Origin of the sequence: Bacillus proteolyticus (assembly GCF_001884065.1) — a bacterium.
Lineage (GTDB): Bacteria > Bacillota > Bacilli > Bacillales > Bacillaceae_G > Bacillus_A > Bacillus_A proteolyticus.
Genome location: NZ_MACH01000002.1, coordinates 57,672 through 115,342, shown reverse-complemented (window position 1 = coordinate 115,342; position 57,671 = coordinate 57,672). Strand labels below are relative to the sequence as shown.

Below are 57,671 nucleotides of genomic sequence, written 5' to 3'. Positions count from 1 at the left end.
TCTTCTTTAGCAGAAGATTTTGGTTGCCAAACACGTAAGAATAATGCAAGTGATACCATACTTACAACGGCTGCGAAAATATTAGTAAGTTCTGCACCTAAGAAGTAAGTTACAAGGAACTGAGTAATTGCGAAAGAAAAACCACTTACAAGAATACCTTGCCATGTTTCTTTAATACCTTTAATTCCATCGACCATTGAAACAAGTAAGAAAGGTAAAATAATGCTAATGAAAGGTAAAATAAGAACAGTTTGACGACCTATAGTTAATGCATCTAATTGAGTTAATTGTGCAGGTACTGTAACTGGAATACCCATAGCACCCATAGCACCACCAGCGATATTTGCTACTAAACAAATACCTGCTGCTTTTAATGGATTAAAGCCCATACCTACAAGTAGTGCAGCTGTAATAGCAACTGGAACACCTAGACCAGCTGCACCTTCTAAGAAAGCACCGAAAGAATAAGCGATTAGCAACACTTGTAAACGTTGATCATTTGTAATGCTTGAAATACTATCACGAATTATGTTGAATTGCTCTGTTTTAACAGTTAATTTGTAAAGGAAAATTGCTGCGATAACGATAGTACAAATTGGATAAAATCCAGATAGAATACCGAATCCGGCAGATGCTACAGCTACTGTTGCTGGCATTTTATAAACGAATATAGCAAGAATAATAGCGACAATCACACTGTAAAGACCAGCGATGTAACTTTTCATTTTGAGTCCCATTAAACAAATGATGAAGCAGAAAATTGGAAGTGCTGCGATTAGTGCAGATAACCAAATGTTGTTTAATGGGTCATAAATTTGTGTCCAAGTACTCATAATAATGACAACTCCTATCTATTTTATGTGAAACTATTCACATTGTTTGTGAAACTATTCACAATCAACTTACATGCTTAGTATATTCTCCTTCAACACTATTGTCAACGTGAAAAAGTATAATTATTCCATAATAGTATTAAAAGTAACATTTTGTTCATAAAGTAGACAAAAAGCGTAATCAAATTGATTTGAATACGCTTTTATAAATTATTTATATATTCTTTCATTTTTTCATATGTCATTGGTCCTACATGCTTATATTGAATGACACCGTTTGAATCGATGACAAAAGATGTTGGAATACTGATAATTTGATATGCGGCACTTGCCTGTCCTTTCTGATCTAATAGGACGGGGAAGGTATATTTGTTTTCTTCAAGAAATTGTTTTACATTGTTCGGGTCTTTTTCAGTAGCTGTCGCATTTACAGCAACAATTTCAATCCCCATATCTTTAGTATCATGATAAAACTTTTCCATATCAGGCATTTCTATTTTGCATGGACCACACCAGCTTGCCCAAAAATTCAATATTACTTTTTTTCCTTTATAGTCTGTAAGACGAACTTCTTGACCAGTGGTTGTTTCCAGAAGGAAATCGAGGGCAACATTGCCAACTTCAGTTCCAAGGGGGATGTTTGATTTTGAAGCTATATCTTCTTTTTTGTCTAATAGGAAGTGATTGATAATAGTCCAGCCAACCGCAATGCTAAGTAACGCAATAATAAACCATTTTTTAATACTACATCCTCCTCCTTACTTAAATTTCCTTTTTTATCGTAACAAATTGGTTAAATATGGTCAAATTACTTTACGATAGGTTATCAATTATAGACGATATTTTACAATATCATTACTGTACATTTCAGTAAGGTGAAAATATAACAAAAAGCCTGATAAAACAACGTTTGTAAGCAAAGTATCGCTAGCCCTTTATTTTGCTTTTTCGTTGTATCATATAGTATAATATTCAAAATCAGGAGAGATTTTTTCTTGAACTGTGTGCTGATAAAAGTCGGAAAATTTTCTCAGCATTATGGGTTGATAAAGTTATGTCGTAACAGGAAATATAAGAACAGATATATAAATAAATAAAAAGAAAATAAAAAATGAAAATGAGGGGAACTTTATGAACCAAAACCAATTTGACTGTCGTATTTCAGAAGAAGACGTACAGATGTTAAGAGCATTAGCTCATCCATTGCGTCTACGCTTAGTAATGGAACTAATGCAGCGTGGAACATGTAATGTAACACAATTACAAGAGGTATTAGAAATTCCACAATCAACTGTTTCACAGCATTTAACGAAATTAAAACAAAATAAAGTAGTACGCTTTGAGAGACGCGGGTTAGAAGTGTACTATCAAATTCATAATGATAAAGTAAGTGAAGTAGTAAAAACATTATTTTCTTAATTTTTGAATATTATGGAAAGGAGACGTATGAAATATACGTCTTTTTTTATTTGAAAAGGATGTAATAATAGGAAGATTTGAGAGCGTATATATTAACGCGTGAGAAAGAAACAAACTATCGGTTGAAGTGCTAAATTGTTGGAATATATTCTGAAGGGATATGAAAAGATAGAAAGGAGTGTTGTAAGCTAAAGGAGGAATAATATAATGGATGTACAACGTGTGAAACAGATATTATCTTCTTCAAGTAGAATTGATGTTACATATGAGGGAGTCCCCGTATGGATTGAGAGCTGTGATGAGCAGAAGGGGAGTGCTCAAGTGTATGACGTATCCAATCCAGGAGAGAGCGTTCACGTGGATGTGACGGCTTTAGAAGAGAGGTAATAGAAAAGACGCTTCTAATTTTAGAAGCGTCTTTTTGTGTGTTATTCCATCATACTTGCAACTTTTTTAGAGAAGAGAAGAAGTACAAGGCCTAAGATGATAACGATAATACCGATACTTGCAAATACTTCAAGATAGCCTAATGATTGTGTAAAGGAAGCAAGTTTACCTGCTAACCAGTTAGCCATACCCGTACCAGCTAACCATACACCCATTAATAATGATGCTAATTTTACAGGAGCAATTGCGCTTACCATTGATAGACCGATTGGTGATAAGAATAACTCACCAATTGTATGGAAGAGATAAGTGATAACGATGAATAATAAGTTTGCTTTTACAGTTATATCAGCTTCATTACTTCCAGTTTTTAGAACTGCTAATGTTAAAACAAGATAACCTATACCTAGTAAAATCATACCAAATGCCATTTTTGTTGGCACTTTTAAATCACCGCGTTTTGTTTTAGAAAGTTTTAACCATAACATAGATACGAATGGTGCAAGTAGTACGATAAATGCTGGGTTAACTGATTGGAACCAAGATGTTGGAACTTCCCAACCGAAAATTGTACGATCAACAAATTTATTTGTATAAAGTGTTAGAGAACTACCAGCTTGTTCAAATCCTGCCCAGAAGAATACTACGAAACAAGTTAAAATTACAATTGCCCAAGTGCGATTTTTCTCTTGTTTTGTTAAAGGTTTCTTTTCGATTGCAGGCTGATTTTTTGATTTTTTACCAACAACTGTCGTTCCTGCTTTACCAAGGTAGCGAGGAGCTAATAAGTTGAAAACAATTTGTCCAATAATCATACCGATACAAGCTGCTAAGAATCCGTATTTATATCCCATAACAATAACGCCATCAACGCTTGTTTTAAAGAAATCTTCTGCTAAAAATCCACAAATAAGTGGAGCGAAGAAAGCACCTACGTTAATACCCATATAGAAGATAGTAAATGCACTGTCACGACGTGAATCATTCTCGCCATACAATTCACCTAACAGTGTAGAAATATTTGGTTTGAAGAATCCATTACCAATGACTAATAGTATTAATCCAAGGAATAGCCCTGTTTTTGTATTCATTGAGAAGAGTACAAAGTTACCGATTGCCATAATAATTCCGCCGAGAGTAATGGCATGACGTCTTGTAATATAATGATCAGTTAGCCATCCGCCTATAATTGGCATGAAATATACTGCCGCTGTAAAAGTACCGTATAATTGCACTGCGACTGCCTTATCAAATCCTAACCCGCCACTAACAGCAGCAGTTGTTAAATAAAGAACTAAAAGGCCGCGCATTCCATAATAACTAAATCTTTCCCACATTTCTGTTAAGAACAACAAATATAATCCTGGTGGATGTTTTTTTGGTGATTGTTGTTCTCCAGCTTTTTCTAATTTTAAAGCTGCATCCATTTTTGTTTCCCCCTAATCCTGTATAACGGATATTTATGTAATTATTTTAATTCACAAAATATTTAGAAGTCAATAGAATTATATGGAAATAGAAAGAAAATTTCTAAAAAAGTTCTATTTTTCTTCAACCGTTATTGTATTTTTCCCTGAAAACGAGATAATAAGCGTTTTCAAATGTAGTAATTGAATTCTAAAAGAAAGTAAAATAATGATTAATCAGAAAATTTAGACTAGAATATCTATTCTGATATAGAGAAAATACACTGTATTTACTTTTATAATATAACATATTGGGAATAAAAATACAAAATGAAATAATGTGACACTTCAGTGAAATGAAAAAACCAGCTCCATAGAAAGGGAGCTGGTTAGGGGAATATTATTTAACAAAGCGTTTTTCGATATCATCTAGTAGTAGGTTAGCAGCCATTACACCGCCTGCTGTATTCCAAATAACATCGTCAACTTTGTATGCTTTTCCATTTTTTACTGCATTTAAGTTTTTAAATAGAGGATCGTTTATATATTCCTTTTCTAGTTCAGAGCCTTTTTTCTCGTTTCCTTTATCGAATGTGAAGTAGAATAATACATCACCATCCATTGCAGAAATACGCTCTTTAGATACGTTACGCTCTGCAAAATCATCTTTATTTTGATCTCCAGGACGTTTAAATCCAAGTTCTTTTAAAATAACACCAGAGAATGTATCACCATGATAAATACGAACATCACCAGGCATAAAGCGTACCATAGAAATTTCTTGATTTACTTTATCGCCGAGTTTGCCTTTTAAATCTTTCATACGTGATTCGTAATCAGCTAAAACCTTTTGACCTTCTTTTTCTTTATTTAATGCTTTCGCATAAAATTTGAAGTTATCTTTCCATTCACCGCGTAATGTTTCTGAGAAAACAGTAGGTGCGATTGCTTTTAGTTGCTCATACACTTTTTCGTGACGCATTTTATTACCGATAATTAAGTCTGGTTTTAAAGAAGCAATCGTTTCAACGTTAACTTGTCCTTCATCACCAACAACTTTTACATCTTTCATTTCATCCTTAATATGTGGATACCATGGATCTCCAGTCCAAGACTTTACAGCCCCAACTGGTTTTACACCTAACTCAAGTAAGGCTTCAGTTCCTTCATTTGTTAAAATAACTACACGTTTTGGGTTTGCTGGAACTTCTGTTTTACCCATTGCATGTTCAACCGTAATCATTTCTTTTTTATTATCTTCTTTTGTAGACTCTTCTTTGTTATTTGATTTTCCACAAGCGCTTAAAAGAAGTGAAAAAACTAGTAGAAATACAAATACTGTGAACGATTTCTTTTGCATGAAATTCATTATGTACCCCCTACATGTTGAGAATATTTTTCAATAGCAAGCATGATATTAATACTTCGTGGTCCAATTGTCAATGAAAATAATTTTCATTATCGTTGACAATGAGAATTGAGTTGAAATACACTTACAACGTATCATTATACATTGAAGGGGAAACGCTGCATGTTATTAAAAACAAATCAAGCAAAATGGATTGGATTATTTGTTGGAATCATTGCAGTCGTTATTTGTATTTGGGGAAGTATTATTTTCGGATATACAAATACGAGTTGGAAATTAGCTTTAGATGCTTTTTTCCATTTTAATGGTTCAAATGAGCATATTATTATTCAAAATGTGCGTCTACCAAGGGCGTTAATTGCAGCTAGTGTTGGTGCTAGTTTAGCTATAGCGGGTTGTTTAATGCAAACTTTAACAAAGAATCCGCTTGCTTCACCAGATTTTATTGGATTAAATTCAGGCGCTGCGTTCTTTATAGTTGTAGCAATTGTACTCTTTTCCGTGACATCATTATCAGCTTTCACATGGATTTCCTTTTTAGGAGCGGCAGTTGCAGCAGTACTTGTATTTGCCTCTAGCTCTTTAGGAAAAGAAGGGACAACGCCTCTTAAGTTAACATTAGCAGGTGTCGCGATAAGCGCGTTGTTTTCATCATTAACACAAGGGTTACTTGTTTTAAATGAAAAAGCATTTGAAGAAGTGTTATTTTGGCTTGCCGGATCTGTGCAAGGAAGAAAGTTAGAGATTTTACAATCTGTATTCCCGTATTTATTAATAGGCTGGATTGCATCTCTCATGATGGCAGGGAAAGTAAATACATTAATGATGGGGGAAGACGTTGCAAAAGGACTTGGACAACGAACAATTTTAATGAAATCATTCGTACTACTTATTATTGTACTACTGTCTGGTGGTTCAGTTGCGGTCGCTGGTCCGATTGGATTTATTGGTATTGTTACTCCGTATTTTGCCAGATTTCTTGTTGGAGTAGATCACAGGTGGAGAGTACCGTATAGCGGCTTGTTAGGTGCAATACTATTACTCTTAGCTGATATAGCAGCTAGATATATCATTATGCCACAAGAAGTACCAGTAGGGGTTATGACAGCATTTATCGGGGCCCCATTCTTTATTTATATTGCACGTAAGAGAGGGCTTAGCAAATGAAGAAGTACATTCCGTTTCGTATAGGAAAAGGTGGGCTCTCGTTTTTAATGTATAAACGAGCTGTTCTAGTCTTATTCAGTTTACTAGTTGTTTTAATAGGATTATTTTTTGCGAGCGCAGGTATGGGAGATATGAAAATTGCTCCTTATGATGTATGGCAAGCAATTACCGGAAATGGTGATGCGATGTCAAATATGGTTGTAAATAAATTTCGTATGCCGCGTATTTTAATTGCAATCCTTGTAGGAATCGCACTTGCTGTAGCGGGGTGTATTTTACAAGGGCTCGTTCGAAATCCACTGGCTTCTCCTGATATCATCGGGATTACGGGTGGGGCAAGTGTTGCAGTTGTACTATTTTTAGCTATATTTAGTGATAAAAATAACGCGCTAACTGTAAGCATTCATTATATGCCGTTAGCAGCCTTTATTGGGGCAACGATTGTAGCGCTTTTTGTATATTTATTTGCATGGAGAAATGACGGGTTATCACCGATTAGTCTTGTTTTAATTGGTGTTGGTTTTTGGGCATTAACGAAAGCGGCAACGACTTTGTTTATGTTGTTAGCGCCAATTTACCAAGCGAGTCAAGCGAATGTATGGATTACAGGTACTGTTTACGGTTCTTCATGGCAAAACGTTATGGTGCTTGCACCGTGGGTTCTCATTTTAACGGTAATATCATTTATAGCTGCTAGACATTTAAATGCGCAAGAGCTAGGGGATGATATTGCGGTAGGACTTGGTGTTCCGTTAACGAAGTCACGCGTATTCATGTTATTACTTAGTACAGCTTTAATTGGCGGTGCGGTTGCCTTTGCTGGAGGAATTGGATTTGTCGGTTTAATGGCACCTCATATTTCACGAAGACTAGTTGGTTCTTTATACGGTGCATTACTCCCAGTTGCGGCTATTGTTGGTGCAATTTTAGTACTTGCTGCAGATTTAATTGGGCGTACAGTTTTCGCGCCACTCGAAATTCCAGCAGGGGTATTTACATCAGCAATTGGTGCACCTTATTTTATTTATTTACTTTATAAAAGTCGGAATTCATAAAGGGAGATGAATATGCAAAAAGCATTGGAGACAAAACGCTTGACGTTGTCTTATGGTGAAACAATCATTATTGATGAGTTGAATTTAGAAATTCCAAAAGGAGAAATTACAATCTTTATCGGTTCTAACGGTTGTGGTAAATCAACTTTATTACGTTCACTAGCTAGATTATTAAAACCAGCGTCCGGTGATATTTTATTAGATAATCAAGCGATTCAAAGTATGCAAACGAAGCAAATCGCTCGTCAAATGGCAATTTTGCCGCAAGGACCGCAGGCACCTGAAGGACTTACAGTATTGCAACTTGTAAAGCAAGGACGTTATCCGTATCAAACGTGGCTGAAGCAATGGTCAGAAAAAGATGAGGAAATGGTACAAAAAGCACTTGCAGCAACAGGTATGACAGAATTTGCTGAGCGTGATGTGCATGCTCTTTCAGGTGGACAACGACAACGCGCTTGGATTGCAATGACCCTTGCACAAGATACAGATATTATTTTGCTTGATGAGCCGACTACATATTTAGATATGACGCACCAAATTGAAGTGTTAGATTTATTATTCGAATTAAATGAAACAGAGCAAAGAACGATTGTTATGGTATTGCACGATTTGAATTTGGCATGTCGTTATGCAGACAACATTGTAGCTATTCAAGATAAACAAATATATGCGCAAGGTAAACCAGAAGAAGTTATTGACCAGAAGTTAGTTAGGGATGTATTCCGTATGGAGTGCCAAATAAGCGCTGATCCGTTATTTGGGACACCGCTCTGTATCCCGCATGGAAGAGGAAGACGTGTACTTAAAGAGGCTGTTCAGGCGATGAAATAACGAAAAAAGACGATGAGGATTCATCGTCTTTTTTATTTTTGGCAAGAAAATAATAGAAAAAGGGGAATACGTAAACGTCGTTCATATTCTTCTTCATCCTGAAAACAGTTTCGATTTGGTGTAGCTTCTTTTAAGTTTGTAATCGTAAATCCGGCTTGTTGTAACAATGTAAAATACTCTTCCGTTGTACGATGGTATTTAATAACTTCTTGCTCAATCCAAGGCTCAACGCGTTTTCCCATTTTAAAATAATCATCGACGAGCCAGCTTGTTCTTTTCCCGCTCGTTTGTAAGCTTTCAAATGAAGAGGTAATAATAGGATGTTGAACGCTAAAAGTAAAGGTTCCATTTGTTTTTAAGGTTTCGTACACATTTTGAAAAATGATAGGAAGATGTTCAATATAATGTAAGGCGAGTCTAGATGTTACTAAATCAAAAGTAGCAGGAGGATATGTGTAGTCTTTGAGGTTTAAAAAATGGACGGTGCCATTTTTATTTTCTAGTTGTTTTTTAGCTTTTTCATACATAAGTTCGGAGCCTTCAATACCAGTGTAAGAGTGGCAGCCTTTGTCTAATAACTCCTCACCGAATTTAGCGTCGCCGCAGCCTAAATCAAGGATTTGTTTTCCTTTCACATCACCAATGAGTTGAAAGAAGGCTGTTTTTTCAAGTGACTCATTTGGGCTATTTTCTCGGTATCTTCGTTTCATATATTGTTTAAAAAATGTTTCGTTATTATATACATCAGATTCAGTAAATGCCATGATTGAAGCCCCCTTAAATATTTTTTTTATTCTATCAAATATGAAAAGTAAATGATAGATTTCTTGTAATGAATCATATATAATCTAAAAATGTAAGCGGTTACTTTAAACTATTTTTCTATAATAAATTCTGAAAACGTGTTAAGCTAGTAGAGGGATTATTAGAACTATTAAGACAATAATTCGCTTACATGAACGATGGGAGGCTTCACAATGTCTAGTAAAACACTTGCGAAATTTTTAGAAGAAAATTTAGAGGATTTAAAATCAAAGGGGCTTTATAACGTAATTGATCCGCTTGAGAGTTCAAATGGACCGATCATTACAATTGGCGGAAAAGAATATATTAACTTATCTTCAAACAACTATCTTGGATTAGCAACAGATAGCCGTTTGCAAGAAGCAGCAATTGGTGCTATTCATAAGTACGGCGTTGGAGCAGGAGCTGTTCGTACAATTAACGGTACTTTAGATTTGCATATTAAATTAGAAGAAACAATTGCAAAGTTTAAACATACAGAAGCAGCAATTGCTTACCAATCAGGATTTAACTGTAATATGGCAGCGATTTCAGCCGTTATGGATAAAAATGATGCGATTCTTTCAGATGAATTAAACCATGCTTCTATTATTGATGGTAGTCGTCTATCAAGAGCAAAAATCATCGTTTATAAACATTCTGATATGGAAGATTTACGCCAAAAAGCAATCGCGGCGAAAGAATCAGGTCTTTACAATAAATTAATGGTAATTACAGACGGTGTCTTCTCAATGGATGGAGATGTTGCAAAACTACCAGAAATTGTTGAGATTGCAGAAGAATTAGATTTAATGACATACGTAGATGATGCACACGGTTCAGGTGTACTTGGTAAAGGTGCAGGAACTGTAAAGCACTTCGGTCTGTCTGATAAAGTTGATTTCCAAATTGGTACATTATCAAAAGCAATTGGGGTAATTGGTGGATATGTAGCAGGGAAACAAAACTTAATTGACTGGTTAAAAGTTCGTTCACGTCCATTCTTATTCTCTACAGCATTAACACCAGCTGATGCAGCAGCTTGCATGAGATCAATTGAAATCTTAATGGAAAGCACAGAGTTGCACGATCGTTTATGGGAAAATGGTCGCTATTTAAAACAAGGGTTAAAAGAACTTGGCTTTAACATCGGAGAAAGTGAAACGCCAATTACACCTTGTATTATTGGTGACGAAGTATTAACACAAGAATTTAGTAAACGTCTAAATGAAGAAGGCGTATATGCAAAATCTATCGTGTTCCCAACTGTAGCAAAAGGAACAGGACGCGTTCGTAATATGCCTACAGCAGCTCATACGAAAGAAATGTTAGATGAAGCAATTCGTAAGTATGAAAAAGTAGGGAAAGAAATGGGCATCATTTAAGTAACGACATCTTTTGAATAGCTTGCAAATGAGGAGTGGGGAAAATGAAAAAAATTCTAGTAACCGGTTCTTTAGGGCAAATTGGTTCTGAACTAGTAATGAAACTTCGTGATGTATACGGTGCATCAAATGTTATTGCAACAGATATTCGTGAAACAGATAGTGAAGTAGTAACGTCTGGTCCATTTGAAACGTTAGATGTAACAGATGGGCAAAAACTACATGATATTGCAAAGCGTAATGAAGTAGATACAATTATTCATTTAGCAGCTTTACTTTCAGCAACAGCAGAAAAAAATCCGTTATTTGCTTGGAATTTAAATATGGGTGGACTTGTAAATGCATTAGAAGCAGCTCGTGAATTAAACTGTAAGTTTTTCACGCCAAGTTCTATCGGTGCATTCGGTCCATCAACGCCAAAAGATAATACGCCACAAGATACAATTCAGCGTCCTACTACGATGTATGGGGTAAACAAAGTAGCAGGAGAATTACTATGTGATTATTATCATCAAAAGTTTGGTGTTGATACGCGCGGTGTACGTTTCCCTGGTTTAATTTCTTACGTAGCTCCTCCAGGAGGCGGAACAACTGACTATGCAGTTGAAATTTATTATGAGGCGATTAAAAAAGGCACATACACCTCATACATTGCAGAAGGAACATACATGGATATGATGTATATGCCAGATGCTTTACAAGCGATCATTTCATTAATGGAAGCTGATCCAAGTAAACTTGTGCATAGAAATGCGTTCAACATTACAGCAATGAGCTTCGAGCCAGAGCAAATCGCAGCATCAATTCGTAAACACATTCCGACGTTTACAATGGATTACGCTGTAGATCATGCTCGTCAAACAATCGCTGATAGCTGGCCAAACTCTATTGATGCAACAGCAGCAATGAAAGAGTGGGGCTTTAAAGCAGAATACGATTTAGACAAAATGACAACTGACATGCTGGCTAAGTTAAAAAAAAAGCTCACAGCTGAGTTAGTAATGAATTAATAGGAAGAGCCGATTCTTAGGAATTGGCTCTTCCTTCTTTTTAAGAGGGAGAAGAATAACATGCAAAGAGTTGACGTCGTATATGCACTAATACATGACGAAGAAGCCGATAAAATATTAATGGTACATAATGTAGAACAAAACGTTTGGTCACTGCCGGGCGGGGCTGTTGAAAAGGGTGAAACGTTAGAGGAAGCTCTAGTAAGGGAAGTAAAAGAAGAGACAGGTTTAACTGCTATGGCAGGTGGACTTGTTGCGATCAATGAAAAATTCTTTGAAGAATCCGGGAATCATGCGCTACTTTTTACATTCCGAGCAAATGTAGTAACAGGTGAACTTATTGCAGAAGAGGAAGGAGAAATTTCTGCAATAGAGTGGGTGGATCGAACAATCGCAAATGAACGATTCCCATTCTACGATGGAGGATTCGAGGCATTACTAGAAGTAGCCATTCCATACAAGTTTCAACCAGAAACAAAGTAATTGAACGAAAAAAAGGAGCCAAAAGGCTCCTTTTTTCTATTCAATCGTCTTCAGTAATAGTTTCTTCAATAATGGTTTAATCTTCAGGCGTAAATCTTCGGCGTGATTTGCAACTAAGAAGTGATGGTTATAAATGTTCTTCATTAATTGATAAGTTGCTTCTTTCGCTTCGCCTTCTTCGATGAAAATTCCGATTACTTCCATACCACTTTTACGAGCCAGTTTGACAGCTTCATGCGTATCTAAAATACCGTCTTGTTGATAGTCTAGCGCAGAGGGCTCACCGTCTGTAAAGACAAGTAAGAATTTATGCTTTTCTGGTCTTTTCGCAAGCTTTTCAGAAACGATACGAATAATATATCCGTCACGATTATCTTCTTCTTCGCGAAGTTGCATAATTTCGGGACCAACGTTTGGTAACGTTGAGTTTTTATACGTTACAACTTCATGGATAACGTTTGGCTTATCTTCAGGTTTAGCACTAGAAGCATCTTCCCAAAAGCCGCTAATAGCGTGCGGGATTTTTAAAGATTTCAATGCTTCATGGAATAGGACAACACTTTTCTTCGTTTCTTCCATTTTGTTATACATAGAACCAGAGCAGTCCACTAACAGTTGGAATGCAACGTCGAGCTCTTGTGATTCTTGTCCTTTTTTATAAAACATGCGCGGTTGTTTTTCTGTATAAATACGAAGGAATTTCTTGCGAAGTCTTCCGTAATATTTATCACTATTTGCATTCGTTTTATTTTCAATCGTTTTTTCGATAATTTTCTTTAATTCTTTTACATCTTTATTAACGACTGATTTGATAGCTTGGTAATCTTTTTTCTCATCAGCATTTGTTTTGCGAGCTTCTTTAAAGGTATGAGAGGCACCTACATTATACTTACCGTATGCACCCTCGTTTTGGCTAGAAGCGTGTGAAGCTCTTGCTTCTTCTGTATCAGAGCCATCAAAGTTGGATTGTGTACTCTTTTGAGAAGTACCTTGTACAGAACCAAGTGCTTGATCGCCATCTTCTGATTCACGAGCAGTATCGCCCATCATGTTTGTTTTTGTTCCGCTTTCTAATTCAAAACGTAAAAAGTTCTCGTTTTCGTTATTTTTATTTTCACGATGCCATGTGGAGAAACTTTCATCCATTTTGTTTTTATTGTCATCGTCATCTATGAGCTGTGTATCATCATTTGCTAAATCTTCAACGCGACAGTTCTTTTCGTCTGCAATGACAGATAAATAAAGCGGAGCATGTCCGAAATAATTGTTAAGCATATCATTTTCAAGAAGCTCCTCTAAGCGATAGCGAATTTTCTCAACGATATACATAATATCTTCTGTATTACGTGCTTGGAATGTTTCATGCAAAATTGATTCAATTTGTTCGAAATATTCATTATTAAACATTTCATATTTATCGCTCGTTAATGAAAGATAGCATAGACAAAATAGACGATCACCGTGATAGTTACGAACACGATTGATTTCATTTTGTGAGCCGAAGTAATTGCGATACATTTCTTTTCGGCGTCTGAAAACATGCTTTGTGCCAGGGCGTAAGTTTTTTACGATTTCCTCAACACGTAAATCTTCTAATAGAACAAATAATTGTGTTAAAAACTTTTTTAGAGGCGATTCTTGTAATTCAATCGCATAAGAACGAATTAAAGTCATGTCCGAGTAATGTTTATTACCAAGTGCTTTCAAAAACACTTCGCTTTTTAATCCGATTACTGTATCCTCTTCTTTTCGATCATCCCAAAAGTGACTAATGACAACCTTTTTTTCAATTTCGTCGTAGTATGCTTTATAGCCATACTCAAGATAGGCATCGTCTTCTTTTAGAAGAGCATACATTAAGTTTTCCATTTGTAGAAACAGCGACGCATCAATTTTTTTGTCACTAAAAATTTGTCTCATGAATTATCCCTCAAAGAAATAACTTTCTGCTAATTCACGGACAGTCATTTGTTCTGTTTCATCGTTTAATTTTGCGATAATACTACGTTCAATCGCACGCATAACAGGAATATATACACCTAAATCACATGCATCGATAATGCCACGAATACTAGCCGCTTCTTCACTTACGCGCCCGTCACGAGCTAAAGGCATAAGATCGCTTGCGAATGCAACGAACTTTTCAATTGTTGCAATATCATTTAATTTTGATTCAGATAGTAATAGTTCTTTTAATGTATCACCCTGAATGTAAGGAACTTCAATAATAACAAAACGGTTTTTTAATGCTTCGTTTAGTTCACTTGTCCCAACATAACCTTCATTGATTGCCGCAATTACACGATACTCGTCATCGCCGTATACAACTTCTTGTGTAAATGGATTTGTGATCATTTTACGGTAATCTAATGCACCGTGAAGAAGTGGTAACGTTTCAGGTTTTGCCATATTGATTTCATCAATATATAGGAAATGACCGTTCTTCATTGCTTTCATAAGAGGACCGTTAACGAATGTAACTTCAGATGCGCCATCTTTCGTTTGTAATGTGTTGTATCCTAAAATACCTTCTACATCTAAATCGACAGAACAGTTAATGCTATGCATTGGTTTTTGGAATAAAGAAGAAAGAGTTTCCGCCAGTACCGTTTTACCACTACCAGTTGGTCCTTTTAATAGAATGTTTTTCCCAAGTAAAAGTGCTGTAATGGCATCTTCAATAATGCTGTTATCAGATGCTTTATATATTTTCTTTCCAATTAAATGTGCATTTTCGCCAGCTTCTTGTTTATTTTTTTCGTGAATTGTAGAAAGCTGCTGTTTTAAATCAGCATGTATATGAAATTGTTCTAACATGTATTTCCCACCTAACATTATTTTCATAAAGTAATACATCTTATGATAACTTGTTTTAATATGGTATGCAAAGAAAAGGAAAGAGAGAAAATGTAAAAGAAAAAGCAATCAATATTATATTGATTGCTTATAGTAAAGGAGAAATGAGTCGCATGAAAGACTCTAATATTCGTTTTTTGATACTTCTTTTTTGGAACGAGTTCCATTTAATTTCAGTAGAATGCTTAAAGTCTTCTTCAAAATCATGTTTAATATCATGAACGGTTTCGGATTCATAAAGTACACTAATAATTTCATAATTTAATTCAAAGCTACGTACATCCATATTTGCTGTTCCAATTGTCGCTATTTTATCATCAACGAGTACAATTTTCGCATGCATAAAACCATCTTTATAACTGTAAATGGAAGCACCAGCTTTTAAAAGTGGAGTGAAATAGGATTGAGATGCTTGATCACTAATAATACTATCACTTTTACCTGGATATAAAATGCGTACATCTATGCCGGAAATTGCACTTAAGCGTAATAATGTTAAAGTTTCTTGATCTGGAATAAAGTATGGTGTAGCGATCCAAATAGATTTTTTAGCAGATCCCATAACAGCTAGTAATGTATTACGAATACTTTTATCATCTGAGCTTGGTCCACTTGCTACAATTTGAACAGCACCTTCTGCATCCAGAATTTCTTTTCCTGGGAAGTATTGTCTATTCATAAATTGATCCCAAGAATAAGTATTCAATCCACTAGACGCATAAAGCCAATCTTCTAGAAAGATTGCTTGTAATTTATATAATGCTTTTCCTTCTATTTTTAAATGACTGTCTCGCCAAACAGGGAATTTTTTTGAGCGACCAAGATATTCATCACCGACGTTGAGTCCCCCGGTAAAACCAATTTCTCCATCTACAATAACGATTTTTCGATGGTTACGATAATTGACCGTTTCAAGTAACCAAGCTGAAAAAATAGGGTCAAATTCTACAATTTCAACTCCAGCTTCTTTCATAGGCTGTAAAAAGCGTCTTCTTAACGTGTTACTTCCGAGTCCATCATAAAGGAAGCGTACAATAACACCGTCTTTTGCCTTCTTTATTAAAGCATCCCGAACTTTTGTGCCAATTTCATCAGATTTATAAATATAGTATTGAATATGTATATGGTGTTTTGCATGCTCAATAGCTTGCAGAATTTCTGAAAATGTTTGATCTCCGTTTGTTAAAAGTTTTGTGGTCGTTCTATCTGCGGCAGGACCGCCTCCAAACTTTTGTACGACTTCTGTTAAATGTACGGAACGTTCATGTAAAGGAACTGTGAGTGACAATTCTAGTCGTCTTCCTTCTAATATTTCACGGAATAATTTTCTTTGTTCTTCTGAGCGGTGGAGATGTTTTTTTCTTCTCCAACGGCTACGCCCAAAAATAGAGTATAAAAGCACACCGACAACAGGAAGAAGTGCTAATACTAAAAACCACGCTAAGGTGCTTTGGGGTGATCTATTTTCGATAAAAATAACGAATGAAATTCCTACGATTGTAATAGACCATAGGACACCCACAAATGTATATAGCGAAATAACCGATGTATTTAAAAGGAAAAGAACGATAGATACAATTGTAAATATTAATAATAATTGAACGATAGGCTTCTTCATTTCTATAAAATTCCTCTAATCTTTCTTAAATATAGACTTCTTATATAAAAGGTGTAATCCGACATTCTTATTATAAAGCGTTTTGTTTTTTTTACAAAATATAGACATTTTCCCCATGCTTTCCGCATTTGTCCTACATACAGTATATTGTTACGTTTTTATCCCATTGTTTGCTGGTTAATGATCAGTGTAGGAGGGACAAAAACCTTGCCCCTTATATAGGAAAGAGAATGAGGTTTCTTTCCTGGATTTGTAGCAGGTGCATTATGAAGCCCAGGATATGATTATTCATATTACGCGGATTTTTCTTATTATATAGGTTACCAACAAAGTCCGTACTATTCATACAATACCTATTAAGGTGAGAAAATGGAAAGGAGAGGGGAATAATGAATTATATAGAAAATAACGGATTGTATTATCGTCATAATCATGGAGGGCACCATCATAATGGCGGACATAATCACCATGGAGGACACGATTATTATGATCATCATCATCATCATCACGGTGGTGGCTGGGGTGGCGGCTCATGGGGCGGTGGATTTTTCCCGGGAAGTTTTGCTGGAGGCGTGTTAGGTGGACTTACAGCTGGCGCATTAACGGGTGCAGCAGGTGGAGGCTACTACCCAGCACCGTACCCAGTAACATATCCAGCACCATATCCAGTGCCATACCCAGGTTATCAGCAAATACCATATCAGTATTAAACTAAAAAGAGGATATCCTCTTTTTTAGTTTAATACTATATTTATAAAATACTTCCAAAATTAAGGTGGAAATATGTTAATATTTTATTATTGTAATTCAGTGTATTAAATGTAAATCTTGATTTTATCCCGCTATTTGTGGGCAGTAAAACTCCCACTTCAAAATTCAGATGGAACAAAGAAGTTAGGTGGAAGCCCTGCTTCCCGTAAACGCCCAATTGGTGAAGGCCAATAATCAGTGGATGATGAACAAAGCCCCCACTGATTAAAGTTTCACTTTATATTATTATTCGTGAATAGTTGCATTTTGTAATTTAATCTCTATTTTATTATGTATTGGCAGTTGGATTTACATCTTAACATTTCATGAAATAAAGGAGATTAGGTGTGAGGCTATATTAATAGGGATTAGAGGCTAATATTGATGAAATTGTTACTTTAAAAATTAAAAGAATATAAGAGAATACGGTATAATAAATTTAGATAAACAGAGAGATGAGAAGCTTCTACTATCATTAAAATAGCACCGTATTGCTTTTTTTATAAATAATATTATGTTATTTTAATTGGTCTATTTAGAAAAAATTTGTGATTTATGTAAAGGCATATTGTTAGAAGATGAAATATCTCTATTTCTATGAAGAGAAACAAGTTGTGTTTTAGTCAGATAGGAAGCAAGGAGAGGTGCGCATGCTAGAACAAAGAGGTCATGCATTATATGACTCTTCATTGCGAGATTTAAAATTAGCATTAGATGAGTCTTCAATTGTTGCTATTACAGATCGAAATGGTCGTATTACATATGTGAATGATAAATTTTGTAAAATCTCAAAATATAAAAGAGAAGAGTTAATAGGAAAAGATCACCGTATTTTAAATTCTGGATATCATCCGAAAGCATTTTTTCAAATTTTATGGAAGCGTATTTTGAGTGGGAAAGTTTGGACGGGGGAAATTCGAAATCAAGCAAAAGATGGTACGTATTATTGGGTTAAAACAACAATTGTTCCATTTTTAAATGAAAAGGGAGAACCTTATCAATTTATTGCAATTCGAAATGATATAAGTAGTAGGAAAGAAGCAGAACAAAGATTACGATTAAGCGAAAGTCGTTATAGGGAACTTGCTTATCATGATACGTTAACAAGTTTACCAAACCGTTTACAGTTAATTACGACTGTAAATAAGATGATTGCAGAGAAAATAGAGTTTGGCATGATTTACTTTGATTTAGACCGTTTTAAATTAGTGAATGATACGTTAGGTCATATGATAGGAGATTTACTTTTAAGCGAAGTTGCTTCACGGTTGCATTATGTGCTAGGAGAGGAAGATGTTCTGGCTAGGCTGGGTGGCGACGAATTTGTGCTGTTAACAAAAACTCATACACATGATGGGATGGGGCAGTTAGCGACATCCGTGTTGTCATGCTTTCAAGCGCCATTTATGCTTGAAGGTCATGAAATATATATTTCAGCTAGTCTAGGACTTTGTTCCTATCCGCAAGATGGAAAAGACGTGGAAACGTTATTGAAAAATTCGGATTTAGCCATGTATAGTGCGAAAGAGCAAGGAAGAAATGCGGCGTGCTTCTTTACAGATGAATTACGTGCGAAAATAAACCGTAGAATGAAAATAGAATTTGCTTTGCAAAAAGCAATTCGTGATGAAGAATTAAAAGTGGCATTACAGCCCATTATTGATTTGAAAACAATGAAATGTACTGGTATTGAGGCTTTAGTACGTTGTAATACAGAAGAAGGTCCTATTTCACCAAGTGAATTTATACCTGTAGCTGAAGAGTGTGGACTTATTATAAAACTAGGAGACTGGGTACTAGAAAAGTCATGTCGACTGTTTAAAACTTTACCAGAGTATCAAGAGGGACTGAAGTTATCTGTTAATTTATCAATACAACAATTGATGCAAAAGAGATTTATTTTATCTGTTCGTAGTATATTGAAGCGAACAGGATTTCCACCAAGTCGTTTAATATTAGAAATAACAGAAAGTATAGCTGTACGTCATTTTGATTATATTATTGCTACATTACAAGAATTAAGAAGTATGGGGATTTTAATTGCTTTAGACGATTTCGGAACAGGGTATTCCTCATTATATTATTTAAAAAAACTCCCACTTGATATTGTAAAAATTGATCGTAATTTTATTCGTGAGTTTCATTATGATCATGCGCAACCTGAGCGAACGATTGTAAAATCGGTTATTGAAATTGCCCATAGTTTAAATTTATTAGTGGTTGCTGAAGGGGTAGAAACGGTAGAACAAGAAAGTTTATTACAATCAATGGGCTGTGACTTTGTACAAGGTTTTTATTATGCAAAACCGTTAGATGTAGGTAAACTAAAAGAAAAGCTAATAACTGACTTTTAATAAAAAAAGGAGAAGCGGAAAGCTTCTCTTTTTTTATTTTTTTTGTGAATCTTTCATTAAAATTGGATAAAGAATAAGGCCTAATACAAACAACCCAATTCCTAAGAAGAACGTTTTTAAATCAGCAGTTCCTGTTTTAATAACCCAAATGGAATATAAAAATGCTAGTGCAGTAATGATACCATCTTTTATTCGAGATCCAGGCATTATATCATACGTTTCCCCCGTAATAACTAATTTTAATTGATACAAGGTAGAAACAAGGTATGGGATTAAATATGCTAATGTCGCTACAACAATAGCGAAATTATATGCTTCGGAAACAGTACCAGAAATCGTTGAAAATAAGAAAATTTGTGTCATTACATTTGTAATAAATAATGATTTTGAAGGGCTTCCTTTTTTATTTGTTTTTCCGAAAAACTTAGGGAAAAGCCCATTTTTTGCTGCTTGGTAAGGTACTTCTGAGCTAACAACGATCCATCCTACAGTAGAACCGAATAAAGATACGAGTGCAAGTAAGGCCATTATATAAGCACCTTTAGTACCAATTGCTAAATTTAATGCATCTACTAATGGCTTTTGAGACTCTTTTAAAACATCTTGCGGAAGAGCGCCCATTGTTAGTAGAGTAATTGCCATGTAAATAAGAAGAGCAATAATTAATCCGAAAATCGTTGCTTTTTTAACATCACGCTGAGATTTTGCACGATTAGAAAGCATAACTGCTGACTCAATACCGATGAACGCCCAAAGTGTTGCAATAGCAGCTGAATTTATTTGTCCCCCTAATGAAATGGCTTGTCCAGATTCATTCATAAATGTTTGTCCGTCTCCGAAATTAGAGGCATTGAAAATGAATAATGTGATTACAATAAACATTGTAAATCCGATGATTTTTGCGATTGTTGCAAGAAGATTCATATTACCAGCGCGATCAATATTTTGAGAAAGAATATATTGAATTCCCCATAACATAAGGCTACATACGAGGAAAGTTAACCCTTTTCCAAGTTCTAGTGAAAATCCGTTTGTTGAAAAGAGAATTTGCTTACTTTGTAAAACTGGAAAGAATGTTGATAAGTATCCAGCAAAGGAAATAATAACAGATGCTGTAGCAGCCCAGTTAGCAGCCCAATATCCCCAAGCCATACTATACCCTGCAACTTTACCTGCCTTTTTGGATGTAAACATTGCTTGGGCATAACTTTGTGGTCCGGCTTTTAATTCTGGTTTTCGAATTGCTAAATTTCCAAATACGAGTGCAATCATAAATACACCAAAACCTGTAATACTCCATGCAAGTGTAGAACCCATTGGACCTGATACGTGTGCTAAGTTTGCTGGGAGCATAAATACGCCACCGCCAACCATATTTCCGATAACAAAAGCTGTTAAAATCCATAATCCCCATTTTTTCGTTTCCATTTTTGTTAACTCCTTTGTAGTAAGTTTTGCTTAAACATCATTTTTTACTAGCTTTTTGGCAATAAAAAAAGAGCCATGTAGATAAAAAATACCTACATGGCTCTTTGCCAAAGCGTAGGTACAATGGGAATAACCCTTGTACCTACGCGTAATTTTTCCGCTAGGTTTCAAGGGTTAAGTATGATGATGATGTTTTTGTGCAAATGTAACTACAATTGTTGTATAAGTAAGCATAGTTCTTTGCTCCCTTTCTCCTCTGATTTTGAAGTTAGTATACTACATGTTTTTTTGAATGAAAAGAAAAATATAAATTTTTTTATAAAAATACGTATCATTGGTTAAATATTTACCTATATTTTTCTTGTACTGGAAAATAAGTGAGAGATTGGCAGCAGAGTGTAGCGTGGTATAATACATATAGAATTAGAAGGTGACAAGGGGCTATTGTAGATGATGAGTAAGTATGAACAAATTTATACAGAAATCAGTAAGTCTATTGATAATAAACAATTAAAAGAGGGATGCAAAATCCCATCAGAAACTGAATTAATGAGGCAGTATGAAGCAAGCCGAGGCACTGTAAGAAAAGCGGTAGATTTATTGCAAGAGCGTGGATATGTTCAAAAAATACATGGAAAAGGTGTTTTTGTTTTAAAGCGAAAAAACATTGAGTTTAATTTTGGCGGCATAGTAAGTTTTCAAGAAGAAAATGAGCGTTTAGGACGTCATTGTATTACAGAAGTCGTGGAAATGGAGAAAGTAAAAGCGACAAAAGAGGTAGCCAAGTTATTAAACGTGAAAGAAAAAACGGAAATAGATCATATTAAGCGTGTACGAAATATTGATGGAGAAAAAGTAATTTTAGATATAAACCATTTTGTATCGGAATATATTCCAGGATTAACGAGAGAAATTGCAACTGCATCGATTTATAAATACATTGAGAAAGAATTAGAGCTACATATTAGCTATTCACAGAGGGTAATTGAAGTACAACCATGTACAGATGATGACCGAAAGTATTTAGACTTAAATGGAACAGACTATGTTGTCGTTGTAAAAAACTTTACTCATTTATACGATGGGAGTCAGTTCGAATATACGGAATCACGTCACCGTTTAGATATTTTTCACTTTTCGGATGTGGCGCGAAGAAAATAAAGAGATGGAGCGAAATAATCGTTCCATCTCTTTATTTATCCCGCTATTTGCGGGCAGTAAAAATCCCCCCTCAAAATTCGGCAGGCGCCAAGAAGTTAGGTGGAAGCCCTGCTGCCCGTAAACGCCCGATTAGTGAGGGCTGATTAAAGTTTCACTTTATAAAAAAATTACCAACTCGTATATACGAGTGTTGACTAACTTATATATACGAGTTAATATGTAAGTGTAAACGGTATCAAAAACAGAAAAGAGGGACGGGAATATGGGGAAAGACTATCGTAAGACAGCAGAAGAAGTGTTGCAGTACATTGGTGGGAAAGACAATATTGAACAAGCTGCGCACTGTGTAACGAGGCTCCGTATCGCTTTAAAAGATGAAAGTAAAATAGATAATGATAAATTGCAGTCTGTTTCATTAGTGAAAGGAGCGTTTCATAACGCTGGGGTATTTCAAATTGTAATCGGTCCAGGGGACGTAGATCGTGTTTACGCTGAATTGATAACGCTTGCAGGTATGGAGGAATCGACAGTAGCTGACGTAAAAGATTCTGGAAACCAAAAGTTAAATCCAGCTCAAAAATTTGTAAAAGTATTTTCAGATGTATTTATGCCGATATTACCAGCGATTGTAACAGCTGGTTTACTGATGGGGATTAACAATTTATTAGGGGCAAAGGACTTATTTTTTGATGGTAAAAATTTATTAGATGTTTATCCGAACTTAGGAGGGCTTTGGGAGTTAATTAATATGATGGCCAATACAGCGTTCGTATTCTTACCAGCACTTGTCGGTTGGTCAGCAACGAAGCGTTTTGGTGGTAGTCCGATACTCGGGATTGTTATGGGATTAATGCTTGTGCATCCGGCCTTATTAAACGCGTGGGATTATGGAAAAGCAGCGACTGGTTTAGAGGGACAAAAGATTGAGTACTTCGATATTTTAGGATTATTTCAAATTGAAAAGGTAGGATATCAAGGTCAAATCCTACCGGTTTTAGTAGCGGCATTTGTCTTAAGTAAAGTGGAAATCTTTTTAAAGAAACATGTACCAAATGCGATTCAATTATTAGTTGTACCAATTACAACAATCGTTGTGACAGGTGTGTTAGCATTGGGAATTATCGGTCCAGTTACACGTCATATTGGAGATTTATTAACAGCTGGATTAGTAGGTGTATATGAAACAGTACCAGTAGTTGGAGCAGTATTATTTGGAGCATTATATGCACCGCTCGTAATTACAGGTATGCATCATATGTTTATTGCCATTGACTTACAATTAATTGCACAACACGGCGGTACATTCATTTGGCCGATGATTGCTCTTTCTAACATTGCACAAGGTAGTGCGGCACTAGCAATGTTCTGGATTTCTAAAAATCAAAATGATAAAAGTATGGCATCGACATCAGCAATTTCAGCGTACTTCGGTATTACAGAGCCAGCGATGTTTGGTGTGAATTTACGAAATAAATTCCCGTTCTATGCAGCGATTATAGGATCTGCTGTGGCAGCGATATTCATTACATTAAATGGTGTATTAGCACCTGCTATCGGAATTGGCGGATTGCCAGCATTTATTTCTATCATTCCGAAATCGATTCCAATGTTTGTTGTAGGAATGATTATCGCAATTGTAATCCCATTTACGTTAACATGGTTATTTGCAAAAAGAGTTAAACAGAAGTAGGAGGAAGTTAAGCATGAAGGATTGGCATAAAAGTGTAGTCTATCAAATTTATCCGAAGAGCTTTAATAGTTATTACAATAAAGAAACCGGTGATATAAAAGGGGTTACAGAGAAACTAGATTATTTAAAAGAACTTGGAGTAGATTATATTTGGTTAACACCGATATACGAATCACCACAAAATGATAATGGGTACGATGTAAGTGATTATTACAGTATTGATCCATCTTACGGAACGATGGAAGAGTTTGAAGAGCTTTTAGAAGAAGCGAAAGCACGTGACATTGAAATTATGCTCGATATCGTTGTAAACCATAGTTCGACGAAGCATAAGTGGTTTAAAGAAGCAAAAGAAGATAAAAATAGTCCGTATCGTAATTACTATATTTGGCGTGATGAAAAGAATAATTGGCAGTCTAAGTTTGGTGGGTCTGCTTGGAAGTATGATGAGCAGACTAAGCAATATTATTTACATCTATTTGATGAGACACAAGCTGATTTAAATTGGGAAAATGAAAAGCTTCGTGAAGAAGTATATGATATGATGCGCTTTTGGCTTGAGAAAGGGGTAACTGGATTCCGATTAGATGTTATTAATTTAATTTCAAAAGATCAACAGTTCTTAAATGATGACGGAAGTACGGCGACAAGTGATGGCCGTAAATATTATACAGATGGTCCGCGTGTTCATGAATATTTACAAGAGATGAACCGAAATGTGTTTGAAGGGAAAGATGTAATTACAGTTGGAGAAATGTCATCTACGACAATTGATAATTGTATTAAATATTCAAACCCTGGGCGCAATGAACTAAGTATGACGTTTAGTTTCCATCATTTAAAAGTAGATTATCCAAATGGTGATAAGTGGAAGAAGGCTGAGTTTGATTTTATTAAATTAAAAGAGATTATGTCTAATTGGCAAATTGAAATGCAAAAGGGCGGGGGATGGAATGCATTATTCTGGTGTAATCATGACCAGCCTCGCATTGTGTCACGCTTTGGTAATGATGGAAAGTACCGAAATGAATCTGCAAAAATGTTAGCAACGGCTATGCATATGTTGCAAGGCACACCTTACATTTATCAAGGCGAAGAAATCGGTATGACGAATCCTAATTTTGAGTCTATCGAACAATATCGTGATGTGGAATCGTTAAATATATATGATATAAAACAAGAAGAAGGCTTATCTAAAGAAGAGATTATAGGAATTTTAAAACAAAAATCTCGTGACAACTCCCGTACTCCGATGCAGTGGAATGAAGAGGCGAACAGCGGTTTTACAACAAGTACGCCTTGGATCTCTGTAGCTGAAAATTTTAAAGAGATAAACGTAGAGAAGGCATTAGAAGATAATGAATCTGTATTTTATCATTATAAAAAGTTAATTGAACTTAGAAAAAAATACGATATAATTACAGACGGAAAATATGATGTTTTAGATGAAAATCATCCTAAGATTTGGGCGTATACACGTACTGTAAATAATGAAGTATTACTTGTTATAAATAACTTCTATGGAGAAGAAATAACATATTCTGTACCAGGTAATGTTCAATTAGATGGGATGAAACAAGAAGTATTATTGTCAAATTATAAAGATTCAAGCAAGGATATTACAAATCTTAACTTAAGACCTTATGAATCAATTGTATATCGATACACAAAATAAAACAGTTGTATGCCCGCGAGGCATACAACTGTTTTATTTTAAGACACCGCTATATAAAATATCTACTTCTACTTCTGGTTTGAACTTCACTTTTGCATAATCTTTATTCCAATTTTTTTTCTTCCATAGACAAATCAAATCGAGTTAATAGTGGTTCAAGAGCTAATTGGTGAATTAAATTGGGGTCTGTTAAAGATTCGATATATAAGATTGTTCCTTTTCCATTTTGAAAAGGAACATCTAATTTTTTTATATCATCGGAATGAGAGAGCTTGTTTTCAATGTAATTAATATTTTCCGCAAGTGATGGAAACATAGGCTTCGTTTTATTCGTCTGTTGGTTATTGTTTTGTTCTGTCACATTGTCCACCCCTTTTAGGATTAAACTATCACTGTTAATTTTTGTTTTTTATGAAAAAATTATGCTTGTATTCTTTTTAAGAAATTAGCTTGAAAGTTACGTTACGTCATCTTTTATACTAAAGAAAATAGGATATAGGGGATGGTATAGATGACTTTGAGGTATATGTGGGGATGGAAAGAAATCTTATATTTATTTATGTTTGTATTCATTATTGTTCCAGTAACAGTTGAATCTCTTTTTTTTGAGTATGCTTTAAAATTAATAGGGAACTCATTATATGCTGGAGTATTAATGGGACTTATAATGGCAGTGATATTTACGTTTGTAGTTTATCTTTTTTGCATAAAAAGATATAAACTGTCGTGGAAAGATATTGGAATTCGGAAGCTTTCATGGAAAGATTTATTGTGGACATTTGTAGCGGTTATTTCTTTGATTGTAGTTAGTATTGGAGTATTAATGATAATGGAGAAACTGGGGATTTCTTTTGAAAATAGTAAAACGGAGACGGTCCAAAAGGATAAATCAATATATTCGTTCTGTATCGCGGTAATTGGAGCGGCGGTTATATCACCAATCTATGAAGAGATTTTATATAGAGGTGCTTTTTATACGTTTTTTCGTGAGAGATATGGCATATGGGGCGGCGTACTTATAAGTTCCATAATATTTACCGTTGTTCATATTCCAACATATAACACATTACCGGTGAATTTTTTAAGCGGAGTAGCATTTGCATGGTTATATGAGAAAACAAATTCTATTTTATCGGCTATGATTGCCCATGCACTATTTAACTTCATAGCAGTACTTCTCACATTTATGTCGAATTAAGAAGAGATATAGGAGGGATACATATGGAAATAGCTGTAGAACGTGTTTTTACAAAAGAGATTTTAGCAAGAGCAGCAAAGGCATATCATGTAACGTTGGAAGAAAAGCCACTTGGTGATTTTGAAAATTATATTTTTAAGGCGAAGGGTAAAAATAATGAAGATTACGTATTACGCTTAACCCATTCTTCTCATCGGTCTAAAAAAGAGGTAGAGGCCGAACTAGATTTTTTACGGTATATTGCAGAGCATGGGGCGAAAGTGGCGGGACCTCGTAATTCAATATCTCAAAATCTTGTAGAAGAAATTGGAGCGGAAGATGGTACTTTCTTTTTTGCGTCTTTATTTACATATGCAAAAGGTGAGCAAGTAAAAGGCGAAGAATCGCCTTATTGGGGAGATGCTTACTTTGAATCGTGGGGAAAAGCGATTGGACAATTGCACCGCCTCACAATGAATTACCCTAAAACAAACTACCGTGATACGTGGGAAGAGGATGAAAGTAGTATTGTTAATGAATTAGAAGACGAGAAAGTGAAAGAGATTGCTACTGTATTAATGGATGAAATAAAGGCTCTTCCAATTGAAAGAGAGACATTCGGTCTTATGCATGGTGATATTCATCCAGGTAACTTTCATTATGACGGCAAAGAGCTAACAATCTTTGATTTTGATGATGCAGCTTATAATTACTTTATACATGATTTGGCAATGGTTCTTTATTACTCTGTTCTTTTTACACCATGGACAGTGGAGGAGAAGACAGAATTTGCTCGTAAACAGTTGCAGGTGCTAAGAAAGGGTTATGAATATGAGCACAGACTGGCGGATAGTTGGTATGAATCGTTACCGTTATTTTTACGTCTACGTGATATTGGTTTATACGGTACGCTTCAAAAGAAGTTTAAAGGGAAAGATATGCCAGATCATTTTCGAGAATTAGCAGAACAACTCTATGAAAGAATTATAAAGAAGGAAGCAATTGTGAATATATAATACATCCAGATCGAGACAAAGTATACAAAATAAATGTATACTTTGTTTTTTTATACAAAAATATGTTTACTTTATTAAAATAATATTGTTATAGATTCGGTATACACTTATAATTTTATATATATTCTGAATATTCTTTATAAAGGAGGAGGGGGAAAGTTGGAAGCTATCGTAAGTTGGATAAATAATATTGTTTGGAGTCCCGCACTTGTCTATTTATGTTTAGGAGTAGGCTTATATTTTTCCATTCGAACGAGGTTTTTACAAGTAAGACATGTAGGAGAAATGGTGAAGCTTACATTTCAAGGGGAAAAGTCTGATGCGGGTGTTTCTTCATTCCAAGCGTTAGCACTTTCGTTATCAGGGCGCGTTGGAACGGGAAATATTGCCGGTGTTGCAACGGCTGTTGCCTTTGGTGGTCCAGGGGCTGTATTTTGGATGTGGGCGGTAGCCTTTTTAGGAGCTGGTTCTGCATATGTAGAATCGACGCTTGCACAAATATATAAGACGAAGCATCAAGGGCAATTCCGCGGTGGACCTGCTTATTACATTGAAAAAGGACTAGGTGTTAAATGGTACGCATTAGTGTTCGTTGCAGCAACAATTCTTGCGACGGGAATGCTGTTACCGGGTGTTCAGGCGAATAGTATTGCTGTAAGTTTGGAAACAGCTTTTGGCATTAATACTTCTGTATCGGGAGCGGTATTAGTAGCGGCATTAGCACTTATTATTTTTGGTGGAGTTAAGCGAATTGTTAACGTAGCGCAAGTTGTAGTACCGTTTATGGCGCTTGGCTATATTTTAGTAGCTTGTATAATTGTAGCTATGAATATTGAAAAATTACCAGACGCTTTCATGTTAATTTTAAAAAGTGCATTTGCATTAGAAGCGGCTTTTGGCGGGATTATCGGTTTAGCAATTTCTTGGGGTGTAAAACGTGGTATTTATTCAAACGAAGCAGGGCAAGGAACTGGGGCCCATGCAGCAGCAGCAGCTGAAGTATCGCATCCAGCTAAACAAGGATTAGTACAAGCATTTTCCGTTTACATTGATACATTATTTGTTTGTTCAGCAACAGCATTTATGATGATTATTACAGGCATGTATAACGTATTTGATGCAAGCGGAAAAAACTTTATCGTCAATAAATTAAATGGTGCACAGCCAGGTCCTGGTTATACACAGGCAGCAGTAGAATCTGTTTTCCCTGGATTTGGAAACGGTTTCGTGGCAATCTCTCTACTATTCTTCGCATTTACAACAATTATGGCTTATTACTACATTGCAGAAACGAATATAGCTTACTTAAATCGTGATAAAGACCGTCCTTGGATGTCTATCGTACTAAAGTTTGTATTCTTAGGAGTTGTATTCTACGGTTGTGTAAAAACAGCAGCAACAGCATGGGCTTTAGGAGATATTGGTGTAGGAATTATGGCATGGGTTAACATTATTGCGATTTTATTATTACAAAAACCGGCATTGATTGCATTAAAGGATTATGAAAAGCAGAAAAAAGAAGGAAAAGATCCAGTATTCGATCCGCAGAAATTAGGAATTAAAAATGCTGATTTCTGGGAGCATGAATACGGGAAAGACAAGAAAGAAGAAGTATCTTAAGAGAATAGAAATGAAAGAGCAAAGGGAAATCCCTTTGCTCTTTTTTATGGACAAAATGAAGCTGAAAGTTATTTTTTTGCCTATTTTTGAATATAAAAAGAATGTACATGCTTTGTTTAGGGGAAGGGGGGAGTATGTTGATAGAGTTTCGTAATGTAAATAAATATTATGGTAACTTCCAAGTTTTGAAAAATATTAATGTGCAAGTGAAAAAGGGTGAAGTGGTAGTAGTTGTCGGGCCTTCAGGATCAGGAAAAAGTACATTGCTTCGGTGTATAAATCAATTAGAGACAATTACAGACGGAGAATTAATTGTACAAAATACAGAGGTACACAATAAGAAAACGGATATGAATGAATTACGCCGAAATATTGGGATGGTCTTTCAACACTTTTATTTATACCCACATAAAACAGTGCTTCAAAATATTACATTAGCACCAATGAAAGTAAATAAAGTTTCGAAAGAGGAAGCTGAGAAAACAGCGATGTTTTATTTAGAAAAAGTAGGGATTCCTGAGAAAGCTGGAGTATATCCGCATCAATTATCCGGTGGACAACAGCAAAGGGTAGCGATTGCAAGAGGGCTTGCAATGCAGCCAAAAATTATGTTGTTTGATGAGCCAACGTCTGCCCTTGATCCAGAGATGATCGGAGAAGTGCTTGATGTTATGAAAGCGTTGGCTAAAGAAGGAATGACGATGGTTGTTGTCACACATGAGATGGGATTTGCACGTGAGGTAGCAGATAGGGTTTTATTTATGGATGACGGTCAAATTATCGAAGATACAACACCAGCACAATTTTTTGCAAATCCTGAACAAGAAAGAGCACGTCTATTTTTAAGCCGGGTATTAAATCATTAAAGGAGGAATTTCATGTTTAAGATGAAAAAGTTGTTTACCCTAATCGTATTCTCATGTTTATTCGTACTTATTGTTGCTGGATGCGGGGGTAAAAAAGAAGAGGCGAAAGAAACGAATACGAAGCAAGGCGGAGCTGTTGAGCAAATTAAGAAGCGCGGGAAATTAGTAGTTGGGGTGAAGAATGATACGAATTTATTTGGGCTAAAGAATCCTTCAACAGGACAGGTAGAAGGATTCGATGTTGATATTGCGAAGGCTCTTGCGAAAAAAATTCTTGGTGATGAAAAGAAAATGGAGCTGAAAGAAGTAACGTCTAAAACGCGTATTCCGATGCTGAAAAATGGTGATATTGATGCAATTATCGCGACAATGACAATTACGGAAGAGCGTAAAAAAGAAGTGGATTTTTCAGATGTATACTTTAAAGCGGGGCAATCGTTACTTGTGAAAAAAGGGAGCGATATTAAAAGTATTGATGATGTGAAAAAAGGTGTGAAAGTGTTAGCTGTAAAAGGTTCAACGTCTACAAATAATATACGTCAAAAATCACCAGAATCGACTGTATTAGAATTTGAAAATTACAGTGAGGCGTTTACAGCGTTAAAAGCAGGAAAAGGTGATGTTTTAACGACAGATAATGCAATTCTTTATGGAATGGCAAAACAAGATTCTAATTATGAAGTTGTAGGGAAAATTTTCACGGATGAACCGTACGGAATTGCCGTACAAAAAGGTGCAGAGGATTTAACAAAAGAGATTAATAGTTTATTAAAAGATATGAAAGCTAATGGAGAATACGATAAATTATATGAAAAATGGATCGGTCAAAAACAAGAAAAATAAAGTGACACTAATTGGAATAAATAATAAGAATGAGAGGATGAGGGATGCTCATCCTCTTCTTGTAAAGAAAGAGGGGAGAATATGTGCCTGATTTTTCTATATTAACGAATAACATTGATATGTATTTAGAAGGATTTAAATATACGGTGATGTCTAGTGTAGTTGCATTAATAGGAAGTTTTATTTTAGGAGTAATTTTGGCGGTAATGCGTATTGCACCTATTCGTATTTTAAATTGGATGGGATCTGTTTATGTAGAGTTTGTTCGAAATATTCCACTCGTATTAATTGCATTCATTTTTTATTTTGCGTTGCCGGTAATAGGAATTACTTTCAACGGTTTTGTAGCAGGGACAGTTGCGCTTACAGTTTATACAGCGGCTTTTATTGCGGAAGTAATTCGTGCTGGTATTTTATCAGTTGCGAAAGGTCAAATGGAAGCAGCACGTTCTTCAGGATTAACTTATACGCAAGCGATGTATTATATCGTCTTACCTCAAGCGATGAAAATCGTAATTCCTCCTCTAGGAAATCAATTTCTCAATTTAGTAAAAAACTCTTCAATACTCGGAATTATTGCTGGAACGGATTTAATGTATCAAGGAGATTTAATTTCAACGAAGACGTTTGTTACGTTTGATGTATATATATTTGTGGGGATGTTTTATTTAGTATTAACAATTCCGCTAAGTATGCTGGTGCGTTATTTGGAAAGACGCTTGGCAAAGGAGGGGGTGTAGATGGATTTTCAAGGTGCTATTATAGGAGATCATATACTCTTTTTATTAAAAGGGTTGCTTATCACGCTAGAAGTCGCTCTTGTAGCGATTGTACTTAGTTTTATTCTCGGTAGTGTAATAGGAACGTTGCGCTATGCAAAAATACCCGTCATCTCACAAATACTAGGCTTTATCGTTGAAGTTATTCGGAATTTACCACTTCTTTTAATTATATTTTTTACGTATTTTGCACTTCCAGAGGCAGGTTTGAAGTTAGAAATTATAACAGCCGCAATTGTTGCTTTAACGATATTTGAAGCAGCGATGATATCTGAAATTGTTAGAAGTGGCTTATTATCTATCGAAAGAGGACAAATTGAAGCGGCGCGCTCTTCAGGATTAACATATGTCCAGACGCTTTGGCACATTATTTTACCGCAAGCACTTAGAAGAATGGTTCCTCCGCTTGTTAGTCAATTTATTTCATTGTTAAAGGATACGTCATTAGCGGTTGTTATATCATTGCCAGAGCTTATGCATAATGCTCAAATTATTAGCGGACAGAACGTAAATTATATGATTCCAACATTTATACTAGCAGCTTGTATGTATTTCGTTGTAAATTACGGTTTATCAATTTTATCTAGAAGATTAGAAATACGTTAACTCTTACAATAAATGTAAGAGTTTTTCCTTATAAATCCTTTTTTACCTCAAATTAGCATCATGAACTCTTAATAATTGGATTTTTATATTATTTTATCAGAAAAGTTTTAATTTTATATAGAAATTGTAACCGCTTTCGTGTATATTTTTATTATCAGAAAATTTTAACAAGATATAGGGGTACTTGTAGGGGAGGATTAAGATGCAGCAAACAACGAATGAGAAATTACATCGTACGATGAAGAGTAGACATTTATTTATGATCGCACTAGGTGGGGTAATCGGAACTGGTTTTTTTCTAGGTTCAGGTTACACCATTAATCAGGCTGGACCAGGGGGAGCCATCCTTTCATATTTAGTGGGCGGATTTATTATGTATTTAACAATGCTTTGTCTTGGAGAGCTAACGGTAGCAATGCCAGTTTCAGGATCTTTCCAAAAGTATGCGACGAAGTTTATTGGACCAGGAACTGGGTTTATGATCGGCTGGCTATACTGGATTGGATGGGCAGTAACAGTAGGATTAGAATTAACATCGATCGGTTTAATGATGAAAAGATGGTTTCCGAATGTGGATGTTTGGGTATGGTGTCTCGTATTCGGGGTTATTTTATATGCTTCAAATGCAATATCAGCGAAGAGTTATGCTGAATTAGAGTTTTGGTTCTCTAGTATTAAAGTAGTTACAATTATTGCATTCATTCTACTTGGTGGTAGCGCATTACTAGGATTTTTACCATACGATGGAAAAGAAGCAGCGCCTCTTTTCTCTAACTTTGTAAGTGATGGTGGGCTATTCCCAAATGGACTAGCTGCAGTGCTTCTTACGATGATTACAGTTAACTTTTCCTTCCAAGGAACAGAGTTAATCGGGATTGCAGCAGGAGAGAGTCAGAATCCTGAAAAAACAATTCCACGCGCGATTCGTAATACAGTATGGCGTATTATGATATTCTTCATCTTAACAATGACAATTTTAGTAGGATTAATTTCTTGGAAAGAAGCAGGAGTAATTGAAAGTCCATTCGTAGTTGTATTTGATAAAATCGGTATTCCATATGCAGCTGATATTATGAACTTCGTTATTATTACTGCTTTATTATCTGTAGCGAACTCAGGATTATATGCAGCAACGCGTATACTATGGTCACTTGCAAATGAAGGAATGGCACCAACTTCTTTCAAGAAGGTAAATAAACGTGGTATTCCAATTACAGCGCTAGTCGTAACGATTGCTGTTGCGGCGTTATCTTTATTAACAAGCTTCCTTGCAGAAGATACAGTATATATGTACTTATTATCTATAGCTGGTTTATCTGCTGTTTCAAGTTGGATCATTATTGCTTTATCGCAACTTCGCTTTAGAAGTCAGTATTTAAAAGGCGGAGGAAAATTAGAGGACTTAAAGTATAGAACACCACTATACCCGCTTGTTCCAATTTTAGCTTTAATTACAAATAGTATCGTTGTTATTAGTTTAGCGTTTATTCCAGAACAAAGAATGGCGTTATATTGTGGTATTCCATTTATCATTTTCTGCTACATATATTATTATATGAGTAAGAAACGGAAGAAACCGATGAAAGTGGAGATGGAAAAAACAAATGAAACTAACAATCAAACACGATGATATAGAAGCAGATTTATCGTATGGTCAATTAGTGATTGGAAAAGAAAATGGATATTCACCGTTACAATTACTAATCTCTTCTATCGCAGGATGTAGTGCAATTGTCTTTCGAACGATTTTAGAAAAGAAACGTATTACATACGATACGTTTACAATTGAAACTGAAATTGGTAGAAGTGAAGCTCTATCAAAACCGGTTGAAAGTGTTCATTTGCACTATAAAATTAAAGCACAAAACATTACAGAAGAGCAATTAGACAAGGCGCTGCAACTTGCGGTGAAAAATTGCACAATTGTTCAATCTGTAAAGGATAGTATAAAAGTTACAGAAACAATTGAATTAGTAAAGTGAAACTTTAATCAGTGGGGGTGTTTATCCCCACTGATTATTAGCCTTCACCAATCGGGCTTTTACGGGCAGTTGATCTCCTACCTAACTTCATTGCTTTATAGCAAAATTTTGAGGTAGGAGTTTTACTGCCCGTTAATGCGGGGTAAGGTGAAACAGAAAAACGTGAGAATAGGGCGCTCACGTTTTTTTGTTTTTGAAAGAGGAGGAACCATGATGGAATGTTTAGGGTGTAAACTAGCAAATGCAGAAGAAATTATATATAAAGTGTATGAAGATGATTATGTAACTTGTTTTTTAGATCATGCGCCTTTCTATACAGGGCATACTTTAATCGTGCCAAAGCAGCATGTTGTAGAAGTAGAGGAATTAGATGATTGTGTAGCAAAAGCGATTATGGATGCTTCTAAGCTTATTTCAAAGGCTATTAAATTACTGTATAAACCAGATGGAATTACAATTTGTCAAAATGGTGGAATTTTTAATGAGTTAACGCATTATCACATGCATGTTGTACCGAGATATAAAGAGCGCTCGTTTGCTGAATTTTATACCGTACAACCGGAAGAAAAGCAGAATCATGACTTTGAAGAAACAAAGACATTGTTAAAAGAAGTGATAGAGCAAATACTGCATACCGAAAAGGCGTAAGAAGAATTTTCTTACGCTTTTTAGTCTTCATACATATTTAAAATCTCTTTCGCGCGTATACGTAAACCATCTATTAATTCTTTCGGTTCTAAAACTTGTGCATCTTTTCCAAGCCGATAAAATAGAGGCGTAATAAAATTAATTTCGCCTTTATCAATTGTTAAGTTTATATATCCTGTCCCGTTTGCATTTATTACAACGAACTCCTCAAGGTAAGGAACGCTTTTACATTGGCGTAAGCCTTCTGTTGTCAGTAAAACATGTAACTGCGTAGGACTGTGTACTACGTTAGAGCTAGAGGTAAACCATTCTTCTAAATTCATGAACGTATCTTCATTTTCTTCTGTTGATAATATAGAAAGAATACGATCAACGCGATACAGTAATACTTTTTTTCTACTAAAGTCATAGGATGGCAAATACCATAAACCATCGTGAGCATATACACCGATAGGTTGAACGTGTTTTGTTTTTATCCCTGATTTAGATTCGTATTGAAAGTGTAAATTTTTATTTTCAATAGCCGCTGTTAACACTTCTTTTAAAAGTGGTGTATCAATTGTTCTCTTAGGATTCCAAAAGGCGATATAAGAGCGGATTTTATCAACTTTCGCTTTCGCATCGTTTTGGAGAGAGCTATACAGTTTATGAGTAACAGAATTGATTTCTGTATTAAAAGGCAAGTCTCGGTAGTAGCTTAAAGATTGAAAAGCAAAAAAGATGGATACGGCTTCTTCTTCGGTAAATAAAATAGGCGGAATGACTCTATTCGTTAATACTTTATATCCTCCGTTACGACCTTGTTCAGCATAAATAGGTAACCCCATATCACTTAAATCTAAAATGTATCTATGGACAGTACGAACGGAAATATTAAATTCATCAGCTATTTCTTGCGCTGTAAATGTTTTTTTCGCAGAAGCAAATATAAGAATATCTAATAAGCGTTTAGCTTTTGACAAATGTATCACCTTTTTTCTTTTTAACATGACATAAATTGTCATGTTTTATTGTTAGTATATTGTTTACATCATATGTTATCAAGATGAGATGCAAGGAGGAAAAGATATGTCACGTGAAATAGTTTTATTTATTGCAGCTAGTTTGGATGGATATATTGCGAAAGAAGATGATGATTTACAGTGGTTAATGGAAACCGAAGGAGAGGGAGATAACGGTTATACAGAAATGTATGAAACGATTGATACAATAATTATGGGAAAAAGAACGTACGATTATGTAGTAGAGCATACGGAAACATTCCCGTACTTAGATAAAAAATGCTATGTTTTTTCTCGTTCAGAAAAAGGTTCAAACGGAAACGTGGAGTTTGTAAATGAAGATATAGTGGAATTTACAAAAAGGTTAAAAGCACAAGAAGGATCTAAAATATGGATGGTCGGTGGAGGGAGTCTACTGAGAGAGTTCTTTAAGAATAATTTAATTGACGAATATGTTGTTACGATTACACCTCATATATTGGGTTCTGGTATTCCGTTATTTAAAGAAAAGAATCCAGAAATTCATTTAACTTTAACGGATACGAAACGTTTTGGCCAATTCGTAAATCTATATTATAAAGTAAAGTCCTAAAGGATAAGAAAACACGACTATTGATGTATAGTCGTGTTTTTATGTAGCTGGTAATGAAATCGTAAAGCAAGATCCATGACCAACTTCACTTGTTGCAGTAATATTTCCGCCGTGTAGTTCTACAATTTCCTTTACGATGGAGAGTCCTAAACCAGTTCCACCTGTAGCTCTGGAGCGCGCTTTATCAACGCGGTAAAAGCGGTCGAAAATGTGAGGAAGGTCTTCTGGGGGAATACCTTCTCCCTCATCCTCAATTTTGATGGAAATATGTTTATCTTCTTCTGTAACAGAAATATTGATATGAGAATGTTCTTTTGAATGCCTGTAAGCGTTATTTAAAATGTTCACTACAACTTGTTCGAATCGCTGTTCATCCAAGTTTACTAACAGTGAAGGAGGACAAGTGAAAGAAACTGTAATGTGTCTTTCCTTATACATCGCGTTTACTTTTTCGGTTATGCGAGTAAGGAAGGTGTGTAAATGCACTTCCTTTACTTGAATAAAAAAGTTATGTTTTTCCATTTGGGCGAGTGAAAATAAATCTTGAACTAAGTTTGTAATATAATCAGACTCGTCTTTTATAATGGATAAGTATCGTAAACGTTGCTCAGGAGGTGTACTTTCTTTTAATGCAATGTCAGCATAACCTCTTACGTACGTTAAAGGTGTTCTTAATTCGTGAGCAACACTCGCTAGAAATTCACTTCTTTCAGTTTTCATATAATGTAAATCATTTGCGAGAGTTTGGATGGATGCTGCTAGTTCACCAATTTCGTCATTTCGAGTAGTCGTTAATGAAACTGATAAATCGCCCTTACTCATTTTTTCAGTCGCTTGTTTCATGTGTAACAATGGCTTTGTTAATAAACGTGATAATAGAAAGATGGTGATAGCTGTTAATAGGAAAGTAATGACTCCGGCGATAATGAATTGTTTTGTTAGCCCGTTAACCATTTTTTCGATTGATTCCGTCCCGAGAAACATATATACATAGCCTTCCGTTTTTCCGGCCACTACAATTGGGCTAACTGTACATATATAATTAGATGTTTTCCAATGATTCTCTATAATTACTCCGTCATGATCTGTCCGTGTTTGCATCTTTTCAATATGCTTTTTTATAGTAGTATTTATTTCATTGGATTTAGCTAGTACTTCCTTATTTGCATTTGTAATAACAACAGTGGTTTCGGCTTCGGATTCCATTAGTGCAACATGGGAGATTGTTTGCTTATCAAAATACTTTTCAAGGACATCTCTGTGACTATTTCCGCGCTTTAATAAAGCTGTCATTTCGTCATTTACTCTATTGTTTACAAGGCTATAATAAAGCGAGACAAATAGAATACTTTCGATTAAAAGTGTAACAATTAGAAAATAAAATCCGAGTTGAAGAGAAATTCGCTTCATCATTTTGCTCCTTAGTTTTCAATATCAATCCATCGATATCCTACTCCGTAAACAGTTTTTAAATGGTGATCAATGGGGAAATTTACTTTTCGTAATTTATCACGTAAATTACGAATATGTGAATCGACTGTTCTATCTTCTGTATTTGTATTTAACCCCCAAATTCGTTCAATGAGCTGATCACGGCTTAATACGTAGTTCACATGACGTAAAAATAATCCGATTAAAGAGAATTCGATTGGAGTGAGAAGAAGTTCTTCATTATAGACAGAAACGAAATGCTTGGCCTCATCCCATAAAATGCCGTGATATTGGATTTGCGTACGTTGATTCGTTCGTCTTAAAACAGCTCCAATTCTTGCGAAAAGCTCCTCTTCATGGAAAGGTTTCGTCACGTAATCATCTGCCCCAAGTTTTAACCCTTGGATGACATCTACCGTTTGATCACGGGCAGTTATCATAATGATAGGAACGTTACTAAATGATCGAATTCTTTTGCACGTTTCCCATCCATCCATCTTTGGCATCATAATATCGAGTAAAACAAATTTGAAATTTCGATTTTCTATATGTGAAATAGCTTCTTCTCCGGACACTGCACATACGCAGTTATATCCGATTGGAGTAAGATAAAGTGTTAATAATTCAAGCATTCTCGGTTCATCGTCTACGAGTAGTATATCGATCATAGAGTACCTCCGCATTTGTAGTCATTATTTAAATTGTAAGTCAAAATCATGAAGAAATGGTGCAGATTATAATGCATCTGCATAATTTCTTCAGAATTGCTTGTTATTGTAAAGGTGAAATTCCATTTTAGGCAATAATATTGGCTCGAAAACGATTAATACGGAGGCGATATAGTGAAAAAGATGACCCGAATTCTTGGGATAACAATAATTGCGGCAGCTGGTCTTGCGGCGTGTGGACAAACGAACACAGATCATAAAAATCATGAATCTACAACAGAGAAGAAAGCAGAGCAAAAGGAAATGAAAATGAAAATGAATCAGGAGGTAACTGCGCCGAAAGAAATGAATGCTGGGGCATCGAATGATTTATTAACGACAAGTTTAAAAAATGTAACGAGATTAAATACAAATGATCCGCTGCAAATGGCAGTATTAACTTCGCAAACAATATGGCCAGCTACCCATAAGGAGAATCAGCCAGGCGCTGTTATTTTAGTACCAGTAAGCGAGTGGCAATTAGGTATTGCGAGTGCGGATCTTATTCATCATCCGAATAACGGGCCGATTTTATTTATAGAAAAAGAAGCGGTACCCGAAATGACATTAAAAGAAATAAAAAGATTAAATCCGCCCGGAACGAAAGATGGAACGCAAATTATGGTGATGGGGGATGTAGGTGCATCTATCCTTGAGCAATTAAAAGAATATAAAGTAAAGCAAATAAAAGAAACGGACCCAGCTAAATTTGCCAAAGATGTCGATAAAGAATATGCCACTATAGCGGGAGAGTATCCAAATAGCGTTATTATCGGTTCGTCTGAAGAAGAAGGACGTTTATATACAACACCAGCTGTAAATTGGATTTCTCATATGCCAGAACCACTTTTATATGTAGAAAAGGATAAGGTGCCAGAAGCGACGATAGAGGCATTAAAGATGAGAAAAGATAAAGCGAATATATATGTATTAGGACCAGAAAAAATTATTTCAAAAACGGTAGAAAAAGAGTTAAGTAAATACGGAAAAGTAACGCGTATTAGTGGTGAGACTCCAGTAGAAAATTCTATTGCATTTGCGAAATTTAAAGATGAAAAAACGAAATTTGGGTGGGGGTTCACAAAACCAGGTCACGGTTTGTCGTTTGTTTCGAGTAAAACACCAGACTTAGCAATTGCGGGAGCGCCGTTTTCACATATGGGTAAACACGCCCCTGTTGTTTTGCTTGAGGAAGGAAAAGCTTCACAACCAGTGTATGACTTCCTTGCTACTATTCAGCCGAAGTTTAAAGATGATCCAACACTTGGACCGTATAACCATGCTTTCCTATTAGGAAGTACTAGTGACATTTCATTTGAAACACAAGGTATATTGGATGAGAGGTTAGAGATTGTGCAAGAAAGTGGTCAAGGGCATGGTGGACATTAATAAAGTGAAACTTTAATCAGTGGGGGTTTTGTTCATCCCCCCACTGATTATCAGCCCTCACCAATCGGGCTTTTACGGGCAGTTGATCTCCACCTAACTTCTTTGCTTTCGCTGAATTTTGAGGTGGGGTCTTACTGCCCGGCAAATAGCGGGATGAAATGAGAAAAGACGCTACGAAGGTAGCGTCTTTTTTTAAGAAACTTTTACATAGCAAAAAATCCTCTACTCGTTATATAATAGCCTTCGTGCAGTCGGCCCTGATTTTCTTACGGAGAAAATCAAATGATAAAGGAGTAGAGGAGTGGTACTTTGTTTCAAACAATAAAAAATGACTGGTTCTCCAATGTGAAAGGGGACGTACTATCAGGAATTGTCGTTGCTTTAGCGTTAATTCCTGAAGCGATAGCTTTCTCTGTTATTGCAGGTGTAGATCCGACGGTTGGATTGTACGCGGCCTTTTGTATTGCGGTTACAATTTCGTTTGTTGGCGGAAGAACTGGGATGATTTCAGCTGCAACAGGTGCAATGGCATTATTAATGGTAACGCTCGTTAAGGATCATGGTTTGCAATACTTATTTGCCGCGACAATATTAACTGGTATTGTCCAAATTATTTTTGGCGTATTCAAATTGAGCTCATTTATGAAGTTTGTTCCGAAATCCGTTATGAGTGGTTTTTTAAATTCACTTGGAATTTTAGTTTTTACAGCGCAATTGCCACATTTTAAAAATGCAACTTGGCAAATGTATGCACTTGTCGCATTAGGTCTTGCAATTATATATGTATTTCCACGTATTACGACGGCTGTACCGTCTACACTTATTTCCATTATTATTGTGACAAGTATTGCACTTATGAGCGGATTACAGTTAAAAACAGTAGGGGATATGGGAAGCTTACCGAAAGAATTACCGTTCTTTAGTATTCCTGATGTACCGTTTACACTTGAGACATTACGTATTATTTTACCGTACTCAGTTATGCTTGCAATTATCGGTTTACTAGAGTCATTATTAACAGCTTCGGTTTTAGACGATATGACACATACGGAAAGTAATAAACATAAGGAAGCACGTGGCCAAGGTATTGCAAACATTGTCGCTGGTTTCTTCGGAGGAATGGCAGGATGTGCAATGATTGGACAATCTGTTATTAACATTAAATCAGGCGGTCGCGGGAGATTATCGACGTTTGTAGCCGGTGGTTTTTTAATCGTATTACTATTTGTTTTAGGTGATTACGTCGTTCATATTCCGATGGCTGCTTTAGTTGCTGTGATGATTATGGTTTCGATTGGGACGTTTGATTGGAACTCTGTAGCAACGATTCATAAAGTACCAAAAGGAAACGCATTTGTTATGATCGCAACAGTTGTGGTTGTCCTAATCACACATAATTTAGCATTAGGTGTAATTATCGGAACAGTAATTAGTGCGGTTTTATTTGCATTCAATATGGCAAAGATTCACGTGAAACATTCGTATATTGAAAATAAGAAAATATACGAAATTCAAGGCCAGCTATTCTTCGCATCTACGGCAGAGTTTATAAATGCTTTTGCATATAATGAAGATGCGAAAGAAATTGAGCTGAACTTTACTCACGCACACGTATGGGATGATTCAGCAGTAGCAGCAATTGATAAAGTTATAATGAAGTATGAACAAAATGATGTGAATGTAAGTATAACGGGATTAAATGAACGAAGCTCGAAGATTGTTTCAAATTTAGCTACTTATAATAAGAGAATTGCTAGTTAGAAGCCTCCTTTTTAGGGGGCTTTATTATATAATACGAGTAGGATAACGAAAAGGGGATTCAGCATATGTACAAACAAATTTTATTAGCATGTGACGGTTCTGAACATGCACTTCGAGCAGCTGAGCATGCAACATATATTGCGAAATTTAACGAAGAAACACATGTTGAAGTTGTGTACGTAGTAGATAATAGAACGGCAAAATCAGATATTGTACAAGGACAAACGGATTTAGAAACAATATCAGCTAGTCGAAAAGATAAATTAAAAGAGATTGAAGGTTTATTAAAGAAAGAGAACATTTCTTATACAATTACGATATTACATGGCGATCCAGGAGATACGATTGTTCAATATGTCAATACAGGAGATATAGATCTCGTTATAGCTGGAAGTAGAGGATTAAATACATTGCAAGAGATGGTGCTTGGTAGTGTCAGTCATAAAATAGCAAAACGAGTGAAATGTCCGGTGATGATTATCAAATAAATTGAGTGAGATATTTTGTAGTGTAAGCAAGACCTTGATATAATTCGAGGTCTTTTTTGACGTATAAAAGGGGGGAGTGTGGACATAATAGATACATAAGTTTTAGAAAATATTAACTTACAAATTTGTAAGTTTGTTGTCAGAAAAATCGATGTTATGAAATTTTCCCCATTGGTAAAATAAGAGTATCAAAGGGGAAATAGGGAGGATGAAAAAGATGAAAGCATTTCAAAATTTATCATATAGCCAAGGTGTCGGTCTTATTTGTTTAGGGGGATTTGCTGGATCTGTTACATTAGCTGTTGTAATAAAGATGGTTCATCAAATCTTTTAATGCTAGAGTAGGGAAGGAATTGGTTGTTATTAATAGCAAGAAAAGGGTTATAAATAAAAAATAGCTCCTGGCATGTATCTCAGCGCCAGGAGCTATTTTATTATTTCTCTGTTTCTGCTTTATCGCTTGTTACACTAACTTTAGCCCATTTATATTGATCTTCCGGTGTATATTTATAATCTTTTACGCGATTATTTACACCTTTTAGGTCAAATTTATAATGAAGTGGAATTAATGGTACTTCATCATGAATTAATTTTTGCCATTTATCGTAGACATCTTTACGGTACTTTTCATCAGCAGCTTCTGGAGAAATACCTTGTTTTAATAATTCTGTGTTTTTGTCAGTAGCCCAACGTGGGTAATTGAACGCTGCATCTTTAGCCCAAATACCAGAAGGATCTGGGTCAGATCCAGTTCCCCAAGCTGCCGCGAAAAGATCAACTTTTGGATCATCTTTTTTAATCATATCGTAGAATGAGTTAAATTCATGTAAGCGACCATCAAGAAGCTCTACTTTTAGGCCGATGTCTTTCCAAGATTGAATAAAGAATTTTGCAAGTGGTTCACTTACATCGCTACCACTCATTGATAAGAAATTAGCTTTAAATTCTTTACCATTCGGATCTTCACGGAATCCATCTCCGTTCGTATCTTTATAGCCAGCTTCATCTAATAATTTTTTAGCTTTCTCTACATCTTTATCATAGGCACCAGCTTTATTGTTATGATATTTTGGTAGAGATGGTGGGATTGGTGAGTTAGCCGGATAACGTAGGCCATGATATAATTTTTCACCAATTTCTTTTCGATCGATAGCATACGCCATTGCTTGACGTACACGAACATCTTTAAATTTCTCCTTATCCATTACTACTTCTTCTTTTTCTTTATCCATATGGCCTAATTTAAAACCGATATAGCTATAGTATAAATCAGTTTTACCGACTAATTGTGCATTTTTTAATTGACTTACATTTGGATATTGATCTGCACTTACTTCAGCAATGTCAATATCACCATTTTTTAAGGACGCGTTAACAACGGAAGGGTTAACAACTTTTAAAACCATACTTTTCAGTTTTGGTTTTCCACCATAATAATCATCAAAACGTTCAAATTCAACGGCTTCACCTGGCGTAATTTTCTTCACTTTAAAAGGTCCGAAACCAATTGGATTTTTACGGATTTTATCAGATTCTGCTAATTTATCGATTGGTACATCTCCTAAGTATTTCTTATGAAGAGGGTATGTCCAAAGCCCAGTTTTCACTGAAGGGTTCGGTGTTTTAAACGTAATCGAAATTGTTTTTTGATCCGTTACCTTTATACCTGAAATTTTTTCGGCTTTTCCATTATGGTAATCTTCCATACCTTCAATCATTTGCATTTGAGTGTCATAGCGAGAACCGGCATATTGTTTGCTACCAATCACTAGATAAGAGTATTCTAAATCCTCAGCAGTAACAGGGTTTCCATCATGCCATTTTACATTATCTTTGATTTTTAGTGTAATTGTCTTTTTATCTTCAGAAATTTTATATGTAGCAGCGCCATCATTCGTGTATTCCCAGTTTTCGTCATTTGATAATAAAGATTCATCGAAAATTGTAATGACTTGGTTATCAGGATCCCCTTCATATACAGCGAAATTTAAAAGTCCTTCAAATGGTGTGTTAGAAACAAGACCATATGTTAATGAACCATCTTTAATTTCCTTTTTATCATTTTTAACAGATGCACTAAATTTATTTGTATCTACTTTTTTTGTGCTGCTCGTTTTTTCACTACCACCACTGCCCCCACATGCTGAAAGTAGTAATGTTGAAACCGCAAGTGTACTTAATACTTTGAAAAACTTTGGCTTATTTGTCATTTCTTCCACCCCTTATCCTTTTCTTTGTCTTGCGTCGGCCGAACGACGTAGCGCTTGACCAATAAAATTTATACACAGCATCAATGCTAAAATCATGATTGATGCAGGTAACCAAATCCACCATTTCTCTTGTAATACATCTGGATTTCTAGCATAACTAACAAGTGTACCAAGGCTTGGTGTACTTTCTGGTAGACCAAATCCTAAGAAAGTTAGACCAGATTCAATACCGATGTTTCCAGCAAGATTTAATGTAACGCTAACAATGATAATTGAACTTAAGTTAGGTAGTACTTGGAAAAGAATGATTTTCCAGTTTGGTGTTCCTAAAGTTTTAGATGCAGAGACATAATCGAGTTCTTTTTCAGTTAATACTTTTGAGCGAATTAATCTTGCCTTTCCTGTCCATAAGAACACGCTCATAATTAAAATGAAAGTGAAGATATTGAATGTAGGAACAAGTGTAATAAATACAATTACAAGCATTAAGAATGGTAAAACCATAACAAAGTCGATAATGCGCATAATGATATTATCAATTGCTCCTCCAAAATAACCGGCAATTAATCCAATTGAAAGGCCAATTAAACAAGAAAGAATAGTAATTGCTAATCCAATTGTAAATGAGTTACGCGTACCAATAATAAGTTGACCGAAAATATCGCGTCCTCCGTAATCTGTTCCTAACCAATGTTCAGCAGAGGGAGGAGCATAAATAGCGAATAAATCAACTCGTACAATATCTTCTTGTTTCATAATAAAAGATGTTACGTAGACTGCTAGTAATAAGATTGCTAGGAAAACAAGTGAAAACATTGCCAATTTATCTTTACGAAGTTCTCGCCACATAATAGAGAAACCAGAAGGGCTTTTTTCGTAATGAATAACTTCAGTTTGTTTTTCAGGGTTTGCTAACATAACGTCATCTCCTTTCTTTAATCAATACGAATACGTGGATCGACGATGCTTAGAATAATATCTGAAAGGAGAGTTCCAAGTAACGTTGCAAATCCAGTAAACATAACGAGTGTAGTTATTACACTAAAATCACGTTGAGAGATAGATTGTATAAATAGTTGTCCAATTCCTGGATAGCTAAAAATACTTTCTAAAAAGATGGCACCGCCAACTAATCCTGTAATTTCATAGCCTAAGAAGGCTGCAATTGGTAAGAATGAATTTCGTAAAATATGTCTAGAATAGATTTTTGATTCTGGAACACCTTTTGCTCTTACTGTACGCACAAAATCTTTATGTTTCGTATCAATAATTTCGCTTCGTAAATATTGAACAGTACCAACTGTTGCAATTAATGCCCCGGATAAAGCTGGTAGTAGCATGTGATTCAATTTGCTTAAATAGTAAGCAAATGTACCTGTTGCAACTTGAGGGTCTACGCTACCGCCGGTTGGGAATATTGCAAACTTAAATCCGAATAGGAAGAGCATAACTAGTGCAAATATAAATAGTGGTGTAGCGAAACCTAGATAGTTGTAAATGGTAATGAGTCGATCAGCCCATGTATCATTCCAACGCCCACTTATAACTCCTAGTGGTATGGCAATTAAATAAGTAAGAATAAGAATGACAAGTGCTAAAGATACTGTATTTCCAAGTCGTTCTCCAATTAAATCGGTTACTTTCATTTTATGTGCATAGGAAATACCAAAGTCACCTTGGACTGCATTTTTAATCCAGCGAACATATTGTGTTGTAACTGGGTCATTTAATCCAAGCTTTTCACGTTGTTCTTCAATCACTTTTGGATCCGCTTTTGGATTCATTGCTTTGCCAGTTAAGGCATCGCCTGGCATTGCTTTAGCTAGTAGAAAGACAAGTACACTTAACACGAATAATTGCGGGATCATTACTAAAAATCTCCGTAATATAAACTTCCACATGTTTTATCACTCCCTTAAGGTAATGCCACCCGGTGTGTTGGCGAGATTGGTTTTAAATCGTAAGCACGACCGTTTTCATTGAAATAATTTTCGTATGATTTCTCGTACTCAGAACTTACTTGCTGACGTAATTTACGTTGCTGTTCTCGGTTTTCAGGACGAATATCAGGAATTGCTGATATTAATCGCTTCGTATAAATATGTTGTGGATTATTATAAATCTCTGCACTAGTTGCTTCTTCCACAATGCGCCCGCGGTACATAACACCGATACGGTCGCACATATGACGAATTACGCCCAAATCATGGCTAATAAATAAATATGTTAATCCTAGTTCAGCTTGTAAATCTTGCAAGAAGTTTAAAACCTGCGCTTGTACAGAAACGTCAAGTGCAGATACTGGCTCATCGGCGATAATAAGCTTTGGTTTTAATGTAAGAGCGCGTGCAATACCAATTCGCTGTCTTTGTCCACCGGAAAACTCATGTGGATATTTATAAATAGACTCTGGGTTTAATCCAACTATACTTAGATACTCTTGAACGATTCTACGTTCTTCATCAGGTGAGAGCTTCTCGAAATTCCGAAGTGGCTCGGCAATAATATCGAGAACACGTTTCTTCGGATTTAGCGATGAATATGGATCTTGGAAAATCATTTGAATATCTTTTCGTTGTTCACGTAGCTCAGAGCGACTTAATTTTGTTAAATCTTTATTATTAAAATGAATGCTACCGTCCGTCGCTTTTGTTAAATGAATAATTGCTTTACCGGTTGTTGATTTACCACTACCTGATTCACCAACGATTCCGTACGTTTCACCAGGTTGTAATTCAAAACTTACACCATCGACAGCACGCACGTAATCTAATGTGCGCCCGAAGAAACCACCTTTAATTGGAAAGTGTACTTTTAAATCTTCTACTTTAAGCAGTGCCATGAGTTACGTCATCTCCTTTCTTATGTTGGAAGTTGAAATGTTTATAACAAGTACAACGTACCCAATGGTCTGGTTTTACTTCATGTAAAACTGGGTTTTCTTCATGCTGGTCTGGTCTAACCCATGGAATTCGAGCTTGGAAGCGGCAACCTGTGCGAGGTAGCTTTGCTAACGAAGGAACCACCCCTTGAATTACATGCAATTTTTCTTTTTCAGCATACGCAGATGGAATTGAGTTTAATAGAGAACGAGTATATGGGTGAAGAGGGGTATTAAAAATCTCTTCTACTGTTCCTGTTTCTACAACTTGTCCTGCATACATAACGACAATACGATCAGCCGTTTCGGCAACAACACTTAAATCATGTGTAATTAAAATGATACCCATCTTTGTTTGTTCTTGAATGGATTTTAGTAGGTCTAGTATTTGAGCTTGAATTGTTACATCTAGAGCGGTTGTCGGTTCATCAGCAATAATGAGTCCTGGTTTACAAGCAATTGCGATTGCGATAACAATTCTTTGTCTCATTCCGCCAGATAATTCGTGAGGGTATTGTTTATATGTAAGTTCTGGTTTTGGAATACCGACTTGATGGAGTAGTTCTAAGGTGCGTTCTTTCTTTTCTGCTTTTGAAAGGTTTGTGTGGTAGTCTAAGTTTTCTTCGATTTGTTTTCCAACTGTCATAAGAGGATCGAGTGCTGTAAGAGGTTCCTGGAAAATCATACCGATGTTTGATCCGCGTACTTTATTCATCTCTGCGGTCGACATAGTAAGTAAATCCTTATCCCTATAGTAAAGTTGCCCTTGTAATTTTGTATTTGCTTCATTATGCAGTCGCATAATGGAAAGGGCAAGTGCACTTTTTCCGCAACCTGATTCACCAACTATCGCGACAATTTCATTTTCATGGACAGTTAACGAAACGTTATCAACTGCTGCATGATATTGATCTTGTATACGAAAGGAAGTCTGTAAGTTTTCAATGCGAAGAAGTGGATTCTTCATGGCTATCCCTCCATCTTTTCTGAAAAGACTAAATATTTAGTATGTTGTTACTATTTTAATATAAATTGACATTGTTTGACAAGAGTAAGATGAAAAAATATTCAAAAATCTTTCTATGCAAAGATTGAATGCTGTTATATAAGGGATTGAAGTGTATTGGAAACGCTAAAATATAAAAAGAGAAGAATAAATCTTTTGTAAGAAAAAAGTACTATATGTAGAAAAAAGAGAGGCGTTCTGGAAAGAACTGTCTCTCTTTTTTTTGTAAGTATAATATTAGTGTTTAAGCTTGTTTTGGTTTTACAGATCCTGTATTTAAAGTAAGAGCAAGGAAGAACATTGCAAGCACACAAGAAGCAAGTAGCAAAATGAATCCGCCGTCCCATCCGAATCCGTCTACAATAAAGCCCATAGCTGCGCTAGCAAAAGTAGCTCCGCCTAGGTAACCGAAGAACCCAGTTAACCCAGCGGCAGTTCCAGCAGCTTTCTTTGGTGCTAAGTCAAGAGCGTGTAGGCCAATTAACATAACAGGTCCGTAAATTAAAAATCCAATGGAAACAAGTGCGATACTATCAATGATTGGGTGGCCAGCAGGATTTAGCCAGTAAACAAGAACGGCAATGAATACACCGACCATAAATAAAATACCAGCAGGTGCGCGGCGCCCTTTAAACAGTTTATCACTCATCCATCCGCAAAGAAGTGTACCTGGAATACCAGCCCATTCATATAGAGCATAAGCTGTACGTGAGCTACTATGAGTAAAGCTTTTTTCCTCTACTAAATAAGTAGGAGCCCAGTCTACAACACCGTAGCGAACGAAATAAACGAATACGTTCGCGATAGCGATATACCATAAAAATTTATTGTTTAATATGTATGTAAATAAAATTTCCTTTACCGAAAGTTCGCGTTCACGGTCCGCTACTTTTTCATCTGATGGATATTCACCAGTATGTTCTTCGATAGATGGTAATCCACAAGATTGAGGCGTATCACGCATCGTAATTAATACATAAATCCCAACTAAAATTGAAAGAATACCTGGGAAGTAAAATATACTTTTCCAGTCATTTGCAAAGAAATATAAGCCTAATGTAACGAGAGAAGGCATAAGTGCGCCACCGACATTATGAGCGACGTTCCAAATAGACATTTTTGTACCACGTTCACTAATCGAGAACCAGTGAACCATCGTACGGCCACAAGGAGGCCATCCCATACCTTGTACCCATCCATTTAAAAACTGAAGTACAAACATAAGTATAATGCTCGTTGTAATGAAAGAAAATGAGCCGAAAATAATATTAATGATACCTGATAAAAATAGCCCAGCTGCTAAAAAGTAGCGAGGATTACAACGATCGGATACGATACCCATAAGAAATTTACTTAATCCGTAAGCGATAGATACTGCTGAAAGGATAACCCCAAGTTCCGCTTTACTAAAGCCTTGTTCGATTAAGTATGGCATTGCGAGTGAAAAGTTTTTTCGAACAAAGTAGTAACCCGCATAACCGATGAAGATACCTAAAAATACTTGTAAACGTAATTTACGGTATTCGCTATCAGTGCGATCAGTAGGTAAGCGTTCTGCGTGGGGCGCAGGTTTAAATAATTGTGTGAAAAACATAAAATGGAAATCCTCCCCTAATTAATTGGAAGCGTTTTAAGACAGAGAGAATACAAAAAGGCCATGAAATATAAAAAAGTTCCCCTTTTTTATGATTCATAGCCGTATACTCCGATTCTCCGTGACTGTCAATATTAACTTCGACGAAAATTATACAACTTTGTGACAAAAATGTAAACGTTTTTATAAAAAAAGTTGTTGACGTAATTTGTTTGTGGGATTAATATTTAAATACGTTAAATATTTTATTGTTTAAATAAGAGGTGGATAACATGCCAAATGATATGACTCATATTGATAAGATTCAAGCTCTTACATTCGCTATAGGAAAGAAAATGCAAACAGAGCTACTAGAACAAATGCAAGCATCAGGACTTACACCACCGCAGTTTTATATTTTAAAGATTTTAGATCATTACGGAGCTTCAAGAGCGACACAATTAGCGGAGAAAATGTACGTGAAACCGAGCGCGATTACAGTAATGATTGATCGTTTAATTGATCATGGGTTAGTAGAGCGCTATCACGACGATAATGATCGCCGCGTTGTTATCATTGAGCTAACGAAAAAGGGGAAAACTACAGTAGAAGAAGCGATGGCGGCTCGTAATGAGCATATTGCAAAATACTTCTCACACTTAGAATTACAAGAGAGGGAAGATTTGTTACGCCTCTTTGAAAAGCTAGAAACAATTATTTGCGGGACACAAGAGAAAAAAGAGAAAAACTAAGAGGAATTGAGGAGATTACATGGAGCAACAAGAAAATCAGAATAGAAAGTTGTTGTTAATCGGTTTAGTAATCGCAATGCTATTTGCTGCATTGGACGGAACAATCGTGGGTACAGCAATGCCGCGTATCGTCGGTGAACTTGGCGGATTAAGCTTAATGACATGGTTAACAACTGCTTACATGTTAACATCAACGACAGTCGTACCAATTGCAGGTAAATTAGCGGATTTACTTGGGCGTCGTAATGTATATATAACAGGATTAGTTATTTTTATGATTGGTTCAGCGTTATGTGGTATGGCAAATGGTATGACAGAATTAATTATTTTCCGTGGTATTCAAGGTCTTGGTGGCGGTATTATGATGCCAATGGCTATGATTATTATCGGAGATATGTTCACAGGAAAAGAACGTGCGAAATGGCAAGGTATTTTTGGAGCTCTATACGGTCTTGCTTCTGTAATTGGGCCACAAGTTGGTGGGTGGATTGTAGATGCAGTGAACTGGAGATGGGTATTCTACATTAACTTACCAGTTGGTATTTTAGCGACGATCTTTATTGCAATGGGATTAAAATCGCATAAACAAACAGGTCCAATTAAAATTGACATCGCTGGAATCTTTACGATGATTCTCGGTGTTGTAAGTTTATTACTTGCGTTAACGTTTGGTGGGAAAGATTACGCATGGGATTCTTGGCAAATTATCGGGTTATTCGCATTAGCTTTAATTGGTATCGTTAGCTTTATTATTGTTGAAACGAAAGCTGAAGAACCAATTTTACCAATGCATTTCTTTAAAAATCGCACCTTTACAATACTGAATGCGATTGGATTCTTTATGAGTATCGGAATGTTTGGAGCTATTATGTTCGTACCGTTCTTTATGCAAGGAATTGTAGGAGTAAGTGCTGCTGAATCAGGAACGATCATGACACCAATGATGATTACAATGATTGTTATGAGTATTATCGGCGGTCAACTTGTATTAAAAGTCGGTGTGAAACCACAAATTATCACAGGTATGCTTGTTATGGCTGGTGGATTCTGGTTATTAACAACGATGGATATGCACACAACTAAGCTTACCGCTACTTTTTATATGATGATCATCGGTTTAGGAATGGGTCTTGTTATGCCGACACTAACACTGGCATTACAAGAAAGTTTCCCGAAAAAAGATCTTGGTGTAGTAACATCATCAAGTCAGTTCTTCCGTCAAATCGGTGGAACATTCGGTATTACAATTTTAGGATCAATTATGAATAACACTTCAGGTACAACATTAACAAATAAATTAATACCTGTATTAGATACGTTCCCGAAAGAAGCGGGACAAATGGTAACTAAATTGAAAGATATGATTCATACAGACCCACAAGGTTTATATTCGATGCTCTTTAATCCAGAAGCATTAAAGCAAATGCCGGAAGCATTCTCTAATAGCATCGTACCAATTTTGAAAAGTTCTTTAATAGACTCACTTCATACTGTATTCTTAACAGGATTAGTATTTATCGTAGTAGGTGCTATCTTTACGATTTTCTTACAGAAAATTAAATTGTCTGATCGTAAAAAGGGTGCTGAAGAGCCTGCTGTAGAAGAGAAAGAACAAACTGTATCATACTCATAAAGAAAAAGCATCGCCTTATGGCGGTGCTTTTTTGAGTATAACCTTAAAAGCTTTTTAATGAGAAATGATTGACGTATTTTTAGAAATACGTTATATTATTTTATGTAAACGGTTACATGAAATGGAGAGAAAAGAGAATGAGTACGATTAAAGACGTTGCAAAATTAGCGGGAGTATCTGTTGCGACCGTTTCCAGAGTGTTAAATAAAAATGGATATGTTCATGAAGATACGTTAAAAAAGGTAGAGCGTGCAATTGAAATGTTAGATTATAAGCCGAGTACAGTAGCGCGTTCACTGTATAATAAAAAATCTCGTTTAATTGGCTTAGTTGTTCCAAATATCGTGAATCCATTCTTTCCAGAAGTTGCACGTGCCGTAGAAGATGTAGCACATAAGCAAGGTTACACAGTTGTCCTTTGTAACTCTGATGAAAGTTTAGAAAAAGAGAAACAATACATTGATGTACTTAGACAAAATAATGTGGATGGGTTTATTGTGGCAACGAATCCACAAAATAGTGTTAATTACATGAATTTGTCTATTCCAGTTGTTGCAATTGACCGTATGTTTAATGAGCGCATTCCTACTGTATATGCAGATAACTATGCAGGGAGTCAGGCGGCGACAAAGTTATTAATAGACAAAGGATGTAAACATATTGCACATATTCGCGGACCTCGTGATGTGAGTACAGCAAATGAACGTTTTGAAGGTTTTGTAGACGTTATTACGCAAAATAATCTTTCTTATATGATTGCAGAGAGTACATTCGATCCAGCTAATAGTGAACGGGTAGCGGTGGAATTATTAGAAGAATATCCACATATTGACGGAATTGTTGCTGGAAATGATTTAATTGCAATTGGTATTGTAAAGGCTGCACTTCAAAAGGGAATTTCTATTCCAAACGATTTACAAATTATTGGATTTGATGGGATTTCTTTAACTGAAATGATGTATCCATCTATTACAACTGTTGCACAGCCAATTTATGAAATGGGGAAAATTGCAACAGAATTGTTGTTAGAGCAGATGGAAGGAAATGCATTAGAAGAGAAACATTATCGTTTACCGATTGAAATTATAGAAAGAAATACAACGAAGTAAGGAGATGAGACAGATGCCAAATATTGCAGTAGTAGGTAGTATTTCAATGGACTTAGTGGCTGTTTCAAAAAAGCGGCCGAAAGCAGGCGAAACAGTAATCGGGGAAGCATTTCATACGATTCCAGGAGGGAAAGGGGCCAATCAAGCAGTTGCAGCAGCTAGATTAGGGGCAAATGTAGCAATGGTTGGTGCAGTAGGAAGTGATGATTACGGAACAGTAGTTAGAAGAAATTTAGAGAATGAACGCGTTTTTATCGACTATGTGGTACCGGTTACAGATAGAACGACAGGAATCGCTCATATCGTTTTAGCAGAAGAGGATAACAGTATTGTTGTCGTACAAGGAGCAAATGCTCTTGTAAACGAGTCGATTGTAGATCGTTCAAAAGACCTTCTTGTAAAAGCAGATATGGTTGTTCTTCAACTAGAGATTCCGCTTGAAACAGTAAAATACGTTCTGGCTATTTGTGAGGAACATAAAATTCCAGTTATGTTGAATCCGGCTCCAGCACAAATCTTATCAGAAGATATTTTAGAAAAAGCGACTTATATTACGCCGAATGAGCATGAGTGCCGCATTGTATTAGATGATTTCACATCACCAATTGAAGATTTACTGGCTAAATATCCAAACAAACTACTGATGACAGAAGGTTCTAATGGTGTTCGTTTCCATAACGGAACGGAAGTTGTTCAAGTTCCAAGTATTGCCGTAGATGTAGTAGATACGACTGGAGCTGGTGATACATTTAACGGCGCGCTAGCAGTTGCACTTTCTGAAGGAGAACCACTTCAAAAAGCTATTCGTTTTGCGAACATTGCTGGTGGTCTTTCTGTAACGAAACTTGGTGCACAAGGCGGTATGCCAACGAGAGATAGAGTACGAGAAGTACAGGTGATTATTGGATGAAAAAACACGGTGTATTAAACAGTGAGATTGCGGCAGTTCTTGCTTCACTTGGGCATACAGATACAATTGTAATTGCTGATTGCGGGTTACCTATTCCTGATGGAGTAAAACGAATTGATTTAGCAGTTGAAATTGGAAAGCCTAGCTTCTTAGACGTATTACAAGTAGTTGCTGATGATATGGCAATTGAAAAAGTGACGTTAGCAGAAGAAGTCATTATGAATAATGAAGTGGTAAACAAAGAAGTTGAGATGCGTCTAATAGAGCCAGCATTTGAATATGTGTCTCATAAGGAATTTAAAGAGCATACAAAGAGAGCGAAGGCGATTATTCGTACAGGAGAAGCAACGCCTTATGCGAATGTTATTTTACATGCAGGAGTGATTTTTTAATAAAGGGATGTGATGAGAATGCATATTGAAATGAAAAATATTTCAAAAGCGTTCAGTGGTAATCCTGTTTTAAAAAACGCGCAGTTTACGATTGAAACAGGAGAAGTCCATGCATTGATGGGGGAAAATGGAGCGGGGAAATCGACGCTCATGAAGATTTTAACAGGTGTATATAAAAAAGACAGTGGAACAGTTACGATTGATGGGCAAGAACGAACTTTTAAAAATGCGAAAGAAGCAGAAGAGTATGGTATTGCATTTATCCATCAAGAGTTGAACATATTACCAAATTTAACGGTAGCTGAAAATATGTTTCTCGGTAAAGAGTTAATGTATGGGAAAACAGGTATTTTACGTTCGCGTCAAATGAATGCGATTGCCCAGCAGCAATTAGCAGATCTTGGTCTACATGTGAGAGGCGCTATGCTAGCAGGTGAATTATCAGTTGGACAACAGCAAATTATTGAAATTGCTAAAGCATTAATGACAAATGCGAGCGTTATTATTATGGATGAACCTACAGCAGCATTAGCGGATCGCGAGATTGAAACGCTGTTTACCGTTATTAATAAATTACGTAAAGAGGGCGTTTCATTCGTTTATATTTCACACCGGATGGAAGAAATTTTTTCAATATGTGATGCCATTACGATTTTGCGTGATGGAGAATATGTAGGGAAAAGACTAATTCCTGAAACGTCATTTGATGAAGTAGTTAGTATGATGGTGGGCCGCAGTATTGGTGAACGTTATCCAGAGCGCAATAGTCAAATTGGTGAAGTGATTTTTGAAATGCGTAACGGAACGAAAAAAGGAAAATTTGAAAATGTTTCGTTTCAAGTTAGAAAAGGTGAAATCCTTGGTGTTGCTGGTTTGATGGGAGCTGGTCGCACGGATATTATGAAAGCGATATTTGGATATGAACCTTTAGACTCTGGACAAATTTTTATAAATGGGCAAGAAGTAAAGATTGATAGTCCGATAGATGCGATTAGACAAAGAATTGCTTTCATTACAGAGGATAGAAAGTCTGAAGGATTAGTGTTAGATTTCTCAATTCGAGAAAATTTAGCATTACCGAATTTAGAAAGCCTTTCAAAGGGAAGTGTCCTTAGTAACGAACTAGAACAACAGTTTACAGAGGACATGATGAAACTTCTTAATGTGAAAGCATCTAGTGGAGAGCAAGCGGTGAAATCTCTTTCTGGTGGAAATCAGCAAAAGATTGTAATTGCAAAATGGTTAGGTATTCATCCGCAGTTACTCATTTTAGATGAACCAACGAGAGGTGTAGATGTTGGAGCTAAAAAAGAAATTTACTCTATTATGAATAAGCTTACCGAGCAAGGAGATGCCGTTATTATGGTATCGTCTGAGCTTCCAGAAGTTTTAGGAATGAGTGATCGTGTTCTCGTTATTCATGAAGGGAAAATCGGCGGTATTTTAGAGAAAGATGAGGCATCGCAAGAGTCTATTATGGCACTAGCTACAGGGGGAGAGTAAGGATGGCTAAGAAGGGGAATGTATTACAACAACTCGGTTCTTTAATCGGTTTAGTATTAATTATTGTCGTAATTACAGCTTTAAATCCAGCGTTTATTGAAATTCCAAATTTATTTAATATACTGCGTCAAGTATCGATTAATGCGCTTATTGCATTCGGAATGACCTTTGTAATTTTAACAGGGGGTATTGACTTATCGGTAGGTTCTATTTTAGCATTATCAAGTGCACTTGTTGCTGGAATGATGGCAAGTGGCATGGACCCGTTCCTTGCAATGGTAGTTGGATTATTAGCAGGTCTTGCAATGGGAATTATAAACGGTATCATTATTGCGAAGGGAAAAGTAGCTCCGTTTATTGCAACTTTAGCAACAATGACTATTTTTCGCGGGTTGACGCTTGTTTATATGGACGGACGTCCGATCACTGGTCTTGGTGATCATTTAATGTTCCAAATGTTTGGCCGTGGTTATTTCCTCGGTATTCCTGTGCCAGCCGTTACAATGATGATCGCTTTTGCAGTACTGTACTTTATTTTAAAGAAAACAACGTTTGGTCGCCGTACGTTTGCGATTGGTGGAAATGAAGAAGCGGCAGCTTTATCTGGTATTAATGTTACGAGAATTAAAGTAATGATTTACGGTCTTTCCGGAATTTTGGCAGCGCTTGCAGGTATTGTCTTAACATCAAGATTAGATTCTGCACAGCCGACTGCTGGTACTTCTTACGAATTAGATGCAATTGCTGCAGTTGTGTTAGGAGGAACGAGTCTTTCTGGCGGAAGAGGATGGATTGTTGGTACATTCATCGGTGTGCTTATTATTGGTGTACTAAATAACGGTTTAAATTTATTAGGTGTATCTTCTTTCTTCCAACAAGTTGTAAAAGGACTTGTAATCTTACTAGCTGTACTAATTGATCGTCGAAAAGAAGCGTAATGGAGGGGCAATTCATGAAAAAATGGTTACTGATACTCGTTGCATGCATCATGGTAGTTACTGCTGGTTGTTCAATGGAACCACCAGATTGGGCAAAGGATTCTGGCGATAAAGGTCGAAATAAAACTATTAAAGTTGGATTTTCTGTTTCAACTTTAAATAATCCATTTTTCGTCACGTTGAAAAAAGGTGCAG

The 57,671-nt window shown here is 35.9% G+C and carries 53 protein-coding genes and 2 pseudogenes (2 of these 55 cut by a window edge); 36 read left to right on the top strand and 19 right to left on the bottom strand.

Translation table 11 applies throughout. The features are described from left to right. Positions 1 to 833: the 5' portion of an L-lactate permease gene (locus tag BAQ49_RS00655; RefSeq protein ID WP_071743801.1), read on the bottom strand. It extends 787 nt beyond the left edge of the window; the window shows 833 of its 1,620 coding nt (coding positions 1-833); the start codon lies at positions 831 to 833; its stop codon lies off the left edge, out of view. A 203-nt stretch (positions 834 to 1,036) separates the two neighbouring features. Next, positions 1,037 to 1,426, bottom strand: a complete 390-nt coding sequence (locus tag BAQ49_RS00650) for a TlpA disulfide reductase family protein (RefSeq protein WP_244159057.1) — start codon at positions 1,424 to 1,426, stop codon at positions 1,037 to 1,039. A 538-nt stretch (positions 1,427 to 1,964) separates the two neighbouring features. Here BAQ49_RS00650 and BAQ49_RS00640 point away from each other — a divergent pair. After that, complete coding sequence (locus tag BAQ49_RS00640; RefSeq protein WP_001075217.1) at positions 1,965 to 2,252, top strand: ArsR/SmtB family transcription factor; 288 nt, start codon at positions 1,965 to 1,967, stop codon at positions 2,250 to 2,252. Between the two features lie 207 nt (positions 2,253 to 2,459). After that, positions 2,460 to 2,639, top strand: a complete 180-nt coding sequence (locus BAQ49_RS00635) for an acid-soluble spore protein H (protein WP_071743799.1) — start codon at positions 2,460 to 2,462, stop codon at positions 2,637 to 2,639. Between the two features lie 41 nt (positions 2,640 to 2,680). Here the strand turns inward: BAQ49_RS00635 and BAQ49_RS00630 are convergent, their stop codons facing one another. Together BAQ49_RS00630 and BAQ49_RS00625 are read right to left on the bottom strand one after the other, a co-directional pair. Next, positions 2,681 to 4,066 (bottom strand): peptide MFS transporter, encoded by a 1,386-nt coding sequence (locus BAQ49_RS00630; RefSeq protein WP_071743798.1) that lies wholly within the window; start codon positions 4,064 to 4,066, stop codon positions 2,681 to 2,683. A gap of 379 nt (positions 4,067 to 4,445) precedes the next feature. Further along, on the bottom strand, positions 4,446 to 5,414 hold the full coding sequence (locus BAQ49_RS00625; RefSeq protein WP_071743797.1) for an ABC transporter substrate-binding protein: 969 nt from the start codon (positions 5,412 to 5,414) through the stop codon (positions 4,446 to 4,448). Positions 5,415 to 5,576: 162 nt separating this feature from the next. On the opposite strand from BAQ49_RS00625, the gene BAQ49_RS00620 reads away from it, so the two are divergent. Genes BAQ49_RS00620 through BAQ49_RS00610 form a run of 3 tightly spaced genes read left to right on the top strand, consistent with a single transcriptional unit; the run spans position 5,577 to position 8,470 of the window. Continuing rightward, on the top strand, positions 5,577 to 6,581 hold the full coding sequence (locus BAQ49_RS00620) for a FecCD family ABC transporter permease (protein ID WP_071743796.1): 1,005 nt from the start codon (positions 5,577 to 5,579) through the stop codon (positions 6,579 to 6,581). Beyond that, positions 6,578 to 7,636, top strand: a complete 1,059-nt coding sequence (locus BAQ49_RS00615; RefSeq protein WP_071743795.1) for a FecCD family ABC transporter permease — start codon at positions 6,578 to 6,580, stop codon at positions 7,634 to 7,636. Before BAQ49_RS00620 ends, BAQ49_RS00615 begins: the two co-directional genes overlap by 4 nt. Positions 7,637 to 7,648: 12 nt before the next feature. After that, the gene (locus BAQ49_RS00610; RefSeq protein ID WP_071743794.1) at positions 7,649 to 8,470 is read left to right on the top strand and encodes an ABC transporter ATP-binding protein; all 822 of its coding nucleotides are present in this window, start codon (positions 7,649 to 7,651) and stop codon (positions 8,468 to 8,470) included. Between the two features lie 32 nt (positions 8,471 to 8,502). On the opposite strand, the gene BAQ49_RS00605 is transcribed toward BAQ49_RS00610, so the two are convergent. Further along, positions 8,503 to 9,234: a class I SAM-dependent DNA methyltransferase gene (locus BAQ49_RS00605; protein WP_071743793.1), complete on the bottom strand. Its 732-nt coding sequence runs from the start codon at positions 9,232 to 9,234 to the stop codon at positions 8,503 to 8,505. Positions 9,235 to 9,447: 213 nt separating this feature from the next. Here BAQ49_RS00605 and BAQ49_RS00600 point away from each other — a divergent pair, with 213 nt between their 5' ends. The 3 genes from BAQ49_RS00600 to BAQ49_RS00590 are packed head-to-tail and all read left to right on the top strand — an operon-like array spanning position 9,448 to position 12,131. Beyond that, positions 9,448 to 10,638, top strand: a complete 1,191-nt coding sequence (locus BAQ49_RS00600) for a glycine C-acetyltransferase (protein ID WP_000095914.1) — start codon at positions 9,448 to 9,450, stop codon at positions 10,636 to 10,638. A gap of 44 nt (positions 10,639 to 10,682) precedes the next feature. Next, positions 10,683 to 11,648, top strand: a complete 966-nt coding sequence (locus tag BAQ49_RS00595) for an L-threonine 3-dehydrogenase (protein ID WP_071743792.1) — start codon at positions 10,683 to 10,685, stop codon at positions 11,646 to 11,648. A gap of 60 nt (positions 11,649 to 11,708) precedes the next feature. Then, a complete protein-coding gene (locus BAQ49_RS00590; RefSeq protein ID WP_071743791.1) occupies positions 11,709 to 12,131 on the top strand; it encodes an NUDIX hydrolase in 423 nt (140 codons plus the stop codon). A 36-nt stretch (positions 12,132 to 12,167) separates the two neighbouring features. Here the strand turns inward: BAQ49_RS00590 and BAQ49_RS00585 are convergent, their stop codons facing one another. From BAQ49_RS00585 to BAQ49_RS00575, 3 genes are all read right to left on the bottom strand, one after another. Next, the gene (locus tag BAQ49_RS00585; protein WP_071743790.1) at positions 12,168 to 14,051 is read right to left on the bottom strand and encodes a vWA domain-containing protein; all 1,884 of its coding nucleotides are present in this window, start codon (positions 14,049 to 14,051) and stop codon (positions 12,168 to 12,170) included. 3 nt (positions 14,052 to 14,054) lie between these two features. Further along, positions 14,055 to 14,948: an ATP-binding protein gene (locus BAQ49_RS00580; RefSeq protein WP_071743789.1), complete on the bottom strand. Its 894-nt coding sequence runs from the start codon at positions 14,946 to 14,948 to the stop codon at positions 14,055 to 14,057. Positions 14,949 to 15,075: 127 nt separating this feature from the next. Further along, positions 15,076 to 16,605, bottom strand: a complete 1,530-nt coding sequence (locus BAQ49_RS00575) for a cardiolipin synthase (RefSeq protein ID WP_071743788.1) — start codon at positions 16,603 to 16,605, stop codon at positions 15,076 to 15,078. A gap of 389 nt (positions 16,606 to 16,994) precedes the next feature. Here BAQ49_RS00575 and BAQ49_RS00570 point away from each other — a divergent pair, with 389 nt between their 5' ends. Both BAQ49_RS00570 and BAQ49_RS00565 read left to right on the top strand, forming a co-directional pair. Further along, complete coding sequence (locus BAQ49_RS00570; RefSeq protein WP_071743787.1) at positions 16,995 to 17,315, top strand: cobalt transporter; 321 nt, start codon at positions 16,995 to 16,997, stop codon at positions 17,313 to 17,315. A 690-nt stretch (positions 17,316 to 18,005) separates the two neighbouring features. Next, positions 18,006 to 19,709, top strand: a complete 1,704-nt coding sequence (locus BAQ49_RS00565; protein ID WP_071743786.1) for a putative bifunctional diguanylate cyclase/phosphodiesterase — start codon at positions 18,006 to 18,008, stop codon at positions 19,707 to 19,709. 33 nt (positions 19,710 to 19,742) lie between these two features. On the opposite strand, the gene BAQ49_RS00560 is transcribed toward BAQ49_RS00565, so the two are convergent. After that, positions 19,743 to 21,137, bottom strand: a complete 1,395-nt coding sequence (locus tag BAQ49_RS00560; protein WP_071743785.1) for an amino acid permease — start codon at positions 21,135 to 21,137, stop codon at positions 19,743 to 19,745. 450 nt (positions 21,138 to 21,587) lie between these two features. Between BAQ49_RS00560 and treR the strand changes: the two genes are divergently transcribed. The 3 genes from treR to treC all read left to right on the top strand — a co-directional run bounded on the left by treR (position 21,588) and on the right by treC (position 25,663). After that, positions 21,588 to 22,298: a trehalose operon repressor gene (treR, locus tag BAQ49_RS00555; RefSeq protein WP_071743784.1), complete on the top strand. Its 711-nt coding sequence runs from the start codon at positions 21,588 to 21,590 to the stop codon at positions 22,296 to 22,298. A gap of 262 nt (positions 22,299 to 22,560) precedes the next feature. After that, positions 22,561 to 23,988, top strand: coding sequence for a PTS system trehalose-specific EIIBC component (gene treP, locus BAQ49_RS00550; protein ID WP_071743783.1), 1,428 nt, complete (start codon positions 22,561 to 22,563; stop codon positions 23,986 to 23,988). 13 nt (positions 23,989 to 24,001) lie between these two features. Continuing rightward, on the top strand, positions 24,002 to 25,663 hold the full coding sequence (gene treC, locus BAQ49_RS00545) for an alpha,alpha-phosphotrehalase (protein ID WP_071743782.1): 1,662 nt from the start codon (positions 24,002 to 24,004) through the stop codon (positions 25,661 to 25,663). Positions 25,664 to 25,781: 118 nt separating this feature from the next. Here the strand turns inward: treC and BAQ49_RS00540 are convergent. Next, positions 25,782 to 25,979 (bottom strand): annotated as a pseudogene (locus tag BAQ49_RS00540) (hypothetical protein); the annotation flags it as partial. Positions 25,980 to 26,174: 195 nt separating this feature from the next. Between BAQ49_RS00540 and BAQ49_RS00535 the strand changes: the two are divergent. From BAQ49_RS00535 to BAQ49_RS00485, 10 genes and pseudogenes are all read left to right on the top strand, one after another. Beyond that, positions 26,175 to 26,861 carry a CPBP family intramembrane glutamic endopeptidase gene (locus tag BAQ49_RS00535; protein WP_071743780.1) on the top strand — a complete coding sequence of 229 codons (687 nt, stop codon included), beginning with the start codon at positions 26,175 to 26,177 and terminating at the stop codon, positions 26,859 to 26,861. A gap of 23 nt (positions 26,862 to 26,884) precedes the next feature. After that, entirely contained in the window at positions 26,885 to 27,856 is a 972-nt protein-coding gene (locus BAQ49_RS00530; RefSeq protein ID WP_071743779.1) for a phosphotransferase enzyme family protein, read from the top strand. 159 nt (positions 27,857 to 28,015) lie between these two features. Further along, on the top strand, positions 28,016 to 29,476 hold the full coding sequence (locus BAQ49_RS00525) for an alanine/glycine:cation symporter family protein (protein WP_071743778.1): 1,461 nt from the start codon (positions 28,016 to 28,018) through the stop codon (positions 29,474 to 29,476). Beyond that, positions 29,421 to 30,342 (top strand): annotated as a pseudogene (locus tag BAQ49_RS00515) (amino acid ABC transporter ATP-binding protein). Before BAQ49_RS00525 ends, BAQ49_RS00515 begins: the two are co-directional and overlap by 56 nt. A 12-nt stretch (positions 30,343 to 30,354) precedes the next feature. Next, positions 30,355 to 31,185 carry a glutamine ABC transporter substrate-binding protein GlnH gene (gene glnH, locus BAQ49_RS00510; protein ID WP_071743775.1) on the top strand — a complete coding sequence of 277 codons (831 nt, stop codon included), beginning with the start codon at positions 30,355 to 30,357 and terminating at the stop codon, positions 31,183 to 31,185. A gap of 83 nt (positions 31,186 to 31,268) precedes the next feature. Then, positions 31,269 to 31,925, top strand: a complete 657-nt coding sequence (locus BAQ49_RS00505; protein ID WP_071743774.1) for an amino acid ABC transporter permease — start codon at positions 31,269 to 31,271, stop codon at positions 31,923 to 31,925. Next, on the top strand, positions 31,926 to 32,570 hold the full coding sequence (locus tag BAQ49_RS00500) for an amino acid ABC transporter permease (protein ID WP_071743773.1): 645 nt from the start codon (positions 31,926 to 31,928) through the stop codon (positions 32,568 to 32,570). Positions 32,571 to 32,772: 202 nt separating this feature from the next. Further along, positions 32,773 to 34,200, top strand: a complete 1,428-nt coding sequence (locus BAQ49_RS00495) for an amino acid permease (protein ID WP_071743772.1) — start codon at positions 32,773 to 32,775, stop codon at positions 34,198 to 34,200. Continuing rightward, a complete protein-coding gene (locus BAQ49_RS00490) occupies positions 34,175 to 34,552 on the top strand; it encodes an OsmC family protein (RefSeq protein WP_071743771.1) in 378 nt (125 codons plus the stop codon). Before BAQ49_RS00495 ends, BAQ49_RS00490 begins: the two co-directional genes overlap by 26 nt. 213 nt (positions 34,553 to 34,765) lie before the next feature. Further along, positions 34,766 to 35,200 carry an HIT family protein gene (locus BAQ49_RS00485; protein ID WP_071743770.1) on the top strand — a complete coding sequence of 145 codons (435 nt, stop codon included), beginning with the start codon at positions 34,766 to 34,768 and terminating at the stop codon, positions 35,198 to 35,200. A gap of 20 nt (positions 35,201 to 35,220) precedes the next feature. On the opposite strand, the gene BAQ49_RS00480 is transcribed toward BAQ49_RS00485, so the two are convergent. Beyond that, on the bottom strand, positions 35,221 to 36,204 hold the full coding sequence (locus tag BAQ49_RS00480) for a helix-turn-helix transcriptional regulator (protein WP_208610838.1): 984 nt from the start codon (positions 36,202 to 36,204) through the stop codon (positions 35,221 to 35,223). A 64-nt stretch (positions 36,205 to 36,268) separates the two neighbouring features. On the opposite strand from BAQ49_RS00480, the gene BAQ49_RS00475 reads away from it, so the two are divergent. Then, positions 36,269 to 36,793, top strand: coding sequence for a dihydrofolate reductase family protein (locus BAQ49_RS00475; protein ID WP_071743768.1), 525 nt, complete (start codon positions 36,269 to 36,271; stop codon positions 36,791 to 36,793). Between the two features lie 39 nt (positions 36,794 to 36,832). Here BAQ49_RS00475 and BAQ49_RS00470 read toward each other — a convergent pair whose 3' ends face one another. After that, positions 36,833 to 38,203 carry a sensor histidine kinase gene (locus BAQ49_RS00470; RefSeq protein ID WP_071743767.1) on the bottom strand — a complete coding sequence of 457 codons (1,371 nt, stop codon included), beginning with the start codon at positions 38,201 to 38,203 and terminating at the stop codon, positions 36,833 to 36,835. An 11-nt stretch (positions 38,204 to 38,214) separates the two neighbouring features. Beyond that, a complete protein-coding gene (locus BAQ49_RS00465) occupies positions 38,215 to 38,892 on the bottom strand; it encodes a response regulator transcription factor (protein ID WP_071743766.1) in 678 nt (225 codons plus the stop codon). A 174-nt stretch (positions 38,893 to 39,066) separates the two neighbouring features. Here BAQ49_RS00465 and BAQ49_RS00460 point away from each other — a divergent pair, with 174 nt between their 5' ends. From BAQ49_RS00460 to BAQ49_RS00445, 4 genes are all read left to right on the top strand, one after another. Beyond that, on the top strand, positions 39,067 to 40,320 hold the full coding sequence (locus BAQ49_RS00460; RefSeq protein ID WP_071743765.1) for an ArsR family transcriptional regulator: 1,254 nt from the start codon (positions 39,067 to 39,069) through the stop codon (positions 40,318 to 40,320). A 309-nt stretch (positions 40,321 to 40,629) separates the two neighbouring features. Beyond that, positions 40,630 to 42,081: a SulP family inorganic anion transporter gene (locus tag BAQ49_RS00455; protein WP_071743764.1), complete on the top strand. Its 1,452-nt coding sequence runs from the start codon at positions 40,630 to 40,632 to the stop codon at positions 42,079 to 42,081. A gap of 65 nt (positions 42,082 to 42,146) precedes the next feature. Next, positions 42,147 to 42,569: a universal stress protein gene (locus BAQ49_RS00450; RefSeq protein ID WP_071743763.1), complete on the top strand. Its 423-nt coding sequence runs from the start codon at positions 42,147 to 42,149 to the stop codon at positions 42,567 to 42,569. A gap of 208 nt (positions 42,570 to 42,777) precedes the next feature. Next, the gene (locus tag BAQ49_RS00445; protein WP_083596135.1) at positions 42,778 to 42,903 is read left to right on the top strand and encodes a DUF4027 family protein; all 126 of its coding nucleotides are present in this window, start codon (positions 42,778 to 42,780) and stop codon (positions 42,901 to 42,903) included. 100 nt (positions 42,904 to 43,003) lie between these two features. Here BAQ49_RS00445 and opp4A read toward each other — a convergent pair whose 3' ends face one another. The 6 genes from opp4A to glpT all read right to left on the bottom strand — a co-directional run bounded on the left by opp4A (position 43,004) and on the right by glpT (position 50,260). After that, on the bottom strand, positions 43,004 to 44,779 hold the full coding sequence (gene opp4A, locus BAQ49_RS00440) for an oligopeptide ABC transporter substrate-binding protein (RefSeq protein WP_071743762.1): 1,776 nt from the start codon (positions 44,777 to 44,779) through the stop codon (positions 43,004 to 43,006). A 12-nt stretch (positions 44,780 to 44,791) separates the two neighbouring features. Beyond that, on the bottom strand, positions 44,792 to 45,697 hold the full coding sequence (locus BAQ49_RS00435) for an ABC transporter permease (RefSeq protein WP_071743761.1): 906 nt from the start codon (positions 45,695 to 45,697) through the stop codon (positions 44,792 to 44,794). A gap of 17 nt (positions 45,698 to 45,714) precedes the next feature. Further along, the gene (gene opp4B, locus BAQ49_RS00430; RefSeq protein WP_071743760.1) at positions 45,715 to 46,680 is read right to left on the bottom strand and encodes an oligopeptide ABC transporter permease; all 966 of its coding nucleotides are present in this window, start codon (positions 46,678 to 46,680) and stop codon (positions 45,715 to 45,717) included. Between the two features lie 14 nt (positions 46,681 to 46,694). Continuing rightward, a complete protein-coding gene (locus BAQ49_RS00425) occupies positions 46,695 to 47,621 on the bottom strand; it encodes an ABC transporter ATP-binding protein (RefSeq protein ID WP_071743759.1) in 927 nt (308 codons plus the stop codon). Next, complete coding sequence (locus BAQ49_RS00420) at positions 47,608 to 48,627, bottom strand: ABC transporter ATP-binding protein (protein ID WP_071743758.1); 1,020 nt, start codon at positions 48,625 to 48,627, stop codon at positions 47,608 to 47,610. The genes BAQ49_RS00425 and BAQ49_RS00420 overlap by 14 nt, the downstream gene beginning before the upstream one ends. Before the next feature lie 283 nt (positions 48,628 to 48,910). Continuing rightward, a complete protein-coding gene (glpT, locus tag BAQ49_RS00415; protein ID WP_071743757.1) occupies positions 48,911 to 50,260 on the bottom strand; it encodes a glycerol-3-phosphate transporter in 1,350 nt (449 codons plus the stop codon). A 272-nt stretch (positions 50,261 to 50,532) separates the two neighbouring features. Between glpT and BAQ49_RS00410 the strand changes: the two genes are divergently transcribed. The 8 genes from BAQ49_RS00410 to rbsB form a co-directional block, all read left to right on the top strand. Further along, on the top strand, positions 50,533 to 50,991 hold the full coding sequence (locus BAQ49_RS00410; protein WP_001132371.1) for a MarR family winged helix-turn-helix transcriptional regulator: 459 nt from the start codon (positions 50,533 to 50,535) through the stop codon (positions 50,989 to 50,991). A gap of 19 nt (positions 50,992 to 51,010) precedes the next feature. Further along, entirely contained in the window at positions 51,011 to 52,624 is a 1,614-nt protein-coding gene (locus tag BAQ49_RS00405) for an MDR family MFS transporter (protein WP_071743756.1), read from the top strand. 116 nt (positions 52,625 to 52,740) lie between these two features. After that, positions 52,741 to 53,733, top strand: coding sequence for a ribose operon transcriptional repressor RbsR (rbsR, locus tag BAQ49_RS00400; RefSeq protein ID WP_071743755.1), 993 nt, complete (start codon positions 52,741 to 52,743; stop codon positions 53,731 to 53,733). Between the two features lie 13 nt (positions 53,734 to 53,746). After that, the gene (gene rbsK / locus BAQ49_RS00395) at positions 53,747 to 54,643 is read left to right on the top strand and encodes a ribokinase (RefSeq protein WP_071743754.1); all 897 of its coding nucleotides are present in this window, start codon (positions 53,747 to 53,749) and stop codon (positions 54,641 to 54,643) included. Beyond that, positions 54,640 to 55,035 carry a D-ribose pyranase gene (gene rbsD, locus BAQ49_RS00390; protein WP_000716138.1) on the top strand — a complete coding sequence of 132 codons (396 nt, stop codon included), beginning with the start codon at positions 54,640 to 54,642 and terminating at the stop codon, positions 55,033 to 55,035. Before rbsK ends, rbsD begins: the two co-directional genes overlap by 4 nt. 18 nt (positions 55,036 to 55,053) lie before the next feature. Then, positions 55,054 to 56,538: a ribose ABC transporter ATP-binding protein RbsA gene (rbsA, locus tag BAQ49_RS00385; RefSeq protein WP_071743753.1), complete on the top strand. Its 1,485-nt coding sequence runs from the start codon at positions 55,054 to 55,056 to the stop codon at positions 56,536 to 56,538. Between the two features lie 2 nt (positions 56,539 to 56,540). After that, positions 56,541 to 57,476: an ABC transporter permease subunit gene (locus BAQ49_RS00380; protein ID WP_002114125.1), complete on the top strand. Its 936-nt coding sequence runs from the start codon at positions 56,541 to 56,543 to the stop codon at positions 57,474 to 57,476. Positions 57,477 to 57,490: 14 nt separating this feature from the next. Further along, positions 57,491 to 57,671, top strand: the 5' portion of a protein-coding gene (gene rbsB / locus BAQ49_RS00375) for a ribose ABC transporter substrate-binding protein RbsB (protein ID WP_002204435.1). It continues 743 nt past the right edge of the window; the window shows 181 of its 924 coding nt (coding positions 1-181); its start codon is at positions 57,491 to 57,493; its stop codon lies off the right edge, out of view.

What these genes read in the sequence shown, in the direction of transcription:
- BAQ49_RS00530 (WP_071743779.1), top strand. Translation starts at nt 26,885, where the DNA reads ATGGAAATAGCTGTAGAACGTGTTTTTACAAAAGAGATTTTAGCAAGA.
- BAQ49_RS00475 (WP_071743768.1), top strand. Translation starts at nt 36,269, where the DNA reads ATGTCACGTGAAATAGTTTTATTTATTGCAGCTAGTTTGGATGGATAT.
- BAQ49_RS00480 (WP_208610838.1), bottom strand. Translation starts at nt 36,204, where the DNA reads ATGACAATTTATGTCATGTTAAAAAGAAAAAAGGTGATACATTTGTCA.
- BAQ49_RS00615 (WP_071743795.1), top strand. Translation starts at nt 6,578, where the DNA reads ATGAAGAAGTACATTCCGTTTCGTATAGGAAAAGGTGGGCTCTCGTTT.
- BAQ49_RS00485 (WP_071743770.1), top strand. Translation starts at nt 34,766, where the DNA reads ATGGAATGTTTAGGGTGTAAACTAGCAAATGCAGAAGAAATTATATAT.
- BAQ49_RS00560 (WP_071743785.1), bottom strand. Translation starts at nt 21,137, where the DNA reads ATGGAAACGAAAAAATGGGGATTATGGATTTTAACAGCTTTTGTTATC.
- BAQ49_RS00435 (WP_071743761.1), bottom strand. Translation starts at nt 45,697, where the DNA reads ATGTTAGCAAACCCTGAAAAACAAACTGAAGTTATTCATTACGAAAAA.
- BAQ49_RS00595 (WP_071743792.1), top strand. Translation starts at nt 10,683, where the DNA reads ATGAAAAAAATTCTAGTAACCGGTTCTTTAGGGCAAATTGGTTCTGAA.
- glnH (WP_071743775.1), top strand. Translation starts at nt 30,355, where the DNA reads ATGTTTAAGATGAAAAAGTTGTTTACCCTAATCGTATTCTCATGTTTA.
- BAQ49_RS00600 (WP_000095914.1), top strand. Translation starts at nt 9,448, where the DNA reads ATGTCTAGTAAAACACTTGCGAAATTTTTAGAAGAAAATTTAGAGGAT.
- treP (WP_071743783.1), top strand. Translation starts at nt 22,561, where the DNA reads ATGGGGAAAGACTATCGTAAGACAGCAGAAGAAGTGTTGCAGTACATT.
- rbsR (WP_071743755.1), top strand. Translation starts at nt 52,741, where the DNA reads ATGAAATGGAGAGAAAAGAGAATGAGTACGATTAAAGACGTTGCAAAA.
- BAQ49_RS00490 (WP_071743771.1), top strand. Translation starts at nt 34,175, where the DNA reads ATGAAACTAACAATCAAACACGATGATATAGAAGCAGATTTATCGTAT.
- glpT (WP_071743757.1), bottom strand. Translation starts at nt 50,260, where the DNA reads ATGTTTTTCACACAATTATTTAAACCTGCGCCCCACGCAGAACGCTTA.
- rbsD (WP_000716138.1), top strand. Translation starts at nt 54,640, where the DNA reads ATGAAAAAACACGGTGTATTAAACAGTGAGATTGCGGCAGTTCTTGCT.
- BAQ49_RS00405 (WP_071743756.1), top strand. Translation starts at nt 51,011, where the DNA reads ATGGAGCAACAAGAAAATCAGAATAGAAAGTTGTTGTTAATCGGTTTA.
- BAQ49_RS00445 (WP_083596135.1), top strand. Translation starts at nt 42,778, where the DNA reads ATGAAAAAGATGAAAGCATTTCAAAATTTATCATATAGCCAAGGTGTC.
- BAQ49_RS00425 (WP_071743759.1), bottom strand. Translation starts at nt 47,621, where the DNA reads ATGGCACTGCTTAAAGTAGAAGATTTAAAAGTACACTTTCCAATTAAA.
- BAQ49_RS00575 (WP_071743788.1), bottom strand. Translation starts at nt 16,605, where the DNA reads ATGAAGAAGCCTATCGTTCAATTATTATTAATATTTACAATTGTATCT.
- opp4A (WP_071743762.1), bottom strand. Translation starts at nt 44,779, where the DNA reads ATGACAAATAAGCCAAAGTTTTTCAAAGTATTAAGTACACTTGCGGTT.
- BAQ49_RS00620 (WP_071743796.1), top strand. Translation starts at nt 5,577, where the DNA reads ATGTTATTAAAAACAAATCAAGCAAAATGGATTGGATTATTTGTTGGA.
- rbsK (WP_071743754.1), top strand. Translation starts at nt 53,747, where the DNA reads ATGCCAAATATTGCAGTAGTAGGTAGTATTTCAATGGACTTAGTGGCT.
- BAQ49_RS00380 (WP_002114125.1), top strand. Translation starts at nt 56,541, where the DNA reads ATGGCTAAGAAGGGGAATGTATTACAACAACTCGGTTCTTTAATCGGT.
- BAQ49_RS00420 (WP_071743758.1), bottom strand. Translation starts at nt 48,627, where the DNA reads ATGAAGAATCCACTTCTTCGCATTGAAAACTTACAGACTTCCTTTCGT.
- BAQ49_RS00495 (WP_071743772.1), top strand. Translation starts at nt 32,773, where the DNA reads ATGCAGCAAACAACGAATGAGAAATTACATCGTACGATGAAGAGTAGA.
- BAQ49_RS00625 (WP_071743797.1), bottom strand. Translation starts at nt 5,414, where the DNA reads ATGAATTTCATGCAAAAGAAATCGTTCACAGTATTTGTATTTCTACTA.
- BAQ49_RS00610 (WP_071743794.1), top strand. Translation starts at nt 7,649, where the DNA reads ATGCAAAAAGCATTGGAGACAAAACGCTTGACGTTGTCTTATGGTGAA.
- treC (WP_071743782.1), top strand. Translation starts at nt 24,002, where the DNA reads ATGAAGGATTGGCATAAAAGTGTAGTCTATCAAATTTATCCGAAGAGC.
- BAQ49_RS00570 (WP_071743787.1), top strand. Translation starts at nt 16,995, where the DNA reads ATGAATTATATAGAAAATAACGGATTGTATTATCGTCATAATCATGGA.
- BAQ49_RS00580 (WP_071743789.1), bottom strand. Translation starts at nt 14,948, where the DNA reads ATGTTAGAACAATTTCATATACATGCTGATTTAAAACAGCAGCTTTCT.
- opp4B (WP_071743760.1), bottom strand. Translation starts at nt 46,680, where the DNA reads ATGTGGAAGTTTATATTACGGAGATTTTTAGTAATGATCCCGCAATTA.
- BAQ49_RS00635 (WP_071743799.1), top strand. Translation starts at nt 2,460, where the DNA reads ATGGATGTACAACGTGTGAAACAGATATTATCTTCTTCAAGTAGAATT.
- BAQ49_RS00630 (WP_071743798.1), bottom strand. Translation starts at nt 4,066, where the DNA reads ATGGATGCAGCTTTAAAATTAGAAAAAGCTGGAGAACAACAATCACCA.
- BAQ49_RS00470 (WP_071743767.1), bottom strand. Translation starts at nt 38,203, where the DNA reads ATGAAGCGAATTTCTCTTCAACTCGGATTTTATTTTCTAATTGTTACA.
- BAQ49_RS00605 (WP_071743793.1), bottom strand. Translation starts at nt 9,234, where the DNA reads ATGGCATTTACTGAATCTGATGTATATAATAACGAAACATTTTTTAAA.
- BAQ49_RS00450 (WP_071743763.1), top strand. Translation starts at nt 42,147, where the DNA reads ATGTACAAACAAATTTTATTAGCATGTGACGGTTCTGAACATGCACTT.
- rbsA (WP_071743753.1), top strand. Translation starts at nt 55,054, where the DNA reads ATGCATATTGAAATGAAAAATATTTCAAAAGCGTTCAGTGGTAATCCT.
- BAQ49_RS00465 (WP_071743766.1), bottom strand. Translation starts at nt 38,892, where the DNA reads ATGATCGATATACTACTCGTAGACGATGAACCGAGAATGCTTGAATTA.
- treR (WP_071743784.1), top strand. Translation starts at nt 21,588, where the DNA reads ATGATGAGTAAGTATGAACAAATTTATACAGAAATCAGTAAGTCTATT.
- BAQ49_RS00565 (WP_071743786.1), top strand. Translation starts at nt 18,006, where the DNA reads ATGCTAGAACAAAGAGGTCATGCATTATATGACTCTTCATTGCGAGAT.
- BAQ49_RS00500 (WP_071743773.1), top strand. Translation starts at nt 31,926, where the DNA reads ATGGATTTTCAAGGTGCTATTATAGGAGATCATATACTCTTTTTATTA.
- BAQ49_RS00640 (WP_001075217.1), top strand. Translation starts at nt 1,965, where the DNA reads ATGAACCAAAACCAATTTGACTGTCGTATTTCAGAAGAAGACGTACAG.
- BAQ49_RS00590 (WP_071743791.1), top strand. Translation starts at nt 11,709, where the DNA reads ATGCAAAGAGTTGACGTCGTATATGCACTAATACATGACGAAGAAGCC.
- BAQ49_RS00535 (WP_071743780.1), top strand. Translation starts at nt 26,175, where the DNA reads ATGACTTTGAGGTATATGTGGGGATGGAAAGAAATCTTATATTTATTT.
- BAQ49_RS00585 (WP_071743790.1), bottom strand. Translation starts at nt 14,051, where the DNA reads ATGAGACAAATTTTTAGTGACAAAAAAATTGATGCGTCGCTGTTTCTA.
- BAQ49_RS00410 (WP_001132371.1), top strand. Translation starts at nt 50,533, where the DNA reads ATGCCAAATGATATGACTCATATTGATAAGATTCAAGCTCTTACATTC.